This window comes from Ruegeria sp. K11, assembly GCF_056531905.1.
Map to the genome: position 1 here is coordinate 334,135 of NZ_JBQFMP010000002.1, position 56,683 is coordinate 390,817.

A 56,683-nucleotide genomic window follows, 5' to 3' on the forward strand; every position below is an offset into this window, starting at 1 on the left:
AAGAAATTCTGGACGGAGAGAACCGGGTTGCAATGACCCCCGAGTCTGCCGTGCAGCTGCAAAAACTCGGGTATGAATGCGCCATCGAAAAGGGCGCCGGCGCGGCGGCAGGTTTTTCGGACGCAGCGTATGAAGCGGCCGGGGTCGAGATCGTAAAGACCGCAGCCGCTCTGTGGAAGTCGTCGGATATCGTTGCCAAGGTCCGCCAGCCCACCGAGACCGAGTTGAAGCGCCTGACCAAGGGCAAGACGCTGATTTCGTTCTTTAATCCCGCAGGGAATGAAGAAGGCATGGAACTGGCCAAATCCAAGGGTGCGAATGTCATCGCGATGGAGATGGTGCCGCGTATTTCCCGCGCGCAGAAGATGGACGCGCTGTCGTCGATGGCGAATATCGCCGGGTATCGCGCGGTGATCGAAGCGGGGAACAACTTTGGTCGTTTCTTCACGGGTCAGGTGACGGCTGCCGGTAAGGTGCCGCCTGCCAAGGTGCTGATCGTTGGCGCGGGCGTGGCCGGTCTGGCGGCCATCGGCACCTCGACCTCGTTGGGCGCGATTACCTATGCGTTTGACGTCCGCCCCGAAGTGGCGGAGCAGGTCGAATCCATGGGGGCCGAGTTCGTTTATCTGGATTTTGAGGAAGAACAGCAGGACGGTGCGGCCACGGGCGGCTATGCCTCGGTTCAGTCCGAGGAATTCCGCGAGGCCCAACTGGCCAAGTTCCGAGAGCTGGCTCCGGAAATGGACATCGTCATCACCACCGCCCTGATCCCAAACCGCCCGGCTCCGAAGCTGTGGCTTGAGGATATGGTCAAGGCGATGAAGCCGGGGTCGGTCATTGTTGACCTTGCTGCGGAACGCGGCGGTAACGTCGAAGGCACTGTGCCGGATGAGAAGGTGGTGACCGACAATGGCGTCACCATCGTCGGCTATACCGACTTCCCCAGCCGAATGGCGGCGCAGTCTTCGTCGCTTTATGCGACCAACATCCGTCACATGATGACCGACCTGACGCCTGAAAAGGACGGTCAGATCAATCACGATATGGAAGACGATGTGATCCGCGGGTCCACCGTGACTTTTGAGGGCGACATCACCTTCCCGCCGCCACCGCCCAAAGTGCAGGCGATTGCGGCGCAGAAAAAGCCCGAGGTCAAGGAACTGACCCCGGAAGAGAAGAAGGCGCAGGAGATTGCGGCCTTCAAGGCGCAGACCAAGCAGCAATTCACCCTGCTGGGTGTCGGCGGCGCGCTGATGCTGCTGGTGGGGCTGGTGGCCCCGGCCAGCTTCATGCAGCATTTCATCGTGTTCGTGCTGGCGATCTTTGTGGGCTTCCAGGTGATCTGGAACGTCTCGCACAGCTTGCACACTCCGCTGATGGCGATCACCAACGCGATCTCGTCGATTATTATCGTCGGGGCGCTCATGCAGATCGGATCGGGGTCGTTCCTGGTCATTTTGCTGGCGGCGCTGTCCGTCTTCATGGCCGGGATCAACATTTTCGGCGGCTTCCTCGTAACCCGGCGCATGCTCGCCATGTTCCAGAAATCTTAAGGGAGGCCGGGTAGATGGAATTTGGCTTTACCACTGCCGCCTATGTTGTTGCGGCTGTTCTGTTCATCCTGTCTCTGGGTGGTCTGTCGAACCAGGAAAGCGCCAAGCGCGCAGTCTGGTATGGCATCGTTGGTATGGCGCTGGCGGTCTTTGCCACGCTGGTTGGCCCCGGGTCGGGCCTGTGGTTGCTGTCGCTGCTGCTGATCGCGGGCGGGGGCTTTATCGGTCAATATGTGGCGAAACGCGTACAGATGACGGAGATGCCGCAGCTTGTGGCCGCGATGCACTCGCTGGTGGGTCTGGCGGCCGTGTTCGTGGGTTTCAACGCGCATTTTGAGATCGGCAATGTGGCGCAGGTTATGGCGATTGCCGATAACGCGTCGCAGGCGGACCTGAGTGATCTGGGCGCGTTCGCCAAGCTGATCGCCAAGAAGACGGCGGCCGAGCTGGCGATCCTGCATGTGGAACTGTTCCTGGGCATCTTCATCGGCGCGATCACCTTTACCGGATCGGTCGTGGCTTATGGCAAGCTGGCCGGTAAGGTGACCTCGGCGGCGACCAAGCTGCCGGGTGGCCATGCGCTGAATGCGGTTGCTGCGGGCCTCTCGCTGATCTGCCTGATCTGGTACACCGCGTCGGGTGGTCTGTTCCCGCTGATCCTGATGACGCTGGCCGCGCTGTTCATTGGCTATCATCTGATCATGGGTATTGGCGGGGCGGACATGCCGGTGGTTGTGTCGATGCTGAACTCGTATTCAGGTTGGGCAGCGGCGGCGATTGGTTTCTCGCTGGGCAATGACCTGCTGATCGTTGTTGGTGCGCTGGTGGGCTCGTCGGGTGCGATCCTATCCTACATCATGTGCAAGGCGATGAACCGCCACTTTGTCAGCGTGATCCTGGGCGGCTTCGGTGGTCCGCAGGGTGAGCAGATGGCTGTTGAGGGCGAGCAGATCGCAATTGAAGCAGACGGCGTCGCAGCGGCCCTGAACGATGCTGACAGCATTGTCATCATCCCGGGCTATGGCATGGCCGTTGCGCAGGCGCAGCAATCGGTGTCCGAACTGGTTCGCAAGCTGCGTGCCAAGGGCAAAGAGGTTCGCTTTGCGATCCACCCCGTTGCGGGTCGTCTGCCGGGCCACATGAACGTGCTGCTGGCCGAGGCGAAGGTGCCGTATGACATCGTCTTGGAGATGGACGAGATCAACGACGACTTCCCGGACACGGATGTGGCCATCGTCATCGGCTCGAACGACATTGTGAACCCTGCGGCGCAGGAAGACCCCAACAGCCCCATCGCCGGGATGCCGGTGCTGGAATGCTGGAAGGCCAAGCAGGTGTTCGTGTCCAAGCGTGGTCAGGGCACCGGCTATTCGGGCATCGAAAACCCGCTGTTCTTCAAAGAGAACACGCGGATGTTCTATGGGGATGCCAAGGCCTCGCTGGACAAGCTGCTGCCGATGATCGACTGATCCGGCGGTCGGAACCAAGTTGCAAAGGACGCCTGCGGGCGCCCTTTTCTCTTTCGTATTGATGGGGGCTTTGCCCCCAAACCCCCAGGATATTTTTGGCCAGATGAAGCAGGTGGAGTGTGGTATCCTGTCTGGGTATCGGAGGTTCGTTATGGAGAAAGTGAACGGTATTGGTGGCGTGTTCTTTCGGGCGCGTGACCCTGAGGCTCTGACGGAGTGGTATGAGAAACATTTGGGCGTTCATCACTTTGACCCGGTTCCGTGGATGCAGCGTGAAGGCTATACCGTCTTTGCGCCCTTTGCGCAGGACACCACCTATTTCGGGCGGCCAGAACAGCAGTGGATGATCAATTTTCGCGTGGATGATCTGGCCGCGCTGACCGCTCAGCTTGAGGCGGATGGGATCACCGTTGAGACCAACCCGGAATGGGACAGTGAGGTGGGTAAATTCGCCCGTATTCACGACCCGGAAGGGAATCCGATTGAGCTATGGCAGCCAAATCAATGAGATAGCGGGTTTGTATACCGTTGTATCCGTGTAAGTATATGAAATAAAAAGATAATTGATGTATTTCCTATGTGCCGTATAGTGCGCCCTAGGAAACGGAGCCACTGATGACACCCATAGATGACCACCCGTTGCGCTATGCGCTGGCCAACGAGTTGCACGCGCGCCCGTTTCCCGTGGCAGCGGCACCCTGCACGGTTGTGTTTCTGGCCATCAAGAAACCCGATGAGGCGGTGGCTCGGGATCGGGATGAGGATATGGCGCATCTGAAGGCGCTGCTCGATCGGCACGGTGCGCAGCATCCACAACCTGATGCCACCCATTATGCCGGGCAGATCGGGCGGCATTGGCTGAAATGGGAACAGCACACCGAGTTCGTGACCTATACGGCGATCGCACAGAATGTCAGCGACCGGGCGTTCAACCCGGCGGATTTCGAAGTGTTCCCGCCGGACTGGCTGATGGCAAGTCCGGGCCAGCGTGTGACCTCGGTCATGATGCGGGTGGTCGAACGGCAGGGTGACGAGGGGGTCAAAGCCGCGTTGTCCGATTGGTTTGAGCCGGAAAGTTTGGCCGTGGCGCGTGTCGTGGATGACGCTGCAATCTGCGCCAGCGATTTCCGTATCGATCCGGCTGGGCATATGCGGTTTGCGCTGTTCGTGACGGCTGGCACCGGAGAACGGCGGATTGGCCGGGTCATCCAGCGTCTGTGCGAGATTGAGACCTACAAGGCGATGTCGATGCTGGGGTTCGCCCGCGTCAAGCAGTTGATGCCCCGGATCGGTGAGTTGGATGGTCGGCTGACGCGGTTGATGGGCCAGATGACCGACAATTCGGCCCATCCCGACGCGTTGCTGCCGGATCTGTTATCGACCTCGACCGAGCTTGAGACGCTGTCAGCCCAGTGTTCTTTTCGCTTCGGGGCGACCGGGGCCTATGAGGCCATCGTGAATCAGCGGATTGAAGTGCTGCGCGAAGAACGGTTTGAAGGTGGGCAGAGCTTTGCCGATTTCATGATGCGCCGGTACGATCCTGCGATCCGCACGGTGAAGTCTACCGAACGCCGGTTGCAGGCCCTGTCCGACAGGGCGATCCGGGCGGGGGAATTACTGCGCACCCGTGTGGATGTCGAGCGCAGCGCACAGAACCAGGCCTTGCTGGAAAGCATGGACCGGCGCGCCGATCTGGCACTGCGACTGCAGCATACGGTTGAGGGGCTCTCGGTGGTTGCTATCAGCTATTATGCGGTCTCGTTGGTCAGCTATCTGCTGTACCCGCTGACGCAGGCCGGGATCAGCAAGGGGATGTTGACGACCTTGGTGACTCTGCCTGTGGTTCTGGCCGTTTGGCTGGGGGTTCGAAGAATTCGCAGGCGGCTGGAATAGGTGGCCTTTGCCAATCGACGAATGATCTGTAGAACGGGCGGCGTTTGACGGATTTCGCGAGGGCTTCCTGTGATCGGTATTGTGGCTGCGTGGCGTGCTGTTGCCGCCATGTTCATTTTGAACGGGGCGCTGTTTGGTATCTGGGCGTCTCGTATCCCTGCGGTCCGCGACAAGCTGGAGCTGACGCATGAGGCACTGGGGCTGGGTTTGCTGTTCATGGCGGCAGGTGCGGTGTGTTCGTTTCCGGTTACAGGACGACTGACCGACAGGTTCGGAGCGGTTGCGATAACCCGCGTGATCGCCGTGCTCTATACGTTTTCACTGGTGCTGTTGGCCTTTGCGGGCGGGTTCTGGTTGCTCGCGGCGTTTTTGTTTGTGTTCGGGGCCTTTCATGGCTCGATGGATGTGGCGATGAATGCCTGGGCGGCCGAGGTTGAACAGGCCTACGACAAGCCGGTCATGTCTTCGTTCCACGCGATGTGGAGCCTTGGGGCCGGGCTGGGTGCGCTCAGCGGATATGGTGCGGTTCAGATGGACATGACGGTGCTGCAGCATTTTTTGCTGGCCGGTGGCGTCGTGGTGGCGCTGGCGCTTGGTTTGTCCTGGGTGCGCTGGACCTCAAGGCGGACGGTTTCGGAACCGGGATCGGTGTTTGCTTTGCCGTCGGGGGCTTTGGTGCTGGTAGGGTTCACCGCGCTGTGCGGCGCATTGGGGGAAGGGGCCGTTGCCGATTGGAGCGCCATTTTCCTGCGTGATGAGACGGGTGCAACTGAGAGCGTCGCCGCCTTGGGATATGCGGTCTTTTCCGTGACGATGGTTGCGTTTCGGCTTGCGGGCGGCGTGGTCATCGCCCGGTTTGGGCCTGTCGCCACGGCCCAGTTTGGGGGGATATGTGCCGCCTTGGGCGTCTTTGGCGTGGTGTCAGCAGGGCAGCCCGGATTGGCGCTGGCAGGCTTTGCGCTGATGGGTGTGGGCTATGCGGTGATTATGCCACTGGCCTTCAGTCGCGCGGCCAATGACCCGGACGTGCCACCCGGACAGGCGATCGCCAGCGTTGCGACATTGGGTTACGGAGGGTTGCTGATCGGCCCCCCGCTGATCGGGTTTCTGGCCGAGTTGATGACCTTGCGGCTGGCATTTGCGGTTCTGTTGCCGCTGGCCGTTCTGATCATCCTGTTGGCCGGCGCGCTGAAACGCGCCGACTGAAGTTCGTTTATCGCCCGCGGATACGCGGATCCAGCGCGTCGCGCAGGCCGTCGCCCAGATAGTTCACGCTGAGAACCGTCAGCGAGATCGCCAGACCGGGCCAGAACACACGCTCGGGGTATTGCTGCAGGTAGTCGACACCATCGAACAGCAACCTTCCCCAAGTGGGGAAATCGGGCGGGAAACCCAGCCCGAGGAACGATAGCGCGCTTTCGGTAATGATCGCCGTGGCAATGCCCAGCGTTGCCGAGACCATGATCGGAGACAGCACATTCGGCAGGATATGCCGCGTGATGATCTGGCTGTTGCTGGTGCCAATCGAGCGCGCGGCAAGAACGAATTCACGTTCCTTGATGGCCAGAACGTCCCCCCGCACGATCCGCGCGGTGGGCATCCACGAGGTGATGCCGATGGCGCAGACGATCAGGATGAAGATCCCGCGCTCCAGCCCGAAGGCGGCTGACAGAGGTTCGCGGAACAGCAGCATCATGACCAGCAACAGTGGCAGCAGGGGCAGGGCGAGGAACAGGTCGGTCAGGCGCATCAGCGGGCCGTCCAGCCGTTTGAAGAACCCGGCCAGAACGCCGATGAACGAGCCCAGAAACAGCGCCAGCAGCATCGCGGTGATGCCAACCGACACCGAGGTCTGACCGCCGGACATCATCCGTGCCAAAATATCCCGGCCCAGTTGGTCGGTGCCGAAGGGATGGGCAAGGCTGGGGCCCTGATTACGCGACCGGATGTCGATCTGGGTGGGGTCGATGGTCCAGATGAACGGCCCCAGATACACGGCGGCGACGATGAAGACGAACAGGACCGCTCCGATCATCGCGCCCTTATGGGTCTTGAACTGATCCCACACATCGCGCCACTGGCTGCGGGGCGGGGTGGTTAGTTCCTCCATCACGCCCGTGGTCGGCAACGCGGTCGAGGCGGGGGCCAATCCTTCGTCGGGGATCAGCGTGTCTGATTTATCGGTATCAGTCATAGCGAATCCTCGGGTCCAGAATGCCGTACAGGACGTCGGCGATCAGGTTGAACAGCACGATCAGCACGGCAAAGATGAAGGTAAGCGTCTGCACCATCGGCAGGTCGTTGGCCTGAATGGCGCCGATCAGCAACTGGCCGATGCCGTTCACCTTGAACACCTGCTCGGTGATAATCGCGCCGCCAAAGATGGCCGGAATACCCAGCGCGATCACGGTGACCACGGGGATCATCGAGTTGCGCAGAACGTGGACCATGACAACCGTATATTCACTCAGCCCCTTGGCGCGGGCGGTGCGGACGTAATCCTGATTGAGGTTGTCCAGCATCGAGGCGCGCATGAACCGGCTGAGCTGCGCGGTGATCTGCAGTGCCAGAACCATCACCGGCATGATCATCTGCTTGAGCTGCAGCATAAAGCTGTCCCAACTGTTGACCACAAGGGTGGTGTCATAGATCGACGGGAACCAGCCCAGCTGGACCGAGAAGATCACAATCACCAGCACGCCCGAGAAGAAGGGCGGGACCGAGAAGCCGACCATCGACACGAAGGTGCCCATCTGGTCGAACCACGAATACTGGCGGTAGGCGGAATAGATGCCGATGGGCAGGGCGATCAGGATGGCGACGACATAGGCGGTGCCAACAACCCACAGGGTCTGGGGGATACGCTGAACGACGATGTCCATGACGGGCGAGCGGGTCTGCCACGAAATCACACGCAGGTCACCTTCAGAGAAAGTGGTGCCGAACATGGCGTCGACCAGAACCTGTGGTTCGATCCAGAAGAACTGCACGATCCATTTCCAGAACCGGATATGCATCGGCTGGCCGAGGCCAAGTGCCTCGCGCATCTTCTCTTTGACTTCGGGGGGGACGGTGAGTGGGACCTGCGCCATCGGGTCGCCGGGGGCAAGCTCGAGCAGCAGGAAGATGACGAGGCTGATGAACAGCAGCGTTGGTACGGCCAGCACCAGTCGTCGGATGGTAAAATTCAGCATTAAGAGGCGCCTTTATATGCGTCTTCTTGTTGGGGTGTGCAAAGGACTGCGCCCCGATATGGACCGGGGCGCAGATTTGCAAGGCTAAGGTTTAGGAACCGGTTTTGCGGTACCAGTCCGCAATGTTCCACAGCTCGCTGTCCCAAACGTTCAGGACAACGCCACCCAGTGTGTTTGCATGTGCCGACAGACGACCACGGTGCACCAGCGGGATCATGCCGCCTTCCTGCACGATGATGTCGTTCAGCTTCTTAGCGATCTCGGCGCGGGCTTCCAGACCGGCGGTTTCGGCCAGCTGACCATGCAGCTTGTCGAACTCTTCGTTGCAGAAGCGACTGATGTTTTCGCCCTGCCACTGCGATTCCGGTTTCGGAGCCTTGTCGCACAGACCGTTGCCCAGATAGGATTGCGGGTCGGTACCGTTGAAGGTGTTGGCATACATTTCAACGTCGGCATAGAACTTCTGGAACGTGTCGGGCGAACCCGGATCACCACCAAAGAAGACGGACGCGTTGATGTTGCGCAGCTCGGATTCGATACCGATCTGGCTCCACCATTCCTTGATCAGCGCCTGAAAGTCCTGACGGACAGCGTTGGTCGAGGTCTGATAGACGATTTTCAGTGGAACACCATCTTTTTCGCGCACGCCATCGCCATTGGTATCGACGATGCCTGCGTCATCCAGCAGCTTTTTCGCGCCTTCGATATCCTGCGTGTCGCAGCTCATCGAGGTCGAGTTGAAGGCCGCCGGGGCCGGAACCCAGTTACAGGTCACCTTGCCAGCCTGACCATAGCCGATTTCCACCAGCAGCGGACGGTCGATGGCCATGGACATTGCTTTGTAAACCGCAGGGTCCTGCAGGAACGGGTGCGGATGCTTGGCAGTTGACCGCTCACCTTCCGGCAGATCGGGCGACGGGTTGGTCTGGTTCAGCATGATGCGCTCGACCAGCGGGCCAAAGCCCGCAACAGGCGTGCCTTTGCCGCCGGCTTCCATCTGCGCGATCACTTCGGGCGCAAGCTGCAGGTTCCAGGCATAGTCGAATTCGCCGGTTTCCATGACCGCTCGACCAGCCGCCGTCGCGTCACCGCCGCCTTTGAAGGTCACAGTCGCAAAGGCCGGTTTTGCCGGGTCACGATAGTTGTCGTTGGCGGCAAAGGTGATCACGTCGTTCGGCTTGAACTCAGTAACCGCAAACGGCCCCGTACCGATCGGGTTGAAGTTTTCGGTGGTGCACTCGGGCGCCTTGGCACCGAGACATTCGGCGAACTGAGCGGCCTGAATGATCGGGCTTTCGCCGCCCACAAACGGTCCGTAAGGGAACGGGGTCGGTGCGTCGAAGGTGACTTTGACGGTCAGGTCATCCACAGCTTCGACCGAGGTGACGCCCTCGAATTTAGTTACCTGCGCGCAGCCGCCTTCGGGGTGCATGCAGTAATCAGCGGTAAATTTCACATCCGCCGACGTGAACGGGGTGCCGTCGGACCATTTGATGCCCGGCGCGATTTTCCACGTGATCGAGGTCAGGTCTTCGCTGACGCCGCCATTTTCAACCGTCGGAATCTCGGACGCGAGGAACGGAACCATGTTGCCGTCCTGATCATAGCGGGCGAGTGGTTCAATCACCAGCGAGGCGGCTTCCACATCCTTGGTACCGCCCGACAAAAACGGGTTCAGGATCGACGGGGCCTGCCAGTAAATGATGCTGACATTGCCGTCCGATCCGCGCTCGGCAAAGGCCATCGGGGCCATCGCCGTGCTTGCAATCGCACCAAGCAAAAGGGTTTTGATTTTCATTATACACTCCCGGATTGGACACGCATGTGTCTCGATTATCTCCGCAATGCCTGCGGATTTGGCGTTGCCGCGAATGGGGTAAGGATTTGAATTGAAACGGCAATGTTTTTTGCCTGCCGCAAATTTCACCTTCTCCCCAAGACGGTTACGAGGCGTATCGAAACAGAACTTCAAAAAAAAGCAAGCCTTGCCGTCACGAATTTCCGATGGGGTTTGACTTTTCCCGGCCAGCGGCCTTAGCGTTTGGCATTCAGAACAAAAATGACGCAGACGGGAGTGCGCGCGTGCTGGACCAGCCTATTGCCCAGATCAAAAAACTGCGGGTCGAGTTTCAGACCAAGGACGGTCCGGTTGTCGGCGTCGAGGATGTCTCGTTCGAGGTCAACCCCGGCGAAACCGTATGTATTGTTGGCGAATCCGGGTCCGGCAAGTCGGTATCCTCGCTGTCTCTGATGCGCCTTGTGGAATTCGGCGGCGGCGAGATTGCGGGCGGTCAGTTGCTGTTTGACCGGCGCGACGGCGATGAGATGAACCTCGCCGATGCCGATCAGGATCTGATGAAACAGATTCGCGGCAACGAGATCGGGATGATCTTTCAGGAGCCGATGACAGCCCTGAACCCGGTCTTCACCGTTGGTCGCCAGCTGACCGAAGGGCTGCGCATTCACAAGAACATGTCGAAGACACAGGCCGAGGACCGCGCGCTGGAGCTGTTGCGTCAGGTGCGTATCCCTGAACCCGAACGGCGGTTGAAGCAATACCCGCACGAGCTGTCCGGCGGGATGCGTCAGCGCGTCGTGATCGCGATGGCCATGGCTTGCGAGCCGCGCCTGCTGATCGCGGACGAGCCCACGACTGCGCTGGATGTGACCATTCAGGCCGAGATTCTGGCCCTGATGGACCGGCTCAAGCGCGAAACCGGCACGGCGGTGATGTTCATCACCCATGACATGGCCGTGGTGGCACAGATGGCCGACCGCGTGGTTGTGATGTTCCGGGGCAACAAGGTCGAAGAGGGCTCGGTCACCGAAATTTTCGAGAACCCGCAGCATGATTACACCAAAGCGCTGTTGGCGGCGGTGCCTAAGCTGGGTGAGATGCAGGGCAAGGCCGCGCCCGAGCCGATGAAGCTGCTGGGCGTCGAAGGTCAAAACATTGCGCCGATTCCCGGTACGGATGATGTGCTGCTGACGGTCAAGAACCTGACCACGCGCTTTCCGGTCAAAGGCGGATTGCTGCGGCGGACCATTTCGAACGTGCACGCGGTCGAGGATGTGTCGTTCACCATCAACCGCGGTCAGACCCTCAGCCTTGTGGGCGAGTCGGGCTGCGGCAAGTCTTCGGCCGGGCGTTCGATCCTGCGTCTGGTTGAACCGATGAAGGGTGAGGTCGATCTGGACGGCGTCGATATCATGAAGCTGGATCCGGCGGGCCTGCGCAAGGCGCGGCTGGACATGCAGATGATCTTTCAGGACCCGTTCGCCTCGCTGAACCCACAGATGCAACTGGTCGATCAGGTGGCGGAACCGATGCGCAACTATGGCGTCGCCTCGGGGTCGGAATTGCAGGACCGGGTGGCACAGTTGTTCGACAAGGTGCAACTGCCGCGCAGCTTCATGCGCCGCTTCCCGCATGAGATGTCGGGCGGTCAGCGTCAGCGAATCGCCATCGCCCGTGCGCTTGCCCTGAACCCCAAGCTGATTGTGGCGGATGAGGCGGTCTCGGCGCTGGACGTGTCGGTGCAGGCGCAGGTGCTGAACCTGATGATGGAGCTGCAATCGGAACTGAACCTCAGCTATCTGTTCATCAGCCACGATATGGCTGTGGTCGAACGAGTCAGCCACCATGTAGGCGTGATGTATCTGGGCCGGATTGTCGAGCTGGGACCGCGCGCGCGAGTGTTCGAGAATCCTCAGCACCCCTACACGCAGGCACTGATGAAGGCGGTGCCGATTGCCGATCCGAACAAACGAAAATCGGAAAAAGACTTGAACTTCAAGCCGATCCCGTCGCCAATTCATCCAATTGGTTACGCCCCCGAACCCTCGCAATATAACGAGGTTGAACCGGGTCACTTCGTTCTGACGACCGACAGCGGATACTGATCCAAATGCCCCAACGCCTGAGCCCGCTTGAGATCATGACCAAGCTGATCTCTTTCCCGACGGTCAGCCGCGAAACCAATCTGCCATTGGTTGATTGGGTCGAAGAGTATCTGCGCAGCCACGGGATCGAGCCGCATCGCTGGCCGGACCCGGATCAGCCGCACAAGGCAGCCGTTTTCGCGCATGTCGGCCCGTGGGAAGAGGGCGCGATTGTCCTGTCCGGCCACACGGATGTGGTGCCGGTCGATGGTCAGCCCTGGGACACCGATCCGTTCATCGTCACCGAAAAAGACGGCAAGTATTTCGGGCGCGGCACCTGCGATATGAAAGGCTTTGACGCTTTGGCCATCTGGGCACTGGTCGAGGCGCAGCACGCCGATATCAAACGCCCCCTGCAACTGGCCCTGAGCTTTGATGAAGAAGTCGGCTGCACCGGTGCCCCGCCCATGATCGAAGCGATGCGGGACGTTCTGCCCAAAGGCTCGGCGGTGATCGTGGGTGAGCCGTCGGTGATGCAGGCCGTGACCGGCCACAAGGGCGGGTTCGGTTTCGACACGCATATGGTTGGGTTCGAGGTCCACAGCTCGATCATGCACACCGGCGTCAACGCGATCATGGAAGCCGCGCCGCTGATCGACTGGGCCAACCAACGCAACGCTCAGAATATGGCGGCGCAGCCTTCGGACATCGCTGCGGTGTTCGATCCGCCCTGGACAACCTGTCATGTGGGCATGATCGAAGGCGGCACCGCGCATAACATCACCGCCAAGGACTGCCACTTCATGATGGATTTCCGCACGGTCCCGGATGAGGACAAGGCGGTCTGGCAAAAGGCCTATTTTGACAAGGTGCGCGAGGTCGAGGCGCGGATGCAGGCGGTCCACCCGGACGCGCGGATTGAGCTGTCCGAACATTTCTCGATCCCCGGTCTTGTGCCTGAACAGGATGGCGAGGCCGAGATGCTGGTGCGCTCGCTGACCGGTGACAATGCCAGTCATGTGGTCAGCTATGGCACCGAGGCGGGGCAATTTCAGGAGGCTGGCTATTCCGCCGTGATCTGCGGCCCCGGTGATATTGCACAGGCGCATCAGCCGAATGAATTCATTACGGTTTCTCAATTCAACGCAGGCCAGAAATTCATGGAACGTCTGGTAGAACGGCTCTGCGAATAACACCTCAGAGGGGGATAAGATGCCCGTCAAAAACCGGCTCGCCGAAATGCATGGCGAGATCACCAAGTGGCGTCGCCATCTGCACATGCATCCCGAGCTGATGTACGATGTAGAAAAAACCGCGGGGTTTGTTGTCGACCGCCTGAAAGAGTTCGGCGTCGATGAGATCACGCCTGGGATCGGTAAGACAGGCGTTGTGGCGGTGATCAAGGGGCGACAGGACACGCAGGGCCGGGTGATCGGGCTGCGGGCGGATATGGATGCGCTGCCGATCGAAGAAGCGACGGGGCTGGACTATGCCTCAACCGTTTCGGGCAAGATGCATGCCTGCGGGCATGACGGGCATACCTCAATGCTGCTGGGTGCGGCGCAATATCTGGCCGAGACACGAAACTTTGACGGCTCCGTCGTGCTGATCTTCCAGCCCGCCGAAGAAGGCGGGGCGGGTGGTCTGGCCATGTGCCGCGATGGTTTGATGGATCGTTGGGGCATCCAGGAAGTCTATGGCATGCACAATATGCCGGGTTATCCGGTGGGTGAGTTCGCGATCCGGCCCGGCGCATTCCTGGCCTCGTCCGATGAGTTTGAAATCGTTGTCACCGGCAAGGGCGGTCATGCTGCGGCCCCGCATGATGCAATCGACACGACTCTGGTCGCGTCCCATATTGTCGTGGCTTTGCAATCGGTTGTATCGCGCACCGTTGACCCGATCAAACGCGTGGTTCTGACGGTGGGGACGTTTGAGACGGACAGTGTTGCGTCGAACGTGATCGCGCATACAGCCCGTCTGCAGGGCACAGTGCGGACGCTGGACCCCGAATACCGCGCAATCGCGGAAGAGCGTGTACGTCGGATCGCGGAAGATACCGCCTCGGCATTTGGTGCCTCGGCCACGATGACGTGGAAACCGGGCTATCCGGTGACCGTGAACTCGGACGACGAAACGATCTATGCCGCCGAGGCCGCGCAAGCCGTGGCGGGCAAGGTCAATAACAGCCCCGACCCGATCATGCCGTCCGAAGATTTCGCCTACATGCTTGAAGAACGGCCCGGAGCCTACATCTTTATCGGAAACGGGGACACAGCCATGTGCCATCACCCGGAATACAACTTCGACGACGACGCCATTCCTGCCGGATGCAGCTGGTTTGCTGAGCTGGTGGAACGACGATTGCCCGTCGCCTGATTTGGGAAGGACCAGATGCCAATCAAGAACCGGCTTGCCGAAATGCACGAAGAGATCACCGGTTGGCGGCGGGATATCCATCAACACCCTGAAATCCTCTATGACACCCACCGCACCAGCGCCTTGGTCGCCGATAAGCTGAAAGCGTTCGGCTGCGATGAGGTGGTAACCGGAATTGGCCGCACGGGCGTTGTGGGGGTGATCAGGGGCAAGACCGATACGCAGGGTCGCGTGATCGGGTTGCGCGCTGACATGGACGCACTGCCGATGCAGGAGCAGACAGGTCTGGACTATGCCTCGAAGACCCAGGGCGCGATGCATGCGTGCGGCCATGACGGGCACACGGCGATGGTGCTGGGGGCGGCGAAATACCTGTCGGAGACGCGGAACTTTGACGGTACGGCTATCGTGATCTTCCAACCGGCAGAAGAGGGCGGAAACGGGGCCGAGGCGATGTGCAAGGACGGGCTGATGGACCGCTTTGGCATTCAGGAAGTCTATGCCATGCACAATGTGCCGGGTGTCCCCACCGGGCAATTTGCCATTCGTTCGGGTCCGTTGTTGGCGGCTGCGGATGAGTTCGACATTCATCTGGAAGGCAAGGGCGGTCATGCGGCCAAGCCGCAGGAAACCATTGATACCACAGTGATGCTGTCGCAACTGATTGTCGCGCTTCAGACCATCGTGTCGCGCAATACGGATCCGATCCTGCAGGCGGTTCTGTCTGTGACCTCGGTCGAGACGTCGTCCAAGGCGTTCAACGTGATCCCACAATCGGCGCGGGTGCGCGGAACTGTCCGCACCCATTCCGCAGAGGTGCGCGACCAGATCGAGACGCGGCTGAGCGAAGTCGTGCAGGGTATTGCCGAGGCATTCGGTGGCACCGCCAAAGTGACCTATACGCGCGGTGTGCCGGTGACGATCAACGCCGAGGAACAGACCGGCTATGCCGCCGAGGCCGCCATTTCTGTTGGCGGCAGCTGTGATGAGGCGCCCATGGTGATGGGGGGCGAGGATTTCTCGTTCATGCTGGAAGAGCGCCCCGGTGCCTTTATCGTTCTGGGCAATGGCGACAGTGCCGGGCTGCACCACCCCGAATACAATTTCAATGATGAGATCATCCCGATGGGATGCTCTTGGTTTGCCGAAATGGTCGAGCGCCGGATGCCGGCGGCTTGAGATAGGAGAGAGAAGAGATGCCAGTCAAAAACCGCTTTGCCGAGTTGCAGGACGAAATCACCGCATGGCGGCGGGATATTCATGAAAATCCTGAAATTCTGTTTGAAACCCATCGCACCAGCGCCTTGGTCGCGGACAAGTTGAAAGAGTTCGGCTGTGACGAGGTCGTCACCGGGATCGGGCGCACCGGGGTTGTTGGTGTGATCAAGGGCAAGGCTGATACCGGCGGTAAAGTCATCGGTCTGCGTGCCGACATGGATGCTCTGCCGATCCATGAGGCGACGGGGCTGGACTATGCGTCGAAAACCGACGGGGCGATGCATGCCTGTGGGCATGACGGGCATACGGCGATGCTGCTGGGGGCGGCGAAATACCTGTCGGAGACTCGGAACTTTGATGGCACCGTGGTGGTGATCTTCCAGCCCGCCGAAGAAGGTGGCGGCGGCGGTCGTGAGATGTGCGAAGACGGTATGATGGATCGCTGGAACATTCAGGAAGTCTACGGCATGCACAACTGGCCGGGGCGTCCGGTGGGCAGTTTTGCGATCCGTCCGGGCTCGTTCTTTGCGGCGACCGACCAGTTCGACATCACTTTCGAAGGTCGCGGTGGCCATGCCGCAAAGCCGCAGGAGACGGTGGACACAACCGTGATGACGGCGCAGGCCGTGTTGGCGCTGCAAACGATCGCCTCGCGCAATGCCGACCCGATTGATCAGGTGGTGGTGTCGGTGACGTCGTTCGAGACATCTTCGAAGGCGTTCAACGTGATCCCGCAGACGGTGCAGATCAAGGGCACCGTGCGCACCATGACCAAAGAGATGCGCGATCTGGCCGAAACCCGGATCAAAGAGATTTGCGCCGGCGTGGCGGCGACCTTTGGTGGAACTGCGGACGTGACGTATATCCGGGGCTATCCGGTGATGGTGAACAGCGACGCGCAGACCGAATTTGCCGCAGACGTGGCGCGGTCGGTATCGGGGGCTTGCGATGACGCACCGCTGGTCATGGGGGGCGAGGATTTCGCCTTTATGCTGGAGGAACGTCCGGGGGCTTATATTCTGGTGGGCAACGGCGATACGGCCGCCGTGCACCATCCGGAGTACAATTTTAACGATGACGCGATTCCGGCCGGGTGCAGCTGGTGGGCCGAGATCGTTGAGCAGCGGATGCCGGCAGCCTGACGGAAAGGGTGGGGGCTCTGCCCCCACACCCCCGGGATATTTTTAGCCAGATGAAGAGGGATCCGGTGCACGCAAGTCGAGCGTGGTGCACAGGGTTTCGATGACCATGTCCAGCGCGGTGGCCTGGCTGTTGACGCAGGACTGGGCGGCGGCGCGGGCTTTGGTCAGTGCGTTGATGTCCGAGAGCCAGCGGTCGACGGCCTTGGTCAGATCGGGCGCGGTTTGGACCTCGATGGCACCGCCAGTTTCTATCAGCGGGGCGAAGGTTTCCGCGAAGTTGAAGGTGCCCGGGCCGGTCAGGACCGCGGCCCCGGCTTGCGCGGGTTCGAAGGGGTTGTGGCCTCCGATCTCTTTGAGAGAACCGCCGAGGAAGACGATTGGGCAAAGGGTGTACCAGGTACCCAACTCGCCCAGCGTGTCGGCCATGTAGATCTGAGTATGGCCGGTGATGGGCTGGTCGACGCTGCGCTGGGCATGTGTAAGGCCCTGGGCGTGGATCAGATCACCGATTTCGGTGCGGCGCTCGGGGTGGCGCGGGATCAGCAGAAGCAACAGATCGGGCCAGCGGTCGAGCAGGGCTTTATGCGCGGTGAGAATGGTTTCTTCCTCACCCTGATGGGTAGAGCTGGCGATCCAGACCGGGCGATCGCCGATCTGCTGCTTGATCTGAGACAGTGTTTTTGTGTCCACAGGTAGTGGGTCGGACAGGGCTTTGAGGTTGGTGCCCGGTTGTACCTTCTCAGGAGCGGCACCCATAGCGATCAGGTTGCTGGCGGTTTTCTTGTTCTGGGTCAGGAACAGGGAGAAATGGTTCAGGAGGAACCGGGAAGTCTTGCGACGCTTCGTCCAACCCGCGACAGATTTTTCGGATAGGCGCGCGTTGAGCAGGGCCAGCGGTGTTCCGCGTTTTGAGGTCTCGACGATGAGACGGGGCCAGATTTCGCTTTCGACGAAGATGGCCGCATCCGGCTGCCAGTGATCCAGAAACCGACGCACCGGTCCGCCGCTGTCGAGCGGCGGGTACTGGTGGCGCGTGCGCGGGGGCATGCGTTTGGCGATCAACTCGGCGGACGTTGGGGTGCCCGAGGTGATCAGGAACTCGGCATCGGGCAGGCGTTCGCCCAATCGCTTGATCAGGCTGAGGACGGACAGGCTTTCGCCGACGCTGGCGGCGTGGAACCAGATCAGGCGTGTGGTGGGGCGGGGCGTGCTGGCATGGCCCAGTCGTTCTTGTTGACGATGTGAGGGCACCTCGGCCGCCTGTAATTTGGCGCGTACTTTTCGCCAGACCAACGGGATCACAAGGTTTGTCAGGCCGCAGTACAGCTTGTACAGCAGCGTCGGTTGTCCGCCGGGCCGGGACAACTCAGCCGCCGGTATGGCTCATGTGGCGGCTCATCTGACCGTCGACCGCCTGCCGGGAATAGTCGAAATCATGGCCCTTGGGCTTGAGGTTTATGGCCGCGCGGATCGCCTGTTCCAGCGGTTCTTCGGTCTCGGGGTGGTCGCGCAGGGCACCGCGCAGGTCGGCCATGTCTTCCTGGCCGAGGCACATATACAGCTCTCCGGTGCAGGTCAGGCGCACGCGGTTGCAGCTTTCGCAGAAATTATGGGACAGCGGGGTGATGAAGCCGATCTTTTGTCCGGTTTCTTCCAGTCGGACATAGCGGGCCGGGCCGCCAGTGCGTTCTGCCAGATCGGTCACTGTATAGTGGTTTTCGTATGCCTTGCGCACGTCTCTCAGGGACCAGTACTGATCCAGGCGGTCCTCGTTGCCGATATCGCCCATGGGCATGACCTCGATCCAGGTCAGGTCCATGTCGCGTTCGGCGCACCATTCGGTGATCTGTGGCAGCTCGGGTTCGTTGAAGCCCTTCAGCGCCACGGCATTGATCTTGATCCGCAGCCCTGCTTTTTGCGCCGCGTCGATGCCGTTCAGCACTTGTTTCAGGCGGCCCCAGCGCGTGACCTTGGAAAACTTGTCTTCGTCCAGCGTGTCCAGCGAGACGTTCACCCGGCGCACGCCCGCCGCATAAAGATCATCTGCGAAACGGTGCAGTTGCGAGCCATTGGTGGTCAGTGTCAGCTCTTTCAACGCGCCGCTGTCCAGATGCCGCGTCATGTTGTGGAAGAAGGACATGATGTTTCGGCGCACCAAAGGTTCTCCGCCAGTGATGCGCAGCTTTTCGACACCCATGTTCACGAAGGTAGTGCACATACGGTCCAGCTCTTCCAGCGTCAGCAAGTCCTTCTTGGGCAGGAACTTCATGTCCTCGGACATGCAATAGACGCAGCGGAAATCACAGCGGTCCGTGACGGAGACGCGGAGATAGGTGATGGCGCGGGCAAACGGGTCGATCAGTGGAGCAGTCATGCGACATAGGTAAAGCGCAGGTCGGGCAGCGGCAAGGGGGAACCGCAGATAGCGCTGGTACAGATGGGCGCAGGCAGATAGCTTCACCTTATGAAAACCACGTGGCTTCTTCTTTGTTTCGCTCTGGTTGGCTGCGATGCCATACGTTCGACCACGGATCGGGTGTTCGGCGGAATTGACGCGCCGCCGCAGCAAACCCCAGAGGTCACCGAGACCGCGCCGATTGCGCCCGAGCCTGCGGTCGCTGTCGCCAGCTGGAGTGGCGCGAAACGCACCATTGCCAGTTTGGGTGATCCCACCACGCCGGGGCGTTGGCTACGGACCCCACTGGTCGAGGTCGAAACCACCGGCCGGGTCGTGGTTCCGCGCACGGGCGCGCAGGCGTTCATCACGCTGGTGCCGATCGCTGGCCCAGAAGGCGGAGGCAGTCAGTTGTCGCTTGAGGCGATGCGGGCATTGTTGGTGCCGTTGGACGAACTGGTCGAACTTGACGTTTACTCGAACTAGGCGCGTAGGTATTTACCGGCTTCTTTGCGGGCAAAGGGTTTCATGGCGGCGCCGTGCTGATCCAAAAAGCCACGCACGCGTTCAGGATCGTGTTTCGACAATTCGCGCAGCCACCACGCTATGGCTTTCTGGATGAACCATTGACGATCTGGAACATATCCAGCGGCCCATCCCAGGATCCGGTCTCGGCAGGCCAGATCTTCGGGCTTGGGATGGTTCTGCTTTGTCCATGGCAAGGTGGCAACCAGAGCCGCGCGACGGGTCCACATATGATCTGAACCTGTCCAGCTTTCGACCTGATCCAGTCGAGAGGGATCCGCGGTCAGCCGTTTTTGCAGGGCCATGCAGGCGTGATCGGCGATGGCCCATGCGTCGAAATCCGGGACCCAGCCTAGGAGCAGCTCCCAGACCACGTCATCCGGTCGGATACGCGCCTGTGTCAGCAATTTGGCGGCAGCGACGCGTGCTTCGTGGATGTTTGTCCGCCACAAGGCATCCGCCAGGGCCACGCGGTCGTCCGCATCAAGTTGTTGGCGCCAGGTCTTTGTCAGATCATTCAGCACCGGATTTGGTACACCCAGATAGGGGCGGTCGATCTTGTGATAGGCCGCTACCTGTGCCGCCCGTTCGGGATCGGCATGCGCCTTGATCTGATCCAGATAGGCCTGCATCGCCGATTACTCGACGGTCACGGATTTCGCCAGATTGCGCGGCTGATCCACATCGGTCCCTTTGGCGACCGCCGTGTGATAGGCCAGCAACTGCGCCGGAACAGAATAGAGGATCGGCGCAAGGCTGGTGTGGATATGCGGCATTCGGATCGTGGTCCAGACACCGTCCTCGGCGTCGGCGATGCCATCATCGTCCGAGATAAGAATGACCTTACCCTTTCGCGCCATGACCTCTTGCATGTTCGAAACTGTCTTGTCGAAAACCGTATCCCGCGGGGCCATGACGACAACCGGCATATGCTTGTCGATCAGCGCAATGGGGCCGTGTTTGAGTTCACCTGATGCATAACCTTCAGCATGGATGTAGCTGATTTCCTTCAGTTTCAGCGCGCCCTCCATAGCAAGCGGATACATCAGGCCACGTCCCAGGAACAGAACATCGCGCGCCTCGGACAGGCGTTGTGCGGCCTTTTTGATCGCCCGGTTCTGATCCAGCGCCGTGTTCAGTACGGTCGGCAAACCGCGCAGCGCTGCGGCGTGATCGGCGATTTCCTCGGCGCTCAACGTGCCACGATCTGCGGCGGCTTTCAGCGCCAGCATCAACAGAACGCTAAGCTGGCAGGTAAAGGCCTTGGTCGAGGCCACGCCAATCTCAACACCCGCATGGATTGGCAGGGCAATGTCACTTTCACGCGCGATCGAGCTTTCGGGGACGTTGACGACCGAAACGATCTTGTCCGCCTTCCCTTCGCAATAGCGCAGCGCGGCCAGGGTGTCGGCGGTTTCGCCCGACTGGCTGACAAACAAAGCAAGCGTTCGGTCGGTGATCGGGGGTTCGCGATAGCGGAATTCGCTGGCGATATCGACTTCGACGGGCATCTTGGCCAACTGCTCGAACCAGTATTTCGCCGTCAGGCAAGCATAGAAGGCCGTGCCGCAAGCCACCATTGTCAGACGGTCCAGTTTCGAGAAATCCAGTTCGGCCCCCGGAAGAACCACCTGATCGCCACCGGTGGGCAGATAGGACCGGATCGCCTCGGCCACCACGACGGGTTGTTCAGCGATTTCCTTGGCCATGTAATGCTTGTGCCCGCCCTTGTCTGCGCGGGCCTGATCCAGCTTGATCTGGCGCGTTTCCCGGTTGGCCAGCTCTCCGGCTTCGTTGCGGATCTCCAGCGAGGTCCGGGTCAGCACTGCACGGTCGCCTTCCTCAAGATAGGTAATCCGATCCGTCAGCGGAGCCAGAGCGATGGCGTCCGAGCCGACGAACATCTCGCCATCGCCGTGGCCAATTGCCAGCGGAGAGCCCTTGCGCGCGGCCACGATCAGATCGTCCTGACCGTCAAACAGAAACGCCAGCGCAAAGGCACCATCCAGTCGATCGATGGTTTTGAATGCAGCCTCAACCGGGGACAGGCCGGTACTCAGGAAACGCTCGGCCATCAGAGCCACGGTTTCAGTGTCGGTTTCGGTTTGAAAACCAATCCCGTGTTCCGCCAGTTCCGCGCGCAGTTCGCGGTAATTCTCGACGATGCCGTTATGCACCACGGCCACGGGGCCTGCCTTGTGCGGATGCGCATTGGTGACCGAGGGCGCTCCGTGCGTGGCCCAGCGGGTGTGCCCGATACCGGATTTGCCAGGCAGCGGATCATGCACCAGCAAATCGCTGAGATTGACCAACTTGCCCACAGCCCGGCGACGTCCCAACGTGCCGTCATTGACCGTTGCAATCCCGGCACTGTCATAGCCGCGATATTCCAGCCGTTTCAGTGCCTCGACCAGAATGGGCGCGGCTTCATGTTCACCCAGAACACCTACAATTCCACACATGCCTTAGGCTCCTTTTTCGCGGCGAGCCTTTTTCGCCTTCAAAACTTTGAACAATTTACGCGCGTAGCCAAGTTTGTTTTCCTGTTTGGCCCGCGCCAGCGCCAGCGCGTCGGGTTCGACATCGCGGGTCACCACGGTTCCGGTCGCTGTCATCGCTCCGTCGCCCAAGGTCACGGGGGCCACCAGCATGGTGTTTGAACCGACAAAGACATTCTCACCAATAGTAGTGCGATGCTTCATCACGCCGTCATAGTTGCAGGTGATCGTGCCCGCGCCAATGTTGGACGCCGCCCCCACAGACGCGTCCCCGATATAGCTCAGGTGATTGACCTTGGCACCTTCGGCGATTTCGGCATTCTTGACCTCGACGAAATTGCCGATTTTGGCGTTTTCGGCCAGTTCCGCGCCTGGGCGCAGACGGGCATAGGGTCCCACGACGGATCCCCGGCTGACATGACAGCCTTCCAGATGCGAAAACGCGCGGATCGTCGCGCCGCTTTCTACAGTGACGCCGGGGCCGAACACCACATTGGGTTCAATCACCGTGTCGCGGCCAATGACCGTGTCGGCAGACAGGTAGACCGTGTCGGGGGCCATCAGGGTCACACCCAACGCAAGCAACTCGGCCCGGGCGCGCGTCTGAAACTCGGCATCCGCAGCGGCCAGATCGGCGCGGGAATCCACGCCCAGCGTTTCGGCCTCGGCGCACTTGATCGCGGTGGCCGACAGGCCCCGTGCGTTGGCGAGACCAACGATTTCAGTAAGATAGTACTCGCCAGATGCGTTTTCATTGCTGACCTGATCGATCAGATCGAACAGCAGTTTGGCGTCGCAGGCCAGCAATCCGCTGTTGGTAAAGCGAATGGTGCGTTGTTCTTCGGTTGCATCTTTGTATTCGACGATTTCCACCAGCCGGTCGCCGTCCATGATCAGCCGCCCATAGCGCGGCTGAACCTCGGCGATGTCAAATCCCAGCATGACGAGATCATGGGACTGCCGTGCATCGATCATGCGCTGCAACGTGGCGGGTTGAATAAACGGCGTGTCGCCGAACAGGACAATCACATCGCCTTCAAACCCGTCCAGTGCGTCGCGCGCCTGATTGACTGCGTGGGCCGTTCCCAACTGCTCTTCCTGCGTCACGACTATGGCGGCTTCGTCCTCGGCCTTGACTGCTTTGGCGACCATCTCGGCACCGTGGCCCGTGACGATTACAGTCCGTTCGGGGGACAGGGTTGATCCGGCGCGCATGGCATGCACCAGCAATGGCGTCTGGGCGATGGGATGCAGGACTTTGGGAATATCCGAATTCATCCTGGTGCCTTTTCCGGCGGCGAGGATGACAAGGGCAATGGTCATGAAATCGTTTTCTCTTTGTGTTTTGTTGCGGTCCGTTTTATCCGCTGGGGGCAAAGGCGCAAGCGGTTCAGCCATCAAACTAGATTGCCGTTTGCAACATCTCATGGCGGGAAGCCGCCGAGGCAGGAGGGGTTATGCGCACGGTCATCTTCGATCTGGACGGAACTTTGGCGGACACATCGGGCGATCTGCTGGAGGCGGCAAACCACTGTTTCCGCCATATGGGGCATGGCGATGTGCTGGTCCACGGTCAGGATGCGGCGGTCGCCTTGCGCGGCGGGCGGATGATGCTGAGCCATGGGTTGAATCGCGTCGGACGTTATGACGAGGACACGATCCTGTCCTACTATCCGATGTTGCTTGAGGCTTATGCGCAGGCCATCGACACGCATACACACTTCTACCCCGGCGCGCTTGAAGCGGTCGAAGCATTGAAATCGGCAGGCTATGGCGTCGGGATTTGCACGAACAAGCCCGAGGCTCTGGCAGATCAGTTGCTGACGCAGATGGGGGTCCGGGATCGTTTCGCCTCATTGGTCGGAGCCGATACATTGCCGGTGCGCAAACCTGACCCCGAACCCTTGCGCGAAGCGGCGCGCCGGGCGGGTGGGCATCCCGATATGTGTGTGCTGATCGGTGATTCCGACACCGACCGCAATACTGCCCGCGCTGCAGGTGTGCCCTCGGTTCTGGTCACCTTCGGGCCGTCGGGCGATGACATGGCCGCGCTGGAGCCCGAGGCGCTGCTGCATCGGTTCGATGATCTGCCCGATGTCGTGGCCGGTCTGATTGGTGTGGCGGCTTAGTCCCTTGACCGAAGGCGTTTGCGGCCTCAGAACGGATTCATGAACGAGACATTTACTGGCAGTTTCACCCAGCAGGAGCCCATCCCGGACGAGGCCATCGAGGCGGCTTTGGCCGTCCTGCGCCATGGGCGGTTGCATCGCTACAATGTGGTCCCCGGCGAGTTGGGGGAAACCGCGCTGCTGGAACAGGAATTTGCCGCCCAGATGGGGGCGAAATACTGTCTTGCGGTGTCGTCCGGAGGGTATGCACTGGCAACCGCATTGCGCGCGGTGGGCGTGCAGCCAGGCGATCCGGTTCTGACCAATGCGTTCACGTTGGCACCGGTGCCCGGATCGATCGCATCAGTTGGTGCCAAGCCGGTTTTTGTCGGTGTGACCGAAGGTCTGACGATTGATCTGGATGATCTAGAGGCCAAGCTGGATCAGGCTCAGGTGCTGATGCTGAGCCACATGCGGGGACATCTGTGTGACATGGACCGGCTGATCCGAATGTGTGATGCCGCCGGGGTAACGGTGATCGAGGATTGTGCCCATACGATGGGGGCCGCATGGCGCGGGCAATTGTCGGGACGGCAGGGGGCCATCGGGTGTTACTCGTGCCAGACCTACAAGCATGTCAATTCCGGTGAGGGCGGTTTGCTGATCACTGATGACGAGGAATTGGCGGCCAGGGCCACGATGCTGTCGGGCTCCTATATGCTTTATGAACGACATCTGGCCGCGCCGGGGCCGGAGGTGTTTGAGCGAATCAAATACACCACGCCAAATGTGTCGGGCCGGATGGACAATCTGCGCGCCGCGATCCTGCGGCCTCAGCTGCGCGATCTCGACCGGCAGGTGCAGCGGTGGAATGAGCGTTATGCCGCGATTGAATCCGATCTGCGTGGTACGCCCGGCCTGACAATCGTCGAACGGCCCGAAGGCGAGACTTTTGTAGGGTCGTCGATCCAGTTCCTGTTGCTGGACTGGTCGCCCCAGCGGATTGCCGAGGTGATCCGCCGTTGCGCCGCGCGCGGGGTCGAACTGAAATGGTTCGGCGGGGCCGAACCCACGGGATTCACCTCGCGCTATGACAGTTGGCGCTATGCCGAAAGCATGCCTTTGCCCACAAGCGACCGGATACTGGCTGGGATCATGGACATGCGGGTGCCTTTGACCTTTTCGCTGGATGATTGCCGCCTGATCGCGCGGATCATCCGGTCCGAGGTCGGCGCGGTCTATCAATCGTAATCCGAAGGAGTGCGCTTTCAGCGCACGCTCGATATCCGGACCCTGCCACCCCTGACGGGTCGGCAGGGTGTTTCCATATTGCCGTCGTTGACCGCTGAGAGTTTTGCTGATATTTATTGAACAACTGTTCATTAAAGCGAAGAGGGAGATCGCGGATGTTCACGGCGACCATGCAATTTGATCTGGGTGAAGACGTGAATGCCCTGCGCGAGATGGTGCACCGCTGGGCGCAAGAGCGGGTCAAGCCGATGGCTGCCGATGTCGATGCCTCGAACGCGTTTCCGAACGAGCTGTGGAGGGAAATGGGTGATTTGGGGTTACTGGGGATTACCGTGCCGGAAGAGTTTGGCGGCGCGGCGATGACCTATCTGGCCCACACGGTCGCGGTCGAGGAAGTAGCCCGCGCTTCGGCCTCGGTTTCATTGTCTTATGGCGCGCATTCGAACCTTTGTGTCAATCAGATCAAGTTGAACGGGACGGCCGAACAGAAAGCGAAATACCTGCCCCGACTGGTCTCGGGCGAGCATGTGGGCGCGCTGGCGATGTCCGAAGCATCTGCCGGGTCTGACGTTGTGTCGATGAAGCTGCGGGCGGAAAAGCGGAACGATCATTACCGGCTGAACGGCAGCAAATACTGGATCACCAACGGGCCGGACGCGGACACGCTGGTGGTTTACGCCAAGACAGACCCCGAGGCCGGGTCACGCGGCATCACCGCCTTTCTGATCGAGAAAGAGATGACGGGGTTTTCGACCTCGCCTCATTTCGACAAGCTGGGGATGCGCGGCTCGAACACGGCCGAGCTGATTTTCGAAGACGTCGAGGTTCCGTTCGAGAACGTTCTGGGGGAAGAGGGCAAAGGCGTTGCTGTTCTGATGTCCGGTCTGGATTATGAACGCGTGGTTCTGGCCGGGATCGGAACCGGAATCATGGCGGCCTGTCTGGATGAAATCATGCCCTATCTGGCCGAGCGCAAACAGTTCGGTAAACCGATTGGAGCGTTCCAGCTGATGCAGGGCAAGATTGCGGATATGTATACGGCGATGAATTCGGCGCGGGCCTATGTCTATGAGGTCGCCAAAGCCTGTGACCGGGGCGATGTGACCCGTCAGGATGCAGCGGCGTGCTGCCTCTATGCCTCCGAGGCTGCGATGACGCAGGCGCATCAGGCCGTGCAGGCCATGGGCGGGGCCGGGTTCCTGTCGGATTCAGCGGTCAGCCGAATTTTCCGGGATGCCAAGTTGATGGAGATCGGGGCCGGTACCAGCGAGATTCGCAGAATGTTGATCGGGCGCGAACTGATGAACGAGATGCTCTGACACAACGCCCCGCGGTTGAGGAACCCGCGGGGCATGCGCTGTCTGAAAAGGATCAGAACCGATGGACGTAGGATACGCCGATCAGCCAGGGATCGATTTCGGCTTCGCCGATATCGACGCCATCCAGTTCGACGTCCGAGTCGATGTCGAACCAGCGCACGTTCAGGCGCACGGACCCGTTATCGGTGACCATATAGTCAAGCCCGGCCTGAACCGCGACACCAACCGAGTTGTCGAGTTCCAGATCGCCCAGCGGCGAATCTTCGTCGAAGAAGATGGTGTAGTTGATCCCGGCGCCGACATAGGGCTTCCACTTGCTGGTGGTCGGGAAGTGATAGTTCAGCGACAGGGTCGGGGGCAGGTGATCGACGCTGCCTGCGTCGATATTGCCACCGAGTGTGATGTCATGGGTGTAAGGGGTCGATGCCAGAAGCTCGATCCCGAGGTTGTCCTGAACAAAGTACTCGACGGTGAAGATCGGGCGTGTGTCGGAGTCGATTTCGGCGTCCAGCCCGGCCAGCGTTCCGTTGTCGGATTTCGGGTCGAGATAGCCAACACCGACGCCCACGGTCCAATCCCCCTGGGACTGGGCGAAGGCAGGCGCGGCAAGCGCGATAAGCGCGGTCGAAAGAGTCAAAGCGGCGAGTTTTTTGGTCATTTCACGGCCTATGTTTTAGCTAACGACCCGGAGCTACAGGCGCCGTCAGTCTCCGGCTCTGATCTGTATCAAGTTTCCGTGATGCCCCCGGTTTCGGGCGTGGGGTGGATTTGCATGAAAACAAAAGGTTATATGAATGTATCCCGCTAGGCGCATACCGGGGTTGCATGCTGATGGCAGCTGGGACGTTCCGACCGGGTTGAATATGGCGCGGCAATGCCTGGATCATCCAGCCGAAGGTGTGGCGATTGTCGACTTGACCGCAGCGGGAAAGACCGCTTTCCGGTATGGTGAACTGGCGCGTATGACGGATGGCATCGCGTGCCACTTGCTGCAATCGGTGCGCGCCGGTGACCGTGTGGGCGTGTTACTCAGCCAGTCGCCATGGTGTGCGGCGGCGCATCTGGCGATCTGGAAGATCGGTGCAATTTCGGTGCCTTTGTTCAAACTGTTCAAACACGATGCTCTTCGATCCCGGATCGGAGATGCCGGCGCCCGGGTTGTCCTGACCGATGTCGAAGGCGCGGCGTTATTGGGTGATTTGGCAACTCCTGTTCTGATTGATCAGATCGCTCCATCGGATGACCCTCTGCCATTTGCGGATACCAGCGCCGAAGACCCTGCCGTGCTGATCTATACCTCGGGCACCACGGGCAGCCCCAAGGGTGCGCTGCACGGGCACCGGGTTCTGACCGGCCATCTGCCGGGTGTTTCGATCAGCCACAATCATCTGCGTCCGGGTGATTGCCTCTGGACCCCCGCCGACTGGGCCTGGATCGGTGGGCTGTTCGACGTATTGATGCCGGGGCTGGCGCTGGGCATCCCCGTGGTGGCGGCGCGGCTCGAGAAGTTCTCGCCCGAGGCCTGCGCCGATGTGGTGGCGCGCGGCGGGGTGCGGAATGTGTTTTTCCCGCCGACCGCGCTGCGGATGCTGAAGGCAGCGGATCAGTCGATCCCCGGCCTGCGTTCTGTGGCATCGGGGGGTGAGCCTTTGGGGGCCGAGATGCTGGCCTGGGGGCAGCAGGCGTTTGGCCTGACGATCAACGAGTTCTATGGCCAGACCGAATGCAACATGGTCGTGTCCTCCTGCGCCGAGGATTTCCCGGTGCGCCCCGGCTGCATTGGCAAACCGGTGCCGGGCCATGAGGTTGCGGTGGTTGATGACGATGGCCAACCGACGGATGAAGAGGGTGACGTTGCGATCCGGCGCGGCTCGGCCTCAATGCTGCTGGAATACTGGAACCGGCCCGAAGCCACGGCTGAGAAATTCCGGGGCGATTGGCTGATCACTGGGGACCGAGGCGTATGGGAAGGTGACTATCTGCGCTTCGTCGGGCGCGATGATGACGTGATCACCTCAGCCGGATACCGCATCGGCCCGGCTGAGATCGAAGATTGCCTGCTGACCCACCCGGCGGTGGCAACGGTCGGCGTGGTCGGCAAGCCCGACCCGCTGCGGACCGAGATCGTGAAGGCTTATGTGGTGTTGAAGCCGGGGGCCGAAGCGACGGGCGCGGAGCTGCAGGCGTGGGTCAAGGACCGTCTGGCGCAGTATTCCTATCCGCGTGAGGTGGCGTTTTTGGACGAGCTGCCGATGACGGTGACGGGGAAGGTGATCCGGAAGGAATTGAAGGCGCGGGCAGCGGGGGAAGTTCACGAATGAAGCGACTTCTGACACTGAGTGTTCTGTGCTTTGGCGCCGCCACTCCGCTAGCTTCTGAGGAAACGATAGAAACGCTGGATGTCCCAGCTTGGTTTGACGGTTGCACAGCGCTTTCAAGCACCATCATAGCGGACGAAATGGATACTCGATGTATGTCGTCAGCATATGATTATTGCGAGCTTGGGCATCCACCCGAGGACCCGCGCGATTGCATGGAGAAGTTGAACGCGCATCTTCTGGCAAAGACCCTAGAATTCGCGGATGGCTTGCCAGATCAAGTAGCAGGTTTGAGCGGCTTAAAGAAATGGTCTTACCCGCGTCGTTTGGAGAAATTCAGAAATGATGAATTCGATCCAGACTGCTCTCAAATGACAGAGTTTATGTGTGAGACTTTTAATATCGTAGTGCGATGGAGCGCAGCCAGAGATCTTGAACGGTTGTCAAATGCGCCCGGAGGATCGGAAACAGAATGAAACTCACATCCAAAGCCATGCCCACCTCTGAGGGCTTCAAGGCCAACCACACAGCCCACCTCGAGGCGTTGGCGCAAATCTCTGCCGCCGCCGAGTCCGCCCGCTTAGGCGGGGGTGAGAAATCCCGCGCGCGGCATGAGTCTCGGGGCAAGATGCTCCCGAGACGTCGGGTGGCGAACTTGCTGGACGCGGGGTCTCCGTTTCTGGAAATCGGCGCGACAGCGGCGCATGGGATGTATGGTGATGCAGCACCCTGTGCCGGGGTGATCGCAGGCATTGGCAGGGTCCAGGGGCGCGAGGTCATGGTGGTGTGCAACGACGCCACCGTGAAGGGCGGCACTTACTATCCGATGACCGTCAAGAAACACCTCCGCGCGCAGGAGATTGCCGAGGAAAACCATCTGCCCTGCATCTATCTGGTGGATAGCGGCGGCGCGAACCTGCCCAATCAGGATGAGGTCTTTCCCGACCGCGATCACTTTGGCCGCATCTTCTTCAATCAGGCGCGGATGAGCGCCAAGGGGATTGCTCAGATTGCTGTCGTGATGGGCTCGTGCACGGCGGGTGGTGCCTATGTGCCCGCGATGTCGGACGTGACGATCATCGTCAAAGAGCAAGGCACGATCTTTCTGGCCGGGCCGCCTCTGGTCAAGGCCGCGACCGGAGAGGTGGTCAGCGCCGAGGATCTGGGCGGTGGCGATGTGCACACCCGCCTGTCAGGTGTGGCCGATTATCTTGCCGAGGATGACACCCACGCTCTGGCCTTGGCCCGCCGCGCGGTCGGGTCGTTGGGCGGTGCCGGGCTGAAGCCCGGCCTCCAGTTCGAGACGCCCGAGGACCCGGCTTATGACCCCGAAGAAATTCTGGGCGTTGTTCCTGCCGACCTGCGCACGCCCTATGACATCCGCGAGGTGATCGCGCGTCTGGTCGACGGCTCTCGGTTCGATGAATTCAAGCCCCGCTTTGGCGAGACGCTGGTGACCGGCTTTGCCCATATCAAAGGCTGCCCGGTCGGGATCATCGCCAACAATGGCGTGCTGTTTTCCGAGGCCGCGCAGAAGGGTGCGCATTTTGTTGAGCTGTGTTCGCAGCGCAAGACACCGCTTGTGTTTTTGCAGAACATCACCGGCTTCATGGTGGGCCGCAAATACGAGAACGAGGGCATCGCGCGGCATGGGGCCAAGATGGTGACAGCCGTGGCGACGACATCTGTGCCGAAGATAACGATGCTGGTGGGTGGGTCCTTTGGTGCGGGCAATTACGGAATGGCCGGGCGCGCTTATCAGCCGCGATTCCTGTGGACATGGCCCAATTCGCGCATCTCGGTGATGGGCGGAGAGCAAGCCGCGGGCGTTCTGGCCACCGTCAAGCGCGACGGGATCGAACGTCAGGGTGGCTCTTGGTCGGCCGAGGAAGAGGCCGAATTCAAACGTCCGACGCTGGAGATGTTCGAGGAGCAATCGCATCCGCTCTATGCCTCAGCCCGCCTTTGGGACGATGGCATCATCGATCCACGCAAATCGCGCGATGTGCTGGCCCTGTCGCTGAGTGCTGCATTGAATGCCCCGATTGAGGAGACACGTTTCGGCGTGTTCAGGATGTGAGCCATGTGTGATCTAGCTTGGCTTGAAACCGGAAAAGCGAACTGCGCTGCCACCAACATAGTATTGTACAGCGACGGACAGCCCGACCGACCTGAGTGCTTCCAAAACAGTGCCGCCCGCCCCGAAGTTCCGCGTGTATTCACCGATCATCGTGAAGTCTTGTGCACCGTTCAGGAACAAGCGTTCAATCTGTGGCAACACTCCATCGAGGTAGAATCGGTAGAGCGGGCGCAGCGACCAACTCACCGGATCCGCCGCTTCGATCAGGGAAAACGGAGCACCTGGTTTGAGAATGCGATGCAACTGTCGTGCAAATATCAGATGCTGCTGCGAATTGAACGTCTTGAGGCCAAAGGTAGAGATCGCAAATTCTGCCGAGTTACTCGGCAGGTCGGTGGTCAGAAAATTGGCGCAGTGATGGGCGATGCGATCTTCACGACTTTTGTGCAGCCGGTCGATTGCCTGTCGGTGCATCTCGGGGCTGATGTCGATGGCCGTAATAGTGCTAATACACGGAAATCTGCGAATCAAATGCGGCCAAGCCTCTCCGGTCCCGGCCATCAGATCGACACCCGCTGCAGTGGTGTCAGGTTGGAGGTCGAGACCGTTAATACAGGCCTTGCGCCATGCTCTGACCATTCCGAACGAGGCGGCGGCGCTCCAATTCCGGTAGGAGCCGGAACATCGGTCAAAAACACCGGCAACAAAGTCAGGATCAAAAATTTCATCGCTCATGATTGGGACGGTGCAATTATGGGTCCCAGAATGCAAGGGATTGCTTATGTTCAATAAAATCCTGATTGCCAACCGGGGAGAGATTGCTTGCCGCGTCATGGAAACCGCGCAGAAGATGGGCGTGTCCTGCGTGGCGGTTTATTCTGACGCGGATGCCTCGGCCAAGCATGTGCAGATGGCGGATGAGGCTGTGCATATCGGCGGCGCGGCCCCGGCTGAGAGCTATCTGAAGGGCGACGTGATCATACAGGCGGCGCTGGATACCGGCGCGCAGGCGATCCACCCCGGATATGGTTTCCTGTCCGAGAACCCGGATTTTGTGGATGCGGTCGAAGCTGCGGGCCTGACTTTCATCGGGCCCTCGGCAGATGCGATCCGCAAGATGGGCCTCAAGGACGCGGCAAAAGTGCTGATGGAGGATGCGGGCGTTCCCGTCGTGCCCGGCTATCATGGCGACAATCAGGATCCCGAACATCTGGCTGGGGCTGCGGATACTATTGGCTATCCGGTGCTGATCAAGGCTGTTGCTGGTGGCGGCGGCAAGGGGATGCGGTTGGTTGAAGGGCCCGAGGATTTCGCGGCCGCATTGGACAGCGCGCGCGGTGAGGCCAAGACAGCCTTTGGCAATGACGCTGTGCTGGTCGAGAAATTCGTTGCCAAGCCCCGCCATATCGAAGTGCAGGTCTTCGGCGATGGCACTCATGCGGTGCATCTGTTCGAACGCGATTGTTCGTTGCAGCGTCGGCATCAGAAGGTGATCGAAGAGGCCCCGGCACCCGGCATGACCGCAGAAATGCGTACGGCGATGGGGCAGGCGGGCGTGCGCGCGGCTGAGGCCATCGGGTATAAAGGCGCGGGTACGGTTGAATTCATCGTCGATGCCTCGGACGGGCTGCGCCCGGACCGGTTCTGGTTCATGGAGATGAACACGCGCCTGCAAGTGGAGCATCCGGTGACCGAGGCGATCACCGGCGTCGATCTGGTCGAATGGCAGCTGCGTGTCGCATCGGGCGAGTCCCTGCCCAGCACGCAGGAGGGGATGCTCCGGGCCGGGCACGCCTTTGAGGCCCGGCTTTATGCCGAGGATGTGCCCAAGGGCTTTCTGCCAGCGACGGGTACTCTGACCCATCTGAACTTCCCGCAAGAGTGCCGCGCCGATAGTGGGGTGCGGGCGGGGGACACCATCAGCCCGTGGTATGACCCCATGATCGCCAAGGTGGTGGTCTGGGGCGCAACGCGCGAGATTGCGTTGGCCAAGCTCGACACCGCCCTGCGCGGAACGCAGGTCGCGGGCACTGTCACCAACCTTGCGTTTCTGGGCGCGCTGACGCGGCATGCGGGATTTGCCTCGGGCGATGTCGATACCGGTCTGATCGGGCGTGATCTGGAAGAATTGGTACGCGACCCCGCACCCGGCCCCGCGTTGGCGGTGGCTGCTGCAATGGCCGCGGCCGGGCTGGTTGACGCGGTCGAGGACAGCGGCTTTACCCTCTGGGCCCCGTTGCACCGGGCCGTTGCGCTGATGCGTGACGGCGAGCGTATTGATCTGGATGTTCAAGTTCATGGCCCGGACCTGCAGGTCTGGCAGGTAGATGATGCCACGGTCGAGGCCCGTCGCGTCGATCATCGCTGGCTGATCGACGGCGCGCCGATGCCGCACGTTGCGGTTTCAGGCTATGTCGTCACGGTGTTCGACGACTACGGGCAGGTGTTTGAGGTCGTTGACCCGCTGGATCGTGACGCCAGCGCGGCGGGTGATACCAATGTTATCGAGGCGCCGATGCCCGGTTTGGTCAAGGCCGTCTTTGCCTCGGCAGGGCAGGCGGTAAAGGAAGGCGACCGGTTGGCCATTCTGGAAGCCATGAAGATGGAACATTCGCTGCTGGCCGCCCGAGATGGCGTGGTGGCCGAGGTGCTGGCCGAGGCGGGTGCTCAGGTCGAGGCCGGCGCGGCGCTGGTCCGGCTGGCCGAGGATTGATCTGTTCGGGCCGTGCATTGCGTGGCACAGTCATCCGTATTTGAAACAAGAAGAAGCCGGGAAGGGATGCGCTGATGAAAGAACGGGTCGAGATATTCGAGGTCGGGCCGCGCGATGGTCTGCAGAACGAACAGCGCGAGATTCCGGTGGCCGAGAAAGTGGCTCTGGTCGATTGCCTCAGCCGCGCCGGGTTCAACCGGATTGAGGTGGCTAGCTTCGTCTCTCCGAAATGGGTGCCGCAGATGAAAGGCAGCGCTGAGGTTCTGGCGGGAATCACCCGGGCCGACGGTGTGCGCTATGCGGCGTTGACGCCGAATATGCGGGGATATGAGGATGCGCTGGCGGCCAAAGTGGATGAGATCGCGGTGTTTGCTTCGGCGTCCGAGGGGTTCTCGAAGGCCAACATCAACGCAACCATCGCCGAATCCATTGACCGTTTCGTGCCGATCCTCGAAGCCGCACGCCATATCGATTTGCCGGTCCGGGGCTATGTCTCTTGCGTGACCGATTGCCCCTATGACGGCCCGACCCCACCCGAAAAGGTGGCCGAGGTGGCGGATGCGCTGTTTGCCCATGGCTGCTATGAGATTTCGCTGGGCGACACGATCGGACAGGCGACCCCGGACAAGATCGCGCATATGCTGCTGGCGGTGCGTGAACGCGTTCCGGTCACCCGGCTTGCCGGTCACTTCCACGACACCAACGGGCGGGCGATTGACAATATAGACGCCTCGCTGGCGCTGGGCGTGCGGGTGTTTGACGCCGCCGTGGGCGGGCTGGGCGGTTGCCCTTATGCGCCCGGTGCAGCGGGCAATGTCGCGACCGAGGCTGTGGCCGCTCATCTGGGGCGTTTGGGCTATGAAACCGGTCTGGATACCGCTGTTCTGGAGCAGGCGGCGGACATGGCGCGGGCCATGCGGCCAGAATGAGGGGGACGCCTGTGTTTGATACGATCACGCTGGAAACAGATGCGCGCGGCGTAGCGAAGCTGACGCTGAACCGCCCCGAAAAACACAATGCCTTGTCAGCTCAGATGATTGCCGAGCTCACCCAAGCCGCCGGACAACTGGCCGGTGATGACTCGGTGCGGGTGGTCGTTCTGGCTGCGTCAGGCAAAAGCTTCTGTGCCGGGGGCGATCTGGGCTGGATGCAGGCGCAGATGGCCGCCGATCCTGAAACGCGCTTTGTCGAGGCGCGCAAGCTGGCCGAGATGCTGAATGCGCTGAACACGCTGCCTAAGCCCTTGATCGGTGCCTTGCAGGGCAACGCGTTTGGCGGCGGCGTCGGGATGGCCGCTGTCTGCGACGTGGCGATTGGGGTCGACAGCCTGAAAATGGCGCTGACCGAAACCCGTCTTGGTCTGATCCCGGCGACGATTGGCCCCTATGTGATTGCGCGAATGGGCGAGGCGCGCGCGCGGCGTGTTTTCATGTCGGCCCGTCTGTTTGATGCTGCAGAAGCCGTCGATCTGGGACTGCTGGCCAAAAACGTCCCTGTCGACGGGTTGACCGACGCGGTTGAGGCAGAGGTGCTACCCTATCTTTCTTGCGCGCCGGGGGCGGTGGCTTCGGCCAAAGAGATGATCCGACATCTGGGTCCTCGCATTGACGATGCTGTGATCGACCACACGATAAGGGGATTGGTGTCGCGCTGGGAAACCGAAGAGGCGCGCGAAGGGATCTCTGCTTTCTTCGAAAAACGAAAACCTGCATGGATTAGTAAGGTTTAGAAGGCACAAGCCTTCGCGTGGATTCAAAAATTCGGTTGGCAAGGGCAGAACAGGCGCAAGCGGATTAATAGCCCCCTGCGCGTTTCTGGTCGGTTGACCCTCTGACCCCGCACAGATAGAGAATGGCCAGTCAACTCGCCAATTGACGGCGCACCCTTTCGGGGCATGCGCAGGAAAGGAGCTATACGTGGAAGACCTGCTGCGGGAGTACCTCCCGATTCTGGTGTTTCTGGCCGTTGCCGTGGGCCTTGGAATCGTCCTGATTCTCGCAGCGGTGGTGCTGGCCGTCCGCAATCCCGACCCCGAGAAGGTCAGCGCATATGAATGTGGCTTCAACGCATTCGATGATGCGCGGATGAAGTTCGACGTCCGATTCTATCTGGTCTCGATTCTGTTCATCATCTTCGATCTGGAGATTGCGTTCCTGTTCCCATGGGCCGTGGGCTTCAAGGACATCAGCGACGTAGGTTTCTGGTCCATGATGGTGTTCTTGGCCGTGCTGACCATCGGCTTTGCCTATGAGTGGAAGAAGGGGGCGCTGGAATGGGAGTGATGACGGGTGCAAACGCCGCCGGCGTCGATAAAGAAGTCGCCACCCAGGCCCTGAATGCGGAACTGCAGGACAAAGGTTTCCTGCTGACCTCGACCGAAGACATTATCAACTGGGCGCGCACTGGTTCGTTGCACTGGATGACCTTTGGTCTGGCGTGTTGCGCAGTTGAGATGATGCATACCTCGATGCCGCGCTATGATGCGGAACGGTTCGGCATCGCTCCGCGCGCGTCCCCGCGCCAGTCGGATGTGATGATTGTGGCGGGCACCCTGACCAACAAGATGGCCCCGGCGTTGCGCAAGGTCTACGACCAGATGCCCGAGCCGCGCTATGTGATCTCGATGGGGTCCTGCGCCAATGGCGGCGGCTACTACCACTATTCCTATTCGGTCGTGCGTGGCTGTGACCGTATCGTTCCGGTGGACATCTACGTGCCCGGCTGCCCCCCGACCGCTGAGGCGCTGCTGTATGGCCTGATGCAGTTGCAACGCAAAATCCGTCGTACAGGAACGATCGTGCGATGAGTGATCCGGTTGTCAGGCGCTGGGAGGCTGTGGTTGCCCGAGACGATGTTGCCGAGTGGGTCGGTACCTTTCGGACGCGTGCGCTCCCCGGCATGCGCGCCGTGGAAGGGTTCGAAAGCGTGTCCTTCCAAGTCCGGCGCGATCAGGATCCCAGCCATGTCGTGGTGCTGACCAAATGGCGTGACATGGCCGCCATTGCGACCTATGCGGGCGAGGACGTCGCAAAGACGGTTATGCCGGACTTTATGGCGAAGTTTTTCAAGTCTTACGACGCAGAAGCTACGTTCTATGACGAAGTTTTGCAGGAGGGCCGCAATGAGTGAAGCGCTCAAAGAACTCGGCGCGCAGCTTGAGCTGAAGAGGGCAGATTGTGTTCTGTCATGGGATGTGACCCATGGCGAGCTGAACGTCGATGTGGCCCCGTCGAACCTTGTGGAATTCGTTGAATTCCTGAAATCCGACCAAAGCTGCAAGTTTTCGTCACTGGTCGATATCACTGGCGTCGATTACCCCGAGCGGGCCAAACGGTTCGACGTGGTCTATCATTTCCTGTCGATGTACCAGAACCAGCGCATCCGTTTGCGGGTCTCGATCCGCGAAGAAGACATGGTGCCCTCGATTGTCGATATCCATCCCTCGGCCAACTGGTTCGAGCGTGAAGTGTTCGATATGTTCGGCATCCTGTTCTCGGGACACCCGGACCTGCGGCGCATTCTGACCGACTATGGCTTTCGCGGTCATCCGCTGCGCAAGGATTTCCCGACCACCGGCTATACCGAGGTCCGCTATGATGAGGCGCAAAAGCGCGTGGTCTACGAACCCGTGTCGCTGGTTCAGGAATACCGGCAGTTTGATTTCATGTCCCCGTGGGAGGGTGCGAATTATATTCTGCCAGGGGATGAGAAGCAGGAGTCCGAATAATGGGCGGCATCTGGTGGTTGATCCTATCTGCACTGACCATCATCCCGATGGTGAAGATTTTGCCGTTTTTCGGGATCAACAAATACTGGTGCCTTCTATGTTTGGTTCCGTTTGGAACGATCGCGCTGCTGTGGTGGGTCGGGATCAAGCTGCAAGAGTTGGAGCGCCTCTGATATGATAGGCGAACTGATCATTCTGGGCGCTATGGGCGTTCTGCTGGCAGGGGCCGCAGCCAAAGCGACCGAAGCTGAAAAGGTCCGGGTACGGGCCGAAACAAAGAAGAAACGGGGGCGTCGCTGATGGACTTTGTCGAAGTGTCATTTCTCGATTTATTGACCGTCTTGTCCGTTGGCTTGGGCATGTATGTTTCTTTGCTCGCCCCACTGTTGATTGTGCTTCGCATCCAAGGGGTTCCAGCAAGCCGCGTAGCGCTTTGCTTGTTGCCAATGATTGGACCTGTAGCACTAATTGTTACAACTATCGCTCGTGCAGAGCGACGATATTCTGAGGTCTGATGATGGACGGCTCAAGATATGATGACGGCAGCTCGGATGCGCTGAGCGGCGAGCAGAAGATCCGCAACTTCAACATCAACTTCGGTCCGCAACACCCTGCGGCGCACGGTGTTTTGCGCCTTGTGCTTGAACTGGACGGCGAGATCGTCGAGCGCTGCGACCCGCATATCGGCTTGCTGCACCGTGGTACCGAAAAGCTGATGGAAAGCCGGACGTATCTACAGAACCTGCCGTATTTCGACCGTCTGGATTACGTGGCCCCGATGAATCAGGAACATGCCTGGTGTCTGGCCATCGAAAAGCTGACCGGGGTCGAGGTGCCGCGCCGGGGCTCGCTGATCCGGGTCCTCTATTCCGAGATCGGTCGTATTCTGAACCACCTGCTGAACGTGACCACGCAGGCGATGGATGTGGGTGCCCTGACTCCACCGCTTTGGGGCTTTGAAGAGCGCGAAAAGCTGATGGTGTTCTATGAGCGTGCCTGTGGCGCCCGCCTGCACGCCGCCTATTTCCGCCCCGGTGGTGTGCATCAGGACCTGCCGCCCGAACTGCTGGATGACATCGAGGCGTGGAGCCACGAGTTCCCTGCTGTTTTGGACGACATTGACGGTCTGCTGACCGAAAACCGCATCTTCAAACAGCGCAACGCCGATATTGGCGTCGTGACCGAGGATGACATCCAGAAATACGGCTTCTCGGGCGTGATGGTCCGTGGCTCAGGCCTCGCATGGGACCTGCGCCGCGCGCAGCCCTATGAATGCTATGACGAGTTCGAATTCCAGATCCCCGTCGGTAAGAATGGCGACTGCTATGACCGCTATCTGGTGCGCATGGAAGAAATGCGCCAGTCACTGCTGATCATCCGTCAGGCTATCGCCAAAATCCGCGACTGCCCCGGAGATGTTCTGGCGCGTGGCAAGATCACCCCGCCGAAACGCTCGGACATGAAAACCTCGATGGAAAGCCTGATCCATCACTTCAAGCTCTATACCGAAGGCTTCCACGTCCCCGCGGGCGAAGTTTACGCTGCCGTCGAGGCCCCTAAGGGTGAGTTCGGCGTCTATCTGGTCGCCGACGGCACCAACAAACCCTACCGCGCCAAACTGCGCGCGCCGGGGTTCCTGCACCTGCAAGCCATGGACCATGTCGCCGGAGGCCACCAACTGGCTGATGTCGCCGCGATTATCGGCACCATGGACGTCGTATTTGGAGAGATTGACCGCTAATGCTCCGCCGTCTTCACCCCGAACAACCCGAAAGCTTCGCCTTCACCGCTGCAAACCAGAAATGGGCCGAAGCGCAGGTTACAAAATATCCCGAGGGCCGTCAGGCCAGCGCAGTTATCCCTCTGCTGTGGCGCGCGCAGGAGCAGGAGGGGTGGTTGTCCCGACCGGCGATTGAAATCGTCGCTGACATGCTGGGCATGGCCTATATCCGCGTGCTTGAGGTCGCCTCGTTCTACTTCATGTTCCAACTGCAACCGGTTGGGTCCATCGCTCATATTCAAGTCTGCGGCACGACGTCTTGCATGATCTGCGGGGCCGAAGACCTGATAGCGGTTTGCAAGGAAAAGATTGCCTCTAAACCGTACGCACTATCCGCCGATGGCAAGCTGAGCTGGGAAGAGGTGGAATGCCTGGGCTCCTGCACCAATGCGCCGATGGCGCAGATTGGCAAGGACTACTATGAGGATCTGACCGCCGAGAGCTTTGGCAGGATCATTGACGATCTGGCGGCTGGCAAAGTGCCGCCCCCGGGCCCTCAGAACGGGCGCTATGCGGCGGAACCTTTGAAAGGGCTGACCAGCCTGACCGAGCATGATGCCGGTAAGCCGGACCACAATGCCAGTGTGGCCCTGGCGACGGGTCTGGGCGATACGGTCAAGCGCATTGACGGGACCGAGGTCCCGATCCTGACGCCGTGGCTTGGGAAAGACGGCAAGCAGGCCGGAGCCTCGGCCGCGGCAGAACCGCCCAAAGCGCCTGAGCCCGCGAAACCTGCGGTGAAACAGGCGGCCGAGGCCAAGGCTGCGAAGGCAGAGGTGACAGAAGACAAACCCCGGACGCTGACCGAGGCGCGTGGCGGCTTGCCGGACGACCTCAAGCTGCTGAAAGGGGTTGGGCCGAAGCTGGAAGAGACACTCAACGGTCTGGGCTTTTACCACTACGACCAGATCGCCGCGTGGACGCCCGCGCATGTGGCCTGGGTGGATGCGCGCCTGAAGTTCAAGGGCCGGATCGAACGCGACGGCTGGATCGAACAGGCGGCCAGGCTGGCGGTTGGGGATCAGACCGAGTTTGCCAAACGTGCCAAGGAAGACGGCACTTACGAAGACTAGGACAGGTGCCCGCAGGGGCATCGGGGGAAGATGGACAAGGATACGGAACAGGCCATAGCCCGAAAGGGCCGCCATGTCGGCATCGTCATTGCGGTGACGATGGTGATCTGGCTTGGCGCGACCATGTTCATCGGTCCCGCGTTGGGTATGCCCGGGCGCTATGCGCTGCTTTTTGATTTTGCCGCTCTGGCAGGGTTCATCTATGCGGGTGTCAACATTTTTCAACTCTGGCGCATGCGTCACGATAACCAAAGGTAACTGAGCCATGCTGAAGGATCAGGACAGGATCTTTACCAACATCTACGGGATGCATGAGCGCACTCTGAAAGGCGCGCAGGCCCGGGGGCATTGGGACGGCACCGCTGGCCTGATCGACAAGGGCCGGGACTGGATCATTCAGACCATGAAGGATTCAGGTCTGCGTGGCCGCGGCGGCGCGGGCTTCCCGACCGGTCTGAAATGGTCGTTCATGCCCAAGGAAAGCGACGGTCGCCCGGCCTATCTGGTTGTGAACGCGGATGAATCCGAGCCCGGCACCTGCAAAGACCGCGAGATCATGCGCCACGATCCGCATACGTTGATCGAAGGCTGCCTGATCGCGTCCTTCGCGATGAATGCACATACTTGCTACATCTACCTGCGCGGCGAGTATATCCGCGAGCGTGAGGCGCTGCAGATCGCGATTGATGAGGCGTATGACGCCGGTCTTCTGGGCAAAAACGCCGCTGGCTCGGGCTGGGATTTCGACCTGTTCCTGCATCACGGGGCAGGCGCGTATATCTGCGGTGAGGAAACTGCCCTGATCGAAAGCCTTGAGGGCAAGAAGGGCATGCCGCGGATGAAACCTCCGTTCCCGGCGGGCGCGGGGCTCTATGGCTGTCCGACCACGGTGAACAACGTGGAATCCATTGCCGTTGTGCCAACCATTCTGCGTCGAGGCGCGGATTGGTTCGCGGGCTTTGGCCGTCAGAACAACGCGGGCACCAAGCTGTTTGCGATCTCGGGCCATGTGAACAACCCATGTGTGGTCGAAGAGGCGATGTCGATCCCGTTCGAGCAACTGATCGAAACCCATTGCGGCGGTATTCGCGGCGGTTGGGACAATTTGCTGGCGGTGATCCCCGGCGGGTCCTCGGTGCCTTGCGTGCGCGGTGAGAATATGCGCGATGCGATCATGGATTTCGATTATCTGCGCGGAGAGCTGGGCTCGGGCCTTGGTACTGCCGCCGTGATCGTGATGGACAAATCCACAGATATCATCAAGGCGATCTGGCGTCTGTCGAAGTTCTACAAACACGAAAGCTGCGGCCAGTGTACACCGTGCCGCGAAGGCACCGGCTGGATGATGCGCGTGATGGACCGTCTGGTGCGTGGTGAGGCCGAGCTGGAAGAGATCGATATGCTGTTTGATGTGACCAAACAGGTCGAAGGTCATACGATCTGCGCCCTCGGCGACGCGGCAGCCTGGCCGATCCAGGGCCTGATCCGCAATTTCCGCGAAGAGATCGAAGACCGCATCAAGGCGCAGAAATCGGGCCGCATGGGCGCGATGGCGGCGGAGTAGGGCTGATGGACGTTCTAGCTGAATATGGTCACGCGGTCGCATCGCTGGTGATTTTCGCACTAATCGTATTGTTCCTGGCGCCGTTCACGGCGCTGGCCAAGCAAGGCAAGGGCCTCGCCCCGGGCGCGACACCCGATCAGGACTATTCCGACAAGGCCTATCGTTTGAACCGCGCTTATCTGAATGGAACCGAGACACTGCCGGTTTTCGTGGCGGTCACGGTTGCCGCCATATTGATGGGGGCCAGCCCGTTCTGGGTGAACCTTCTGGCTTCGGTCGCACTGCTGGCGCGTCTGGCGATGCTATTTGTCCATATTCGAGGAATAGGTCGTCCTAACAGTGGCTTACGATCTGTTCTCTATGTTGTCGGATGGGCCTGCATGTTCATTACGGGCATCATGGCATTGGTGGCGGCGTTCTGATGGGGGGCCTTGGTTGTCAACATATCGAACGGTCCGGATTGCGGGCGAGCCTTCTGCGTCTGCAGGTGGCGGTTGTTGCGCTTGGATTGGTGACCGCTTGCGGTATCGTGAAACCATCGGAAGATCAGATCGTCTTTGATGGGAAATCGTTTCGGGCTAAGGCCAAACCCGTTGACAAAAAAGCGTCGCCCACGGATTTCACCGTCGTGGTGACCGGCGTATCCAAATCGCTGGAAGGCGCGCGCGAGGCGGGGCGTTTTGAGGGGACCAAGTTCTGCATTCAGAATTTCGGGTCTTCCAGAATTGTGTGGTCTGTTGGGCCGGATACAGAACCTCAGAAGCTGCGCATCAGCGACGATAAACTGACCTTCATCGGACGGTGTCAGCGACCATGAGGCAACGGTTCGCATATCGGGCTGGCGCATTTGGGCTGTTATTGCATAGCAGTACTGGTCTCGTTCGTTTTGGTTCTTCCAAAACGAAAGGATTTTTCATGTCTGGTGCGAAACTCTGTGCGTTGTTGTCTTTGCTGGTGGTCCCTGCCGCAGCTGAAGCCAAGCCTCCTTTGCGCGAGGTCAAAGAGATCGACAACGAACTCTATTACATCGCCATCGCAAATGAGATTTCCGAGTACTGCCCTTCGATCAGCGGGCGTCGGTTGAAAGCGATTGGTGTGATGTGGGACCTGAGGTCCAAGGCGAACAAACTGGGATATTCGGACAAGGAAATCCGCGCCTATGTGGATTCGGATACTGAAAAGGACCGGATGCGCGCCAAAGGCGAGGCCTATTTGGCGCAAAACGGCGTCACTTACGAAAATCCGAACACTTTCTGCACGCTGGGGCAGAAAGAGATCGAAAGAAACAGCGCCATTGGCGTGTATTTGAGGGCGAACTAGGCGATGTCTGACCTCCGCAAGATCAATATCGACGGGCAGGAAATTGAAGTCGATGGCGCGATGACCCTGATTCAGGCGTGCGAGCAGGCCGGGGTCGAGGTGCCGCGCTTTTGCTATCACGAGCGCCTTTCGATTGCCGGCAACTGCCGGATGTGTCTGGTCGAGGTCGTGGGCGGCCCGCCCAAGCCTGCCGCGTCCTGTGCCATGCAGGTTCGTGATCTTCGCCCGGGGCCGGAAGGGCAGGCCCCTCAGGTCAAGACGAACTCACCCATGGTCAAGAAAGCCCGTGAGGGGGTAATGGAGTTCCTGCTGATCAACCACCCGCTGGATTGCCCGATCTGCGATCAGGGCGGTGAGTGTGATCTGCAGGATCAGGCCATGGCTTATGGGGTCTCGGGCTCGCGTTTCAAGGAAGCCAAGCGCGCGGTGGATGATCTGGATCTGGGGCCGCTGGTGGGCACAGCGATGACCCGTTGCATCAGTTGCACCCGTTGCGTGCGCTTCACGACTGAGGTCGCGGGCATCACCCAGATGGGCCAGACCGGGCGCGGTGAGGATGCCGAGATCACCTCGTATCTGAACCAGACGCTGCAATCGAACTTGCAGGGCAACATCATTGACCTGTGCCCGGTTGGGGCGCTGACCTCGAAGCCTTATGCCTTTACTGCACGTCCTTGGGAGTTGACCAAGACCGAGAGTATCGACGTGATGGACGCTCTGGGCTCGAACATCCGCGTGGATACCAAGGGGCGCGAAGTGATGCGCTTCCTGCCGCGTAACCATGATGGCGTGAACGAGGAATGGATCAGCGACAAGACACGCTTTGTCTGGGACGGTCTGCGCCGCCAGCGTCTGGACCGGCCATATGTGCGTGAAAACGGCAAACTGCGCCCGGCAACGTGGCCTGAGGCGCTGACCAAGGCAGCTGAGGCGCTGAAAGGGGCCAGCAAACCTGCGGGCATCGTGGGCGATCTTGCTCCGGTCGAAGCGAGCTTTGCGCTGAAGCAGATGATCGAAGGGCAGGGCGGCGTTGTAGAATGCCGCACCGATGGGGCTAAGCTGCCCGCGGGCAATCGCGCGGGCTATGCCGGGACCGCCGCGATTGAGGATATCGATACGGCCGAACGCATCCTGCTGATCGGCACCAACCCGCGCGATGAGGCCCCGGTGCTAAACGCCCGTATCCGCAAGGCGTGGACGCATGGGGCCGAGGTGGCTCTGGTCGGGCCAGCGGTGGACCTGACCTATGCCTATCACCACATGGGCGATGATCGCGCTGCGCTGCAACAGGTCGTCGATATGGGCGGCGATGATGAGATCAAGGGCAAGCGTTCGTTGGTCGTTGTCGGTCAGGGTGCGCTGCAAGAGGCCGATGGCGCGGCTGTATTGGCCGCTACGCAAACCATTGCCGCAAATACCGAAAGCGGCCTGATCGTCCTGCACACTGCCGCCTCGCGCGTCGGTGCGATGGATGTGGATGCCACCAATGAAGGCGGCATGGACGCGGTCAGCGCGGCAGACGTGATCTACAACCTCGGCGCGGATGAGGTCGAAATCGGCGACGGGGCCTTTGTGATCTATCAGGGCAGCCATGGAGACCGGGGCGCGCACCGCGCCGATGTGATCCTGCCGGGCGCAGCCTACACGGAAGAAAACGGCCTGTTCGTGAATACCGAGGGCCGTCCGCAGCTGGCGATGCGCGCCGGGTTTGCGCCGGGTGAGGCCAAGGAGAACTGGGCGATTCTGCGCGCGCTATCCGCAGAGTTGAGCGCAACACTGCCCTTCGACTCGCTGGCGCAACTGCGCACCGCACTGATCGAAGCTGTTCCTCATCTGGCACAGGTCGATACGGTGATCGAGAATGAGGGTCTGGCCCTCAATGCCGGCCCGCTGGGCAAAGCCACCTTCCGCTATGCGGTCAAGGATTTCTATCTGACCAACCCGATTGCCCGTGCCTCGCAGTTGATGGCCGAGCTGTCGGCGCAGGCGCAGGGCCGCAAATCCGGGAAGATTGCGGCGGAATGACACAAACCTGTTTCATATCGCACCCAGGCGCGGCGGCCGGGCGGCAGATAGCCGCGCTTGAAATGCGTATGAACCCCAAGATTAAGGGTGGCGCTGCAGCATCAGATGCTGTTTACACCAACGCGCCGACCCAGCCGCAGATCGCGCAGGCATCTGGCCTTTGCATCGCATGCGGACAACAGAATACCCACGGTGTGAGGACCAATGGCAGATTTCTTTAACACCCCAGGCGGAATAGCCATCATCATTCTGGCGCAAGTGCTTGCCGTTGTGGCCTTTGTGATGATCTCGCTGTTGTTCCTTGTCTATGGTGATCGCAAGATCTGGGCTGCGGTTCAGATGCGTCGCGGCCCCAACGTGGTTGGTGTCTACGGCATCCTGCAATCGGTGGCCGACGCGCTTAAATATGTGGTGAAAGAGGTCGTGATCCCTGCCGGGGCTGACCGCTCGGTGTTCATTCTGGCCCCGATGACCAGCTTTGTTCTGTCGCTGATCGCCTGGGCTGTGATCCCCTTCAATGATGGCTGGGTGCTGTCTGACCTGAACGTCGCGGTTCTGTATGTTTTTGCCGTGTCCTCGTTGGAGGTTTATGGCGTGATTATGGGCGGTTGGGCGTCAAACTCAAAGTATCCGTTCCTCGGCTCGCTGCGCTCGGCGGCGCAGATGATCTCATACGAAGTGTCCATTGGTCTGATCATCATCGGCGTGATCATCTCGACCGGGTCGATGAATTTCGGCGCGATCGTCGGTGCGCAGGATACCGGCTACGGTTTCTTCGGCTGGTACTGGCTGCCGCATTTCCCGATGGTCTTCCTGTTCTTCATCTCGGCTCTGGCCGAGACCAACCGTCCACCCTTCGACCTGCCCGAGGCGGAATCCGAGCTGGTGGCCGGGTATCAGGTGGAGTACTCCGCGACCATGTTCCTATTGTTCATGGCTGGTGAGTACATCGCGATCTTCCTGATGTGCGCCCTGATCTCGCTGCTGTTCTTCGGCGGCTGGCTGTCCCCGATCCCCGGCCTGCCCGATGGCGTGCTGTGGATGGTCGCCAAGATGGCGTTCTTCTTCTTCATCTTCTCGATGGTTAAGGCGATCACACCCCGCTACCGCTATGACCAGCTGATGCGGCTCGGTTGGAAGGTGTTCCTGCCGTTCTCGCTGGCTTGGGTGGTGTTTGTGGCCTTTGCCGCGAAATTCGACTGGTTCTGGGGCATCTTCGCCCGCTGGAGCGTAGGAGGCTGACCCATGACCCAAATCGATTACACCCGCGCCGCCAAATACTTTCTTCTGCAGGATTTCTGGGTCGGCTTCAAACTGGGGATGAAGTACTTCTTCGCCCCTAAGGCAACCATAAACTACCCGCATGAAAAGGGTCCACTGTCCCCTCGTTTTCGTGGCGAACACGCCCTGCGCCGCTACCCGAACGGCGAAGAACGCTGCATCGCCTGCAAACTCTGCGAGGCGATCTGCCCGGCGCAAGCCATCACTATCGACGCTGAACCGCGCGAAGACGGCAGCCGCCGCACCACGCGTTATGACATCGACATGACCAAGTGCATCTATTGTGGCTTCTGCCAGGAGGCTTGCCCGGTCGATGCCATCGTCGAAGGTCCAAATTTCGAATTCGCCACGGAGACCCGCGAAGAGCTGTTCTACGACAAGGAAAAACTGCTCGACAACGGTGAACGTTGGGAAGCCGAGATCGCCCGCAATCTGGAAATGGACGCGCCGTACAGATGAGTGACACGCCGACAAACCCGTTTGAGCTGATGATGAAGCAAGCCCAGGACATGGCCAAGGCGATGAACCCGGCGATGGAGAGTTTCTCGCCCAAAGGTTTCGAGAACCTTTGGCCGACCATGCCCAAAGAGGTCATGGAAATGATGTTCGGCAACACCGTCAACACCGATGGGTTGGATGCCAAGACACGCCTGCTGCTGACGCTCGCCGGGCTGACCATGCAGGGTGCGCAGGCTGACACCGCCGTGCGCCAGACCGTTCGCCACGCACTGGAAGCAGGGGCCAAAAAACAAGAGATCGTAGAAACGATCGGCCAGATGTCGGTCTTTGCCGGCATCCCGGCCATGACCCGCGCGCTGGATCTGGCGCAAGAGGTTCTAGGCGACAACGAGGATGAGGATCAATGACCGTCTTTGCCTTCTACCTGTTTGCCATCAGCGCCATCACCGGCGGGCTGTTCACGGTTATCAGCCGCCAGCCGGTGCACTCGGTGCTGTGGCTGATCCTGTCCTTTCTGTCCTCGGCGGGGCTGTTCGTGCTGCTGGGGGCCGAGTTCGTAGCGATGCTGCTGATCATTGTCTACGTCGGCGCGGTCGCGGTTCTGTTCCTGTTCGTGGTGATGATGCTGGATGTGGACTTTGCCGAGTTGAAGGCCGAGATGGCGCGCTATATGCCGCTGGCCCTGCTGATCGGTTTGGTCATCCTGATGCAGTTCGTCATGGCCTTTGGCGCCTGGGACAGCGCGCAAGGCGCGGCGGCCAATCTGGCCCAGCCGGTTCCGGCAGACCGCCACAATACCGAGGCGCTGGGTGTCATCCTTTACGATCAATACTTCCTTCTGTTCCAACTGGCGGGTCTGATCTTGCTGGTGGCCATGATCGGTGCCATCGTACTGACCCTGCGCCACCGTCAGGACATCAAGCGTCAGGACATCATCGGCCAGATGATGCGCGACCCGGCCAAGGCGATGGAGTTGAAGGACGTGAAACCGGGGCAGGGGTTGTGATGCGAGTGACGAAGTATATCCCTGCGATTTGTCTCGTTTGGGCTGCGTCAAGCAGCGCTTCCTTTGCTTGTTCTTCGCGCTCAATCGCGGGGATTCTTATGGACACGGATACTGAGTTTCATTGGGATGTACTCGACAAGATCCGCGATCAAGAAGGTAGCAAAGGCATATTCCCTATGGTGCGGGGACAGTACTGTAGTTTTGCCTTCGCCGGTGAATTCGACGACTATTTTGGAACACCTGTTGGTAAGACCGAAGCAGGGCTTTTAGTGCAGACCGTTCACAACCTTGATGCTTGTAGCCCTGAAACGAACTTGGTGATCACAGATTGTCAGAATGTGCAAGCTATCATCCTCCTCGGAGACGGACCTTATCCAGAAGAAGGCCAAGCTCAAATCGCTGGGTTTACACCAAGTCTTATTGGGCACCATCTAGCACCCGAAGGTTCGCTAGAAATCTCTGAATTTGACAACGTGAATGATCTGCGCGCCCAAGCGTCGGAAATTGGACTTCGTTCCTACGAAGATAGCGAATTCGACGATTTCTACGAGTTTCGTTTGGACAACGATTCGATAGACGCTTTTTGCGGTTGCAAAATGTACTACCCCGACTCGCCAGGAGCGAAGCTATGATCGGACTTGAACACTATCTTACGGTCGCGGCGACGCTGTTCGTCATCGGCATCTTCGGTCTCTTCCTGAACCGCAAGAACGTCATCATCCTGCTAATGAGCATCGAGCTGATGCTGCTGGCGGTGAATATCAACCTCGTGGCGTTTTCCAGTTCTGTCGTTGGATATGGCGATCTGGTCGGGCAGGTGTTCACGCTGTTCGTGCTGACCGTAGCGGCGGCCGAGGCGGCGATTGGTCTGGCCATTCTGGTCTGCTTCTTCCGCAACCGTGGCACCATCGCGGTTGAAGACGTCAATATGATGAAGGGCTAAGAGAACTATGGAAACCACCATCCTCTTTGCCCCGCTGGTGGGCGCGCTGCTCTGCGGGTTTGGCTGGCGCTTTATCGGCGAGAAGGCGGCCATGTGGACCGCAACGGGCCTTCTGTTTCTGGCCTGTCTGCTGTCGTGGATCGTGTTCTTCACTTTCGATGGGGTGACGCAACAGATCGAGATCATGCGCTGGATCGAAAGCGGATCGCTGTCAACAAGCTGGGCCATCCGTCTGGACCGGTTGACCGCGATCATGCTGATTGTGGTGACGACCGTCTCGGCGCTCGTGCACTTGTATTCCTTTGGCTACATGGATCACGACCCGCAATGGCGCGAGGGCGAGAGCTATAAGCCGCGTTTCTTTGCCTATCTGTCCTTCTTCACCTTCGCGATGCTGATGCTGGTGACGGCGGACAATCTGGTGCAGATGTTCTTTGGTTGGGAGGGCGTGGGCGTTGCCTCATACCTGCTGATCGGGTTCTACTATCGCAAACCTTCGGCCAATGCGGCGGCGATGAAGGCGTTTATCGTCAACCGGGTCGGCGACTTTGGCTTTGCGCTGGGGATCTTTGCGCTCTTCCTGCTAACCGACAGCATCAATTTCTCGGACATCTTCGCTTCGGCCTCGTCGCTTTCGGAAACGCAGCTGCATTTCCTATGGGGCGAGTGGACCGCGGTCGAGGTGATCTGCGTCCTGCTGTTCATCGGCGCGATGGGTAAATCGGCGCAGTTGATCCTGCACACATGGTTGCCCGACGCGATGGAAGGCCCGACGCCTGTGTCGGCCCTGATCCACGCCGCGACCATGGTGACGGCGGGTGTGTTCCTTGTGTGCCGCATGTCGCCGTTGATGGAGTTCGCGCCGGGTGCGACCGGGTTCATCACCTTCCTTGGCGCTTCGACCGCGTTCTTTGCGGCCACCGTGGGCTTGGTGCAGACCGACATCAAGCGCGTCATTGCGTATTCGACCTGTTCGCAGCTGGGATACATGTTCGTCGCGGCTGGCGTCGGCATGTATTCGGCGGCGATGTTCCACTTGCTGACGCATGCGTTCTTCAAGGCGCTGCTTTTCCTCGGGGCCGGTTCGGTGATCCACGCGATGCATCACGAGCAGGAGATGACCGAATACGGCGGGTTGAGGAAGAAAATCCCCTATACGTTCTGGGCGATGATGATCGGCACGCTGGCCATCACCGGCGTCGGCGTCCCGCTGACCACCTTCGGCTTTGCCGGGTTCCTGTCCAAGGACGCCATCATCGAAAGCGCCTATGCAGGCGGCACCGGCTATGCCTTCTGGATGCTGGTGATCGCGGCGATGTTCACCTCGTTCTACAGTTGGCGTCTGATCTTCCTGACCTTCTATGGTGAGCCGCGCGGGGACAAGCACACGCATGAGCATGCACATGAAAGCCCGAAAGTCATGCTGATCCCGCTGGGTGTACTGTCTCTGGGCGCGGTTTTTGCCGGGATGATCTGGTACGGCAACTTCTTTGGTCATGCGGACAAGGTAGGCAAGTTCTACGGCATTCCGGTCGCTGAGGCCTCGGAACACGTCGAGGGCGGAGACCACGCGGCGGATACGGCGCATGATGCACATGCTGACGATGACCACGGTGACGCCCATGCGGATGACGGCCATGGTGAGAAAGATGCCCATGGCGATCATCACTATGTCTTTGCTGGTGAGCCGGGTGAGGGCGCGATTTACATGGGTCCGGAAAACCATGTTCTGGACGATGCCCATGCGGCCCCGGTCTGGGTCAAGGTCTCGCCCTTTGTGGCCATGCTGCTGGGCTTTGTGGTGGCCTATTGGTTCTATATCGTGAACACGTCGCTTCCGGCGCGCCTGGCTGAGAACCAGCGCCCACTGTACCTGTTCCTCAAGAACAAGTGGTACTTTGACGAAATCTACGATGCGATCTTTGTCAAACCCACCCTGGCTGTCGGGCGGTTCCTGTGGAAACGCGGGGATGGCAACACAATCGACGGCTTCCTGAACGGGGTTGCGATGGGCGTGGTGCCCTTCTTCACTCGCCTCGCAGGTAAGGCTCAGACCGGTTACATCTTTACTTACGCCTTCTGGATGGTCTTGGGCATCGCCGCCCTTGTCACCTGGATGTCGATCGGCGGAGGCGCACACTAATGGACAATATCCTATCTATTGTCACCTTCATCCCCGCCATTGCAGCCGGCATTCTGGCCCTGTTCCTGCATGGCGAGGATGCAGCCGCGCAGCGCAACGCCAAATGGGTCGCACTGGTCGCAACGACTGTGACCTTCTTTGTCTCAATCGGCATCTATACCGGCTTTGACCCCAACAACACCGGGTTCCAGATGGTGGAAGAGGGCGAGTGGCTGCTAGGCCTGAAATACAAGATGGGCGTGGACGGCATCAGCGTTTTGTTCGTGCTGCTGACCACCTTCATCATGCCGCTGACCATTCTGGCCAGTTGGAACGTGACGGATCGCGTGAAGGAATACATGATCGCCTTCCTTCTGTTGGAAACGCTGATGCTGGGCGTGTTCATGGCGCTGGATCTGGTGCTGTTCTACCTGTTCTTCGAGGCCGGTCTGATCCCGATGTTCCTGATCATCGGCATCTGGGGCGGCGCGAACCGCATCTATGCCAGCTTCAAGTTCTTCCTGTATACCTTCCTCGGCTCGGTTTTGATGCTGGTCGCGATGGTTGCCATGTATGCCGATGCGGGTACCACGGATATCGAGGCGCTGATGAGCCATCAGTTCTCGTCGGAAAGCTTTAGCGTTCTGGGCATTTATGTCGTTGGTGGGATGCAGACGCTGATGTTCCTGGCCTTCTTTGCATCCTTCGCGGTGAAGATGCCGATGTGGCCTGTCCATACCTGGCTGCCGGATGCGCACGTTCAGGCCCCGACGGCGGGCTCGGTCGTGCTGGCGGCAATCCTTCTGAAAATGGGCGGCTATGGCTTCCTGCGGTTCAGCCTACCGATGTTCCCGGTGGGATCGGCTGTGATGACCGATCTGGTGCTGTGGATGTCGGCGATTGCCGTTGTCTACACCTCGCTGGTGGCGCTGGTGCAGGAGGATATGAAGAAGCTGATCGCTTATTCCTCGGTTGCACATATGGGTTTTGTGACCATGGGCATCTTTGCGGCGAACCAGCAGGGCATTGATGGCGCGATCTTCCAGATGATCAGTCACGGGTTCATCTCGGCGGCGCTCTTCCTGTGCGTCGGCGTGATCTATGACCGGATGCACACCCGCGATATCGAGGCTTATGGCGGCCTGGTAATCCGGATGCCCGCTTATGCGCTGGTCTTCATGCTGTTCACCATGGCCAATGTCGGCCTGCCGGGCACGTCCGGGTTTATCGGAGAATTCCTGACCCTGATGGGCGCGTTCCAGGTCAACACATGGGTGACGGCGGTCGCCGCGACCGGCGTGATCTTCTCGGCCGGGTATGCGCTGTGGCTCTATCGCCGTGTGGTCTTTGGCGACCTGATCAAGGAAAGCCTGAAAGCCATCACTGACATGAGTTCGCGCGAGCGTCTGATCTTTGCGCCGCTGATCGTGATGACCATCCTGCTGGGTGTTTATCCATCGCTGGTAACCGATGTGATCGGGCAATCGACCGCTGCGCTGATTTCGAACTATGACACGGCTCTGGCCGCGGCTGAGGCTGCGATCCAGTCAGCCGCTTCGCATTAAGGAGGCTTTGGAGACATGATCCAGGCTGATCTGACAACAATCCTGCCAGAGATCGTTCTGGCCGTATATGCGATGGCGGCGCTGATCGGGGCTGTCTACACCAGAAAGGACGGGCTTGCCCCAGCTCTGGTTTGGGCAACCTCGGGGCTGATGGCCTTGCTGGCGATCTGGATTGCCACAAATGGCAACGGCACCAATCTGGCGTTTAACGGCATGTTCGTGGATGACGGGTTCTCTCGGTTTGCCAAGGTCGCGATCCTGCTATCGGCAGCCGCCGTGTTGCTGATGAGCCAGGATTACATGTCGCGCCGGGGCTTGCTGCGTTTTGAATACCCGCTGCTGGTGGCTTTGGCCGCCGTGGGCATGATGATGATGGTCAGTGCGGGCGATCTGATGTCGCTTTATATGGGGCTCGAGCTGCAGTCGCTGTCGCTTTACGTGGTGGCCGCGCTGCGCCGTGACAGCGCCAAATCCACCGAGGCCGGTCTGAAGTATTTCGTGTTGGGCGCGCTCAGTTCAGGCCTGCTGCTGTACGGTGCGTCGTTGGTCTATGGTTTCACCGGCACCACGCTGTTCTCTGGTATTATCCAGACGGTTCACCATGGCGATGTCTCGATCGGTCTGTTGTTCGGCCTGGTCTTCATGATTTCGGGACTGGCGTTCAAAGTTTCTGCTGTACCGTTCCATATGTGGACGCCGGACGTGTACGAAGGCTCGCCGACCCCGATCACCGCGTTCTTTGCCACCGCGCCGAAAGTGGCGGCCATGGCGCTGTTCGCCCGTCTGATGCACGATGCCTTTGGCGGAGTCGTCAAAGATTGGCAGCAGGTGATCGTTCTGCTTTCGGTCCTGTCGATGCTGCTGGGTGCGGTTGCAGCCATCGGGCAGCGCGATATCAAGCGACTGATGGCGTTTTCGTCCATTGCCCACATGGGCTATGCACTGATCGGCCTGGCAGCGGGCACCGAAATGGGCGTCAAGGCGATGCTTATGTATCTGGCGATTTACGTCACCATGAACATCGGCACATTCGCCTTCATCCTGATGATGGAGCGCGACGGCAAACCCATCACCGATATCGACGCGTTGCGGCAGTTCTCGAAACGAGACCCGGGCAAGGCGCTGGCGGTTTTGATCCTGATGTTCAGCCTTGCCGGTGTTCCACCGATGCTGGGTTTCTTCGCCAAGTTCGGGGTCTGGCAGGCCGGTGTCAGCGCGGATCTGATCGGGCTGGTGATTGTGTCGGCCATCGCATCGGTCATTGGGGCCTTCTATTACTTGCGGATCGTGTTCTACATGTATTTTGGCGCCGAAAACGAAGACCCGATCGAGATCCGTTCCACTCCGGTTTTGTGGGTGGCGTTGATGGGCTCGGCAGCTATGATGCTGATCGGAGTGGTTTATCAATTCGGTATCGAAGGCGCGGCGGCAGCTGCGGCAGCGACGCTTGTCAACTGAGGCAGGCCTCTTCAAACACATGGGGGCTCGGTCGATGGACCGGGCCTTTTTACCATGACGCACTGGCCGAAAGGATACGGCCTGCATGTTTTGCAACAGGTCGACAGCACCCTGAACGAAGCCGCGCGTATCGCTCCGACCGCACAAGGCCCTGTCTGGATCATGGCGCATCACCAGACTGCTGCCCGAGGACGCCGGGGCAGGGCTTGGGCCAATCCCAAGGGGAATCTGGCGGCGACCTTGTTGATGCGCCCGAACGGAACGCCGGAAGACGCCGCGCTGCGCAGTTTCGTGGCTGCCCTGGCCCTGTTTGACGCAACCGTTGCGGTGACCGGACGGGCCGACGGGTTGTCGTTGAAATGGCCGAACGACGTGTTGCTGAATGGGGGAAAGCTGGCGGGTATTCTGCTGGAAAGTACCGGGCAGGGTGGCAATCTTTCGCATCTGGCCATCGGGGTCGGTGTGAACCTTTCCGAAGCACCGCCCGTCCACGCGGTCGAACCCGGAGCAGTAAGACCCGTATCTTTGCTGTCCGAGACCGGTGCAGATGTCACTCCCGAGGATTTTCTGACCGAGCTGGCAGATGCGTTTGCCCGCTATGAGACGCAGTTTGTCACATACGGTTTTGAGCCGATCCGTGCCGCCTGGCTTGCGCGTGCTGCGCGTCTGGGTGAGGTTATCACGGCCCGCACCGCCGCGACTGAGACGGTCGGCACGTTTGAAACCGTGGACGCGAGTGGAAATCTTGTCCTAAACACAGCCAAGGGCCGGGTCAGCATACCGGCGGCGGATGTGTATTTCTAAGGGAGGCCGGGATGCTTCTGGCAATCGACTGCGGCAACACCAACACCGTGTTCTCGATCTGGGATGGCGAGACATTCCTGTGTACCTTGCGCACGTCCACCCATCATTCGCGCACAGCCGATGCGTATTTCACCTGGTATTCCACGCTGGTAAAGCACTACGGGATCGAGGCTGAGATAACAGACGTGGTCATTGCGTCGACTGTGCCGCGTGTCGTGTTCAATCTGCGTATCTTCTCGGACCGATTTTTTGGTTGCCGCCCGCTGGTCGTGGGCAAGCCGGAATGTCTGCTGCCCGTCGCGCCTCGCATTGACGAAGGTACCGTTCCCGGCCCGGATCGGCTGGCAAATGCGGTGGGGGCGTTTGACCGCCACGGGGGCGATGTTGTGGTGGTTGATTTTGGCACGGCCACGAATTTCGACGTGGTGGCCTCGGACGGGGCTTATGTGGGCGGCATCATCGCGCCCGGTGTGAACCTGAGCCTTGAGGCATTGCATCAGGGTGCCGCTGCCTTACCGCATATCGATATCACCCGTCCCGAGAAAGTGATTGGCACGAATACGGTTGGATGTATTCAGTCCGGCGTGTATTGGGGCTATTCCGGTTTGATCGAAGGGCTTATCGCCCGCATTCGAACGGAATATGGAATGCCGATGAAAGTCGTCGGAACCGGCGGACTTGCACCTTTATTCGATCAGGCCGATGTCGGGTTTGATGTAATCGAAGACGATCTGACGATGCACGGGCTGACCGTGATCCATCGCTATAACAAGGAAAATGGCTCAACATGAGCAGTGAACGACTGATCTATCTGCCGCTGGGCGGAGCAGGCGAAATTGGCATGAATGCCTATGTCTACGGCTACGGCGCACCGGGGCAGGAACGTTTGATCCTGGTCGATTTGGGTGTCGCCTTTCCGGATATGGACAGTTCTCCGGGGGTCGATCTGATCTTTGCGGATATCACGTGGCTGAAAGAGCGCGCCGACCAGCTTGAGGCGATCTTTGTCACCCACGCCCACGAAGACCATGTCGGCGCTGTTGCGCATTGTTACGAAGCTCTGGGCGCGCCGATCTATGCGCGGACTTTCACGGCAAATATCGCGCGCCGCAAGATGGAAGAGCACGGCCACCCGACCGAGGCCGTTCGGACGGCCTCGCCCTGGCCCGAAGAGATCAAGGCGGGGCCCTTCACGGTCGGGTTTCTGCCGGTGTCGCATTCGATCCCCGAAAGCGCGGGGCTGATTATCGACACACCATCCGGTCGGGTCGTACATACGGGCGATTTCAAATTGGACACTAACCCGGTGGTGGGCGAGCCTTTTGATCCTGACCTTTGGGCTGAGGCCGCGAAGCCGGGCGTCAAAGCACTGATCTGTGACAGTACGAATGTGTTCTCGACCCATCCCGGACGCTCGGAATCCGAAGTCGGCCCCGAGATTACCCGTCTGGTTCAGGATGCCAGCGGCATGGTGATCGCCACGACTTTTGCGTCAAACGTGGCGCGGGTTAAAACGTTGGCGGAAGCAGGGCAAAGGGCTGGTCGTTCAGTCGTTTTGCTGGGTCGCGCCATGCGGCGCATGATCGAGGCCGCAACGGAAACGGGTATCCTGTCCGATT

General features: G+C 59.9%; 56 protein-coding genes (2 of these 56 running past the window's edge). 46 read left to right on the forward strand and 10 right to left on the reverse strand.

The features are described 5' to 3' along the window. From ACR0K4_RS04445 to ACR0K4_RS04465, 5 genes are all read left to right on the forward strand, one after another. On the forward strand, positions 1–1,553 hold the 3' portion of the coding sequence (locus ACR0K4_RS04445) for a Re/Si-specific NAD(P)(+) transhydrogenase subunit alpha (protein ID WP_480516993.1). Its footprint begins 19 nt before the window's first position; the window shows 1,553 of its 1,572 coding nt (coding positions 20–1,572); the start codon falls outside the window, past its left edge; it ends in the stop codon at positions 1,551–1,553. Positions 1,554–1,567: 14 nt separating this feature from the next. Next, complete coding sequence (locus tag ACR0K4_RS04450; RefSeq protein WP_480852998.1) at positions 1,568–3,022, forward strand: NAD(P)(+) transhydrogenase (Re/Si-specific) subunit beta; 1,455 nt, start codon at positions 1,568–1,570, stop codon at positions 3,020–3,022. 151 nt (positions 3,023–3,173) lie between these two features. Further along, entirely contained in the window at positions 3,174–3,530 is a 357-nt protein-coding gene (locus ACR0K4_RS04455) for a VOC family protein (protein WP_480852999.1), read from the forward strand. A 107-nt stretch (positions 3,531–3,637) separates the two neighbouring features. After that, positions 3,638–4,915, forward strand: coding sequence for a DUF3422 family protein (locus ACR0K4_RS04460; protein ID WP_480853000.1), 1,278 nt, complete (start codon positions 3,638–3,640; stop codon positions 4,913–4,915). Positions 4,916–4,984: 69 nt separating this feature from the next. Continuing rightward, positions 4,985–6,121 (forward strand): MFS transporter, encoded by a 1,137-nt coding sequence (locus ACR0K4_RS04465; protein ID WP_480853001.1) that lies wholly within the window; start codon positions 4,985–4,987, stop codon positions 6,119–6,121. A gap of 7 nt (positions 6,122–6,128) precedes the next feature. On the opposite strand, the gene ACR0K4_RS04470 is transcribed toward ACR0K4_RS04465, so the two are convergent. The 3 genes from ACR0K4_RS04470 to ACR0K4_RS04480 form a co-directional block, all read right to left on the reverse strand. Next, a complete protein-coding gene (locus tag ACR0K4_RS04470) occupies positions 6,129–7,109 on the reverse strand; it encodes an ABC transporter permease (RefSeq protein WP_480516983.1) in 981 nt (326 codons plus the stop codon). After that, a complete protein-coding gene (locus ACR0K4_RS04475; RefSeq protein WP_170736410.1) occupies positions 7,102–8,109 on the reverse strand; it encodes an ABC transporter permease in 1,008 nt (335 codons plus the stop codon). The genes ACR0K4_RS04470 and ACR0K4_RS04475 overlap by 8 nt, the downstream gene beginning before the upstream one ends. Before the next feature lie 91 nt (positions 8,110–8,200). Next, on the reverse strand, positions 8,201–9,907 hold the full coding sequence (locus ACR0K4_RS04480; protein ID WP_480853002.1) for a peptide ABC transporter substrate-binding protein: 1,707 nt from the start codon (positions 9,905–9,907) through the stop codon (positions 8,201–8,203). Between the two features lie 284 nt (positions 9,908–10,191). On the opposite strand from ACR0K4_RS04480, the gene ACR0K4_RS04485 reads away from it, so the two are divergent. Genes ACR0K4_RS04485 through ACR0K4_RS04505 form a run of 5 tightly spaced genes read left to right on the forward strand, consistent with a single transcriptional unit; the run spans position 10,192 to position 16,730 of the window. Beyond that, positions 10,192–12,012 carry an ABC transporter ATP-binding protein gene (locus ACR0K4_RS04485; RefSeq protein WP_480853003.1) on the forward strand — a complete coding sequence of 607 codons (1,821 nt, stop codon included), beginning with the start codon at positions 10,192–10,194 and terminating at the stop codon, positions 12,010–12,012. A 5-nt stretch (positions 12,013–12,017) separates the two neighbouring features. Beyond that, positions 12,018–13,184 carry an acetylornithine deacetylase gene (argE, locus tag ACR0K4_RS04490; protein ID WP_480853004.1) on the forward strand — a complete coding sequence of 389 codons (1,167 nt, stop codon included), beginning with the start codon at positions 12,018–12,020 and terminating at the stop codon, positions 13,182–13,184. Positions 13,185–13,203: 19 nt separating this feature from the next. Further along, positions 13,204–14,370, forward strand: coding sequence for a M20 aminoacylase family protein (locus tag ACR0K4_RS04495; RefSeq protein ID WP_480853006.1), 1,167 nt, complete (start codon positions 13,204–13,206; stop codon positions 14,368–14,370). Positions 14,371–14,385: 15 nt separating this feature from the next. Then, complete coding sequence (locus tag ACR0K4_RS04500; protein ID WP_480853007.1) at positions 14,386–15,549, forward strand: M20 aminoacylase family protein; 1,164 nt, start codon at positions 14,386–14,388, stop codon at positions 15,547–15,549. Between the two features lie 17 nt (positions 15,550–15,566). Then, a complete protein-coding gene (locus tag ACR0K4_RS04505) occupies positions 15,567–16,730 on the forward strand; it encodes a M20 aminoacylase family protein (protein WP_480853008.1) in 1,164 nt (387 codons plus the stop codon). Positions 16,731–16,772: 42 nt separating this feature from the next. Here the strand turns inward: ACR0K4_RS04505 and ACR0K4_RS04510 are convergent, their stop codons facing one another. Next, a complete protein-coding gene (locus ACR0K4_RS04510; RefSeq protein WP_480853009.1) occupies positions 16,773–18,095 on the reverse strand; it encodes a 3-deoxy-D-manno-octulosonic acid transferase in 1,323 nt (440 codons plus the stop codon). 1 nt (position 18,096) lies between these two features. Then, entirely contained in the window at positions 18,097–19,104 is a 1,008-nt protein-coding gene (moaA, locus tag ACR0K4_RS04515; RefSeq protein ID WP_480853110.1) for a GTP 3',8-cyclase MoaA, read from the reverse strand. Between the two features lie 90 nt (positions 19,105–19,194). On the opposite strand from moaA, the gene ACR0K4_RS04520 reads away from it, so the two are divergent. Then, positions 19,195–19,611 carry a hypothetical protein gene (locus ACR0K4_RS04520; RefSeq protein WP_480853010.1) on the forward strand — a complete coding sequence of 139 codons (417 nt, stop codon included), beginning with the start codon at positions 19,195–19,197 and terminating at the stop codon, positions 19,609–19,611. On the opposite strand, the gene ACR0K4_RS04525 is transcribed toward ACR0K4_RS04520, so the two are convergent. Genes ACR0K4_RS04525 through glmU form a run of 3 tightly spaced genes read right to left on the reverse strand, consistent with a single transcriptional unit; the run spans position 19,608 to position 23,471 of the window. Next, positions 19,608–20,282, reverse strand: coding sequence for a DNA alkylation repair protein (locus ACR0K4_RS04525; protein ID WP_480853011.1), 675 nt, complete (start codon positions 20,280–20,282; stop codon positions 19,608–19,610). The two genes, ACR0K4_RS04520 and ACR0K4_RS04525, sit on opposite strands and share 4 nt — an antisense overlap. A gap of 6 nt (positions 20,283–20,288) precedes the next feature. Then, positions 20,289–22,112, reverse strand: a complete 1,824-nt coding sequence (glmS, locus tag ACR0K4_RS04530) for a glutamine--fructose-6-phosphate transaminase (isomerizing) (RefSeq protein WP_480516962.1) — start codon at positions 22,110–22,112, stop codon at positions 20,289–20,291. Positions 22,113–22,115: 3 nt separating this feature from the next. Continuing rightward, positions 22,116–23,471: a bifunctional UDP-N-acetylglucosamine diphosphorylase/glucosamine-1-phosphate N-acetyltransferase GlmU gene (glmU, locus tag ACR0K4_RS04535; RefSeq protein ID WP_480853012.1), complete on the reverse strand. Its 1,356-nt coding sequence runs from the start codon at positions 23,469–23,471 to the stop codon at positions 22,116–22,118. A 134-nt stretch (positions 23,472–23,605) separates the two neighbouring features. Between glmU and ACR0K4_RS04540 the strand changes: the two genes are divergently transcribed. From ACR0K4_RS04540 to ACR0K4_RS04550, 3 genes are all read left to right on the forward strand, one after another. Then, positions 23,606–24,277, forward strand: coding sequence for an HAD-IA family hydrolase (locus ACR0K4_RS04540; protein ID WP_480853013.1), 672 nt, complete (start codon positions 23,606–23,608; stop codon positions 24,275–24,277). A 39-nt stretch (positions 24,278–24,316) separates the two neighbouring features. Beyond that, complete coding sequence (locus ACR0K4_RS04545) at positions 24,317–25,507, forward strand: DegT/DnrJ/EryC1/StrS family aminotransferase (protein WP_480853014.1); 1,191 nt, start codon at positions 24,317–24,319, stop codon at positions 25,505–25,507. 155 nt (positions 25,508–25,662) lie between these two features. Further along, the gene (locus ACR0K4_RS04550) at positions 25,663–26,826 is read left to right on the forward strand and encodes an isovaleryl-CoA dehydrogenase (RefSeq protein WP_480853015.1); all 1,164 of its coding nucleotides are present in this window, start codon (positions 25,663–25,665) and stop codon (positions 26,824–26,826) included. A gap of 52 nt (positions 26,827–26,878) precedes the next feature. Here the strand turns inward: ACR0K4_RS04550 and ACR0K4_RS04555 are convergent, their stop codons facing one another. Next, complete coding sequence (locus ACR0K4_RS04555) at positions 26,879–27,484, reverse strand: OmpW/AlkL family protein (RefSeq protein WP_480516952.1); 606 nt, start codon at positions 27,482–27,484, stop codon at positions 26,879–26,881. A 136-nt stretch (positions 27,485–27,620) separates the two neighbouring features. Here ACR0K4_RS04555 and ACR0K4_RS04560 point away from each other — a divergent pair, with 136 nt between their 5' ends. The 3 genes from ACR0K4_RS04560 to ACR0K4_RS04570 are packed head-to-tail and all read left to right on the forward strand — an operon-like array spanning position 27,621 to position 31,224. Continuing rightward, a complete protein-coding gene (locus ACR0K4_RS04560; protein ID WP_480853016.1) occupies positions 27,621–29,147 on the forward strand; it encodes an AMP-binding protein in 1,527 nt (508 codons plus the stop codon). Beyond that, a complete protein-coding gene (locus ACR0K4_RS04565; RefSeq protein ID WP_480853017.1) occupies positions 29,144–29,620 on the forward strand; it encodes a hypothetical protein in 477 nt (158 codons plus the stop codon). The genes ACR0K4_RS04560 and ACR0K4_RS04565 overlap by 4 nt, the downstream gene beginning before the upstream one ends. After that, positions 29,617–31,224, forward strand: coding sequence for a carboxyl transferase domain-containing protein (locus tag ACR0K4_RS04570; RefSeq protein WP_480853018.1), 1,608 nt, complete (start codon positions 29,617–29,619; stop codon positions 31,222–31,224). The genes ACR0K4_RS04565 and ACR0K4_RS04570 overlap by 4 nt, the downstream gene beginning before the upstream one ends. Positions 31,225–31,236: 12 nt before the next feature. Here ACR0K4_RS04570 and ACR0K4_RS04575 read toward each other — a convergent pair whose 3' ends face one another. Then, complete coding sequence (locus ACR0K4_RS04575; protein ID WP_480853019.1) at positions 31,237–32,013, reverse strand: class I SAM-dependent methyltransferase; 777 nt, start codon at positions 32,011–32,013, stop codon at positions 31,237–31,239. Between ACR0K4_RS04575 and ACR0K4_RS04580 the strand changes: the two genes are divergently transcribed. From ACR0K4_RS04580 to ACR0K4_RS04720, 29 genes are all read left to right on the forward strand, one after another. Then, a complete protein-coding gene (locus tag ACR0K4_RS04580) occupies positions 32,006–33,937 on the forward strand; it encodes an acetyl/propionyl/methylcrotonyl-CoA carboxylase subunit alpha (protein WP_480853020.1) in 1,932 nt (643 codons plus the stop codon). The genes ACR0K4_RS04575 and ACR0K4_RS04580 overlap by 8 nt on opposite strands. Positions 33,938–34,011: 74 nt before the next feature. Further along, positions 34,012–34,866 carry a hydroxymethylglutaryl-CoA lyase gene (locus ACR0K4_RS04585; RefSeq protein ID WP_480853021.1) on the forward strand — a complete coding sequence of 285 codons (855 nt, stop codon included), beginning with the start codon at positions 34,012–34,014 and terminating at the stop codon, positions 34,864–34,866. An 11-nt stretch (positions 34,867–34,877) separates the two neighbouring features. Then, the gene (locus tag ACR0K4_RS04590; RefSeq protein WP_480853022.1) at positions 34,878–35,666 is read left to right on the forward strand and encodes a crotonase/enoyl-CoA hydratase family protein; all 789 of its coding nucleotides are present in this window, start codon (positions 34,878–34,880) and stop codon (positions 35,664–35,666) included. Positions 35,667–35,853: 187 nt separating this feature from the next. Then, positions 35,854–36,219 carry an NADH-quinone oxidoreductase subunit A gene (locus ACR0K4_RS04595; RefSeq protein ID WP_170325678.1) on the forward strand — a complete coding sequence of 122 codons (366 nt, stop codon included), beginning with the start codon at positions 35,854–35,856 and terminating at the stop codon, positions 36,217–36,219. Beyond that, on the forward strand, positions 36,210–36,743 hold the full coding sequence (locus ACR0K4_RS04600) for a NuoB/complex I 20 kDa subunit family protein (protein WP_480853023.1): 534 nt from the start codon (positions 36,210–36,212) through the stop codon (positions 36,741–36,743). The genes ACR0K4_RS04595 and ACR0K4_RS04600 overlap by 10 nt, the downstream gene beginning before the upstream one ends. Beyond that, complete coding sequence (locus ACR0K4_RS04605) at positions 36,740–37,066, forward strand: antibiotic biosynthesis monooxygenase (RefSeq protein WP_480853024.1); 327 nt, start codon at positions 36,740–36,742, stop codon at positions 37,064–37,066. Before ACR0K4_RS04600 ends, ACR0K4_RS04605 begins: the two co-directional genes overlap by 4 nt. Continuing rightward, a complete protein-coding gene (locus ACR0K4_RS04610; RefSeq protein ID WP_480853025.1) occupies positions 37,059–37,664 on the forward strand; it encodes an NADH-quinone oxidoreductase subunit C in 606 nt (201 codons plus the stop codon). The genes ACR0K4_RS04605 and ACR0K4_RS04610 overlap by 8 nt, the downstream gene beginning before the upstream one ends. Beyond that, on the forward strand, positions 37,664–37,837 hold the full coding sequence (locus ACR0K4_RS04615) for a hypothetical protein (protein WP_170658736.1): 174 nt from the start codon (positions 37,664–37,666) through the stop codon (positions 37,835–37,837). Before ACR0K4_RS04610 ends, ACR0K4_RS04615 begins: the two co-directional genes overlap by 1 nt. Before the next feature lies 1 nt (position 37,838). After that, the gene (locus ACR0K4_RS04620; protein ID WP_480853026.1) at positions 37,839–37,964 is read left to right on the forward strand and encodes a hypothetical protein; all 126 of its coding nucleotides are present in this window, start codon (positions 37,839–37,841) and stop codon (positions 37,962–37,964) included. Positions 37,965–38,181: 217 nt separating this feature from the next. After that, on the forward strand, positions 38,182–39,405 hold the full coding sequence (locus ACR0K4_RS04625) for an NADH-quinone oxidoreductase subunit D (protein ID WP_480853111.1): 1,224 nt from the start codon (positions 38,182–38,184) through the stop codon (positions 39,403–39,405). Continuing rightward, positions 39,405–40,517, forward strand: coding sequence for an NADH-quinone oxidoreductase subunit NuoE (gene nuoE, locus ACR0K4_RS04630; RefSeq protein WP_480853027.1), 1,113 nt, complete (start codon positions 39,405–39,407; stop codon positions 40,515–40,517). Before ACR0K4_RS04625 ends, nuoE begins: the two co-directional genes overlap by 1 nt. A 30-nt stretch (positions 40,518–40,547) precedes the next feature. Beyond that, the gene (locus ACR0K4_RS04635; RefSeq protein ID WP_480853028.1) at positions 40,548–40,775 is read left to right on the forward strand and encodes a DUF5337 domain-containing protein; all 228 of its coding nucleotides are present in this window, start codon (positions 40,548–40,550) and stop codon (positions 40,773–40,775) included. Between the two features lie 7 nt (positions 40,776–40,782). Then, positions 40,783–42,081 carry an NADH-quinone oxidoreductase subunit NuoF gene (nuoF, locus tag ACR0K4_RS04640; protein ID WP_480853029.1) on the forward strand — a complete coding sequence of 433 codons (1,299 nt, stop codon included), beginning with the start codon at positions 40,783–40,785 and terminating at the stop codon, positions 42,079–42,081. 5 nt (positions 42,082–42,086) lie between these two features. After that, positions 42,087–42,503, forward strand: coding sequence for an MAPEG family protein (locus ACR0K4_RS04645; protein ID WP_480853030.1), 417 nt, complete (start codon positions 42,087–42,089; stop codon positions 42,501–42,503). After that, the gene (locus ACR0K4_RS04650; protein ID WP_480853031.1) at positions 42,452–42,898 is read left to right on the forward strand and encodes a hypothetical protein; all 447 of its coding nucleotides are present in this window, start codon (positions 42,452–42,454) and stop codon (positions 42,896–42,898) included. The genes ACR0K4_RS04645 and ACR0K4_RS04650 overlap by 52 nt, the downstream gene beginning before the upstream one ends. A gap of 98 nt (positions 42,899–42,996) precedes the next feature. Continuing rightward, positions 42,997–43,401, forward strand: coding sequence for a DUF5333 domain-containing protein (locus ACR0K4_RS04655; protein ID WP_480853032.1), 405 nt, complete (start codon positions 42,997–42,999; stop codon positions 43,399–43,401). A gap of 3 nt (positions 43,402–43,404) precedes the next feature. Then, positions 43,405–45,426 (forward strand): NADH-quinone oxidoreductase subunit NuoG, encoded by a 2,022-nt coding sequence (gene nuoG / locus ACR0K4_RS04660; protein WP_480853033.1) that lies wholly within the window; start codon positions 43,405–43,407, stop codon positions 45,424–45,426. Between the two features lie 204 nt (positions 45,427–45,630). Then, positions 45,631–46,668: an NADH-quinone oxidoreductase subunit NuoH gene (nuoH, locus tag ACR0K4_RS04665; RefSeq protein ID WP_480853034.1), complete on the forward strand. Its 1,038-nt coding sequence runs from the start codon at positions 45,631–45,633 to the stop codon at positions 46,666–46,668. Positions 46,669–46,671: 3 nt separating this feature from the next. Continuing rightward, positions 46,672–47,166 carry an NADH-quinone oxidoreductase subunit NuoI gene (gene nuoI, locus ACR0K4_RS04670; RefSeq protein WP_480516908.1) on the forward strand — a complete coding sequence of 165 codons (495 nt, stop codon included), beginning with the start codon at positions 46,672–46,674 and terminating at the stop codon, positions 47,164–47,166. Then, entirely contained in the window at positions 47,163–47,573 is a 411-nt protein-coding gene (locus ACR0K4_RS04675; protein ID WP_480853035.1) for a carboxymuconolactone decarboxylase family protein, read from the forward strand. Before nuoI ends, ACR0K4_RS04675 begins: the two co-directional genes overlap by 4 nt. After that, positions 47,570–48,172 carry an NADH-quinone oxidoreductase subunit J gene (locus ACR0K4_RS04680; RefSeq protein WP_152458578.1) on the forward strand — a complete coding sequence of 201 codons (603 nt, stop codon included), beginning with the start codon at positions 47,570–47,572 and terminating at the stop codon, positions 48,170–48,172. Before ACR0K4_RS04675 ends, ACR0K4_RS04680 begins: the two co-directional genes overlap by 4 nt. Positions 48,173–48,270: 98 nt before the next feature. Further along, complete coding sequence (locus ACR0K4_RS04685) at positions 48,271–48,804, forward strand: hypothetical protein (protein WP_480853036.1); 534 nt, start codon at positions 48,271–48,273, stop codon at positions 48,802–48,804. Further along, complete coding sequence (nuoK, locus tag ACR0K4_RS04690; protein ID WP_480853037.1) at positions 48,801–49,115, forward strand: NADH-quinone oxidoreductase subunit NuoK; 315 nt, start codon at positions 48,801–48,803, stop codon at positions 49,113–49,115. The genes ACR0K4_RS04685 and nuoK overlap by 4 nt, the downstream gene beginning before the upstream one ends. A 7-nt stretch (positions 49,116–49,122) precedes the next feature. Beyond that, the gene (gene nuoL / locus ACR0K4_RS04695) at positions 49,123–51,258 is read left to right on the forward strand and encodes an NADH-quinone oxidoreductase subunit L (protein ID WP_480853038.1); all 2,136 of its coding nucleotides are present in this window, start codon (positions 49,123–49,125) and stop codon (positions 51,256–51,258) included. Further along, a complete protein-coding gene (locus ACR0K4_RS04700; protein ID WP_480853039.1) occupies positions 51,258–52,802 on the forward strand; it encodes an NADH-quinone oxidoreductase subunit M in 1,545 nt (514 codons plus the stop codon). The genes nuoL and ACR0K4_RS04700 overlap by 1 nt, the downstream gene beginning before the upstream one ends. Before the next feature lie 15 nt (positions 52,803–52,817). Continuing rightward, complete coding sequence (gene nuoN, locus ACR0K4_RS04705; RefSeq protein ID WP_480853040.1) at positions 52,818–54,260, forward strand: NADH-quinone oxidoreductase subunit NuoN; 1,443 nt, start codon at positions 52,818–52,820, stop codon at positions 54,258–54,260. 54 nt (positions 54,261–54,314) lie between these two features. Further along, positions 54,315–55,064, forward strand: a complete 750-nt coding sequence (locus ACR0K4_RS04710) for a biotin--[acetyl-CoA-carboxylase] ligase (RefSeq protein ID WP_480853041.1) — start codon at positions 54,315–54,317, stop codon at positions 55,062–55,064. 11 nt (positions 55,065–55,075) lie between these two features. Continuing rightward, positions 55,076–55,855 (forward strand): type III pantothenate kinase, encoded by a 780-nt coding sequence (locus tag ACR0K4_RS04715; protein WP_480516892.1) that lies wholly within the window; start codon positions 55,076–55,078, stop codon positions 55,853–55,855. Further along, positions 55,852–56,683 carry the 5' portion of a ribonuclease J gene (locus ACR0K4_RS04720; protein WP_480853042.1) on the forward strand. Its footprint extends 836 nt past the window's final position, so the window shows 832 of its 1,668 coding nt (coding positions 1–832); it begins with the start codon at positions 55,852–55,854; its stop codon lies off the right edge, out of view. The genes ACR0K4_RS04715 and ACR0K4_RS04720 overlap by 4 nt, the downstream gene beginning before the upstream one ends.

Bases quoted from the DNA above. Each gene is read 5' to 3' on its own strand.
- ACR0K4_RS04470 (WP_480516983.1), bottom strand. From the start codon at position 7,109: ATGACTGATACCGATAAATCAGACACGCTGATCCCCGACGAAGGATTG.
- ACR0K4_RS04715 (WP_480516892.1), top strand. From the start codon at position 55,076: ATGCTTCTGGCAATCGACTGCGGCAACACCAACACCGTGTTCTCGATC.
- ACR0K4_RS04700 (WP_480853039.1), top strand. From the start codon at position 51,258: ATGGACAATATCCTATCTATTGTCACCTTCATCCCCGCCATTGCAGCC.
- ACR0K4_RS04480 (WP_480853002.1), bottom strand. From the start codon at position 9,907: ATGAAAATCAAAACCCTTTTGCTTGGTGCGATTGCAAGCACGGCGATG.
- ACR0K4_RS04455 (WP_480852999.1), top strand. From the start codon at position 3,174: ATGGAGAAAGTGAACGGTATTGGTGGCGTGTTCTTTCGGGCGCGTGAC.
- ACR0K4_RS04555 (WP_480516952.1), bottom strand. From the start codon at position 27,484: ATGACCAAAAAACTCGCCGCTTTGACTCTTTCGACCGCGCTTATCGCG.
- moaA (WP_480853110.1), bottom strand. From the start codon at position 19,104: ATGACTGCTCCACTGATCGACCCGTTTGCCCGCGCCATCACCTATCTC.
- ACR0K4_RS04570 (WP_480853018.1), top strand. From the start codon at position 29,617: ATGAAACTCACATCCAAAGCCATGCCCACCTCTGAGGGCTTCAAGGCC.
- glmU (WP_480853012.1), bottom strand. From the start codon at position 23,471: ATGACCATTGCCCTTGTCATCCTCGCCGCCGGAAAAGGCACCAGGATG.
- nuoK (WP_480853037.1), top strand. From the start codon at position 48,801: ATGATCGGACTTGAACACTATCTTACGGTCGCGGCGACGCTGTTCGTC.
- ACR0K4_RS04565 (WP_480853017.1), top strand. From the start codon at position 29,144: ATGAAGCGACTTCTGACACTGAGTGTTCTGTGCTTTGGCGCCGCCACT.
- ACR0K4_RS04560 (WP_480853016.1), top strand. From the start codon at position 27,621: ATGTATCCCGCTAGGCGCATACCGGGGTTGCATGCTGATGGCAGCTGG.
- nuoF (WP_480853029.1), top strand. From the start codon at position 40,783: ATGCTGAAGGATCAGGACAGGATCTTTACCAACATCTACGGGATGCAT.
- ACR0K4_RS04520 (WP_480853010.1), top strand. From the start codon at position 19,195: ATGAAAACCACGTGGCTTCTTCTTTGTTTCGCTCTGGTTGGCTGCGAT.
- ACR0K4_RS04645 (WP_480853030.1), top strand. From the start codon at position 42,087: ATGGACGTTCTAGCTGAATATGGTCACGCGGTCGCATCGCTGGTGATT.
- ACR0K4_RS04585 (WP_480853021.1), top strand. From the start codon at position 34,012: ATGAAAGAACGGGTCGAGATATTCGAGGTCGGGCCGCGCGATGGTCTG.
- nuoE (WP_480853027.1), top strand. From the start codon at position 39,405: ATGCTCCGCCGTCTTCACCCCGAACAACCCGAAAGCTTCGCCTTCACC.
- ACR0K4_RS04545 (WP_480853014.1), top strand. From the start codon at position 24,317: ATGAACGAGACATTTACTGGCAGTTTCACCCAGCAGGAGCCCATCCCG.
- ACR0K4_RS04550 (WP_480853015.1), top strand. From the start codon at position 25,663: ATGTTCACGGCGACCATGCAATTTGATCTGGGTGAAGACGTGAATGCC.
- argE (WP_480853004.1), top strand. From the start codon at position 12,018: ATGCCCCAACGCCTGAGCCCGCTTGAGATCATGACCAAGCTGATCTCT.
- ACR0K4_RS04475 (WP_170736410.1), bottom strand. From the start codon at position 8,109: ATGCTGAATTTTACCATCCGACGACTGGTGCTGGCCGTACCAACGCTG.
- ACR0K4_RS04540 (WP_480853013.1), top strand. From the start codon at position 23,606: ATGCGCACGGTCATCTTCGATCTGGACGGAACTTTGGCGGACACATCG.
- ACR0K4_RS04655 (WP_480853032.1), top strand. From the start codon at position 42,997: ATGTCTGGTGCGAAACTCTGTGCGTTGTTGTCTTTGCTGGTGGTCCCT.
- ACR0K4_RS04450 (WP_480852998.1), top strand. From the start codon at position 1,568: ATGGAATTTGGCTTTACCACTGCCGCCTATGTTGTTGCGGCTGTTCTG.
- ACR0K4_RS04710 (WP_480853041.1), top strand. From the start codon at position 54,315: ATGACGCACTGGCCGAAAGGATACGGCCTGCATGTTTTGCAACAGGTC.
- ACR0K4_RS04650 (WP_480853031.1), top strand. From the start codon at position 42,452: ATGGGCCTGCATGTTCATTACGGGCATCATGGCATTGGTGGCGGCGTT.
- ACR0K4_RS04460 (WP_480853000.1), top strand. From the start codon at position 3,638: ATGACACCCATAGATGACCACCCGTTGCGCTATGCGCTGGCCAACGAG.
- ACR0K4_RS04580 (WP_480853020.1), top strand. From the start codon at position 32,006: ATGTTCAATAAAATCCTGATTGCCAACCGGGGAGAGATTGCTTGCCGC.
- nuoN (WP_480853040.1), top strand. From the start codon at position 52,818: ATGATCCAGGCTGATCTGACAACAATCCTGCCAGAGATCGTTCTGGCC.
- ACR0K4_RS04500 (WP_480853007.1), top strand. From the start codon at position 14,386: ATGCCAATCAAGAACCGGCTTGCCGAAATGCACGAAGAGATCACCGGT.
- nuoI (WP_480516908.1), top strand. From the start codon at position 46,672: ATGACCCAAATCGATTACACCCGCGCCGCCAAATACTTTCTTCTGCAG.
- ACR0K4_RS04525 (WP_480853011.1), bottom strand. From the start codon at position 20,282: ATGCAGGCCTATCTGGATCAGATCAAGGCGCATGCCGATCCCGAACGG.
- ACR0K4_RS04685 (WP_480853036.1), top strand. From the start codon at position 48,271: ATGGACACGGATACTGAGTTTCATTGGGATGTACTCGACAAGATCCGC.
- nuoH (WP_480853034.1), top strand. From the start codon at position 45,631: ATGGCAGATTTCTTTAACACCCCAGGCGGAATAGCCATCATCATTCTG.
- nuoL (WP_480853038.1), top strand. From the start codon at position 49,123: ATGGAAACCACCATCCTCTTTGCCCCGCTGGTGGGCGCGCTGCTCTGC.
- ACR0K4_RS04620 (WP_480853026.1), top strand. From the start codon at position 37,839: ATGATAGGCGAACTGATCATTCTGGGCGCTATGGGCGTTCTGCTGGCA.
- ACR0K4_RS04680 (WP_152458578.1), top strand. From the start codon at position 47,570: ATGACCGTCTTTGCCTTCTACCTGTTTGCCATCAGCGCCATCACCGGC.
- ACR0K4_RS04610 (WP_480853025.1), top strand. From the start codon at position 37,059: ATGAGTGAAGCGCTCAAAGAACTCGGCGCGCAGCTTGAGCTGAAGAGG.
- ACR0K4_RS04675 (WP_480853035.1), top strand. From the start codon at position 47,163: ATGAGTGACACGCCGACAAACCCGTTTGAGCTGATGATGAAGCAAGCC.
- ACR0K4_RS04615 (WP_170658736.1), top strand. From the start codon at position 37,664: ATGGGCGGCATCTGGTGGTTGATCCTATCTGCACTGACCATCATCCCG.
- ACR0K4_RS04495 (WP_480853006.1), top strand. From the start codon at position 13,204: ATGCCCGTCAAAAACCGGCTCGCCGAAATGCATGGCGAGATCACCAAG.
- glmS (WP_480516962.1), bottom strand. From the start codon at position 22,112: ATGTGTGGAATTGTAGGTGTTCTGGGTGAACATGAAGCCGCGCCCATT.
- ACR0K4_RS04625 (WP_480853111.1), top strand. From the start codon at position 38,182: ATGGACGGCTCAAGATATGATGACGGCAGCTCGGATGCGCTGAGCGGC.
- ACR0K4_RS04635 (WP_480853028.1), top strand. From the start codon at position 40,548: ATGGACAAGGATACGGAACAGGCCATAGCCCGAAAGGGCCGCCATGTC.
- nuoG (WP_480853033.1), top strand. From the start codon at position 43,405: ATGTCTGACCTCCGCAAGATCAATATCGACGGGCAGGAAATTGAAGTC.
- ACR0K4_RS04605 (WP_480853024.1), top strand. From the start codon at position 36,740: ATGAGTGATCCGGTTGTCAGGCGCTGGGAGGCTGTGGTTGCCCGAGAC.
- ACR0K4_RS04600 (WP_480853023.1), top strand. From the start codon at position 36,210: ATGGGAGTGATGACGGGTGCAAACGCCGCCGGCGTCGATAAAGAAGTC.
- ACR0K4_RS04505 (WP_480853008.1), top strand. From the start codon at position 15,567: ATGCCAGTCAAAAACCGCTTTGCCGAGTTGCAGGACGAAATCACCGCA.